32 protein-coding genes and 1 tRNA gene are annotated in these 44,945 nt (G+C 72.7%); 9 read left to right on the forward strand and 24 right to left on the reverse strand.

Going from position 1 to position 44,945, the window contains the following annotated elements:
• Positions 1-9: 9 nt before the first annotated feature.
• Together AB0917_RS15315 and AB0917_RS15320 are read right to left on the reverse strand one after the other, a co-directional pair.
• A tRNA-Met gene (locus AB0917_RS15315) sits at positions 10-83 on the reverse strand.
• 42 nt (positions 84-125) lie between these two features.
• Positions 126-3,098, reverse strand: coding sequence for a UPF0182 family protein (locus AB0917_RS15320; protein WP_366820032.1), 2,973 nt, complete (start codon positions 3,096-3,098; stop codon positions 126-128).
• Between the two features lie 136 nt (positions 3,099-3,234).
• Here AB0917_RS15320 and AB0917_RS15325 point away from each other — a divergent pair, with 136 nt between their 5' ends.
• Positions 3,235-3,795 (forward strand): PPA1309 family protein, encoded by a 561-nt coding sequence (locus AB0917_RS15325; protein WP_366820006.1) that lies wholly within the window; start codon positions 3,235-3,237, stop codon positions 3,793-3,795.
• A gap of 85 nt (positions 3,796-3,880) precedes the next feature.
• On the opposite strand, the gene AB0917_RS15330 is transcribed toward AB0917_RS15325, so the two are convergent.
• From AB0917_RS15330 to AB0917_RS15340, 3 genes are all read right to left on the reverse strand, one after another.
• Positions 3,881-4,984 (reverse strand): PDZ domain-containing protein, encoded by a 1,104-nt coding sequence (locus tag AB0917_RS15330; protein ID WP_366820007.1) that lies wholly within the window; start codon positions 4,982-4,984, stop codon positions 3,881-3,883.
• Positions 4,985-5,385: 401 nt separating this feature from the next.
• A complete protein-coding gene (locus AB0917_RS15335; protein ID WP_366820008.1) occupies positions 5,386-5,847 on the reverse strand; it encodes a molybdenum cofactor biosynthesis protein MoaE in 462 nt (153 codons plus the stop codon).
• A gap of 111 nt (positions 5,848-5,958) precedes the next feature.
• Entirely contained in the window at positions 5,959-7,116 is a 1,158-nt protein-coding gene (locus AB0917_RS15340; RefSeq protein ID WP_366820009.1) for an SDR family oxidoreductase, read from the reverse strand.
• Positions 7,117-7,306: 190 nt separating this feature from the next.
• Here AB0917_RS15340 and AB0917_RS15345 point away from each other — a divergent pair, with 190 nt between their 5' ends.
• Both AB0917_RS15345 and AB0917_RS15350 read left to right on the forward strand, forming a co-directional pair.
• Positions 7,307-8,776: a zinc-dependent metalloprotease gene (locus tag AB0917_RS15345; RefSeq protein ID WP_366820010.1), complete on the forward strand. Its 1,470-nt coding sequence runs from the start codon at positions 7,307-7,309 to the stop codon at positions 8,774-8,776.
• Positions 8,773-9,315 carry an NUDIX hydrolase gene (locus AB0917_RS15350; RefSeq protein WP_366820011.1) on the forward strand — a complete coding sequence of 181 codons (543 nt, stop codon included), beginning with the start codon at positions 8,773-8,775 and terminating at the stop codon, positions 9,313-9,315. The genes AB0917_RS15345 and AB0917_RS15350 overlap by 4 nt, the downstream gene beginning before the upstream one ends.
• 77 nt (positions 9,316-9,392) lie before the next feature.
• Here AB0917_RS15350 and AB0917_RS15355 read toward each other — a convergent pair whose 3' ends face one another.
• Genes AB0917_RS15355 through AB0917_RS15370 form a run of 4 tightly spaced genes read right to left on the reverse strand, consistent with a single transcriptional unit; the run spans position 9,393 to position 13,265 of the window.
• Positions 9,393-10,148 (reverse strand): AIM24 family protein, encoded by a 756-nt coding sequence (locus AB0917_RS15355; RefSeq protein ID WP_366820012.1) that lies wholly within the window; start codon positions 10,146-10,148, stop codon positions 9,393-9,395.
• 19 nt (positions 10,149-10,167) lie between these two features.
• Positions 10,168-10,848 carry an AIM24 family protein gene (locus AB0917_RS15360; RefSeq protein ID WP_366820013.1) on the reverse strand — a complete coding sequence of 227 codons (681 nt, stop codon included), beginning with the start codon at positions 10,846-10,848 and terminating at the stop codon, positions 10,168-10,170.
• 12 nt (positions 10,849-10,860) lie between these two features.
• Entirely contained in the window at positions 10,861-12,504 is a 1,644-nt protein-coding gene (locus tag AB0917_RS15365) for a TerD family protein (protein WP_366820014.1), read from the reverse strand.
• 41 nt (positions 12,505-12,545) lie between these two features.
• Positions 12,546-13,265: a M48 family metallopeptidase gene (locus tag AB0917_RS15370; RefSeq protein WP_366820015.1), complete on the reverse strand. Its 720-nt coding sequence runs from the start codon at positions 13,263-13,265 to the stop codon at positions 12,546-12,548.
• A gap of 294 nt (positions 13,266-13,559) precedes the next feature.
• Between AB0917_RS15370 and AB0917_RS15375 the strand changes: the two genes are divergently transcribed.
• Both AB0917_RS15375 and AB0917_RS15380 read left to right on the forward strand, forming a co-directional pair.
• Positions 13,560-14,705: a ThiF family adenylyltransferase gene (locus AB0917_RS15375; protein ID WP_366820033.1), complete on the forward strand. Its 1,146-nt coding sequence runs from the start codon at positions 13,560-13,562 to the stop codon at positions 14,703-14,705.
• A 64-nt stretch (positions 14,706-14,769) separates the two neighbouring features.
• The gene (locus AB0917_RS15380; RefSeq protein WP_366820016.1) at positions 14,770-16,413 is read left to right on the forward strand and encodes an AarF/UbiB family protein; all 1,644 of its coding nucleotides are present in this window, start codon (positions 14,770-14,772) and stop codon (positions 16,411-16,413) included.
• A 9-nt stretch (positions 16,414-16,422) separates the two neighbouring features.
• Here AB0917_RS15380 and AB0917_RS15385 read toward each other — a convergent pair whose 3' ends face one another.
• The 5 genes from AB0917_RS15385 to AB0917_RS15405 form a co-directional block, all read right to left on the reverse strand.
• Positions 16,423-16,626 (reverse strand): hypothetical protein, encoded by a 204-nt coding sequence (locus AB0917_RS15385; protein WP_366820017.1) that lies wholly within the window; start codon positions 16,624-16,626, stop codon positions 16,423-16,425.
• A 163-nt stretch (positions 16,627-16,789) separates the two neighbouring features.
• Positions 16,790-17,149, reverse strand: coding sequence for a hypothetical protein (locus AB0917_RS15390; RefSeq protein WP_366820018.1), 360 nt, complete (start codon positions 17,147-17,149; stop codon positions 16,790-16,792).
• Positions 17,146-17,514 (reverse strand): WhiB family transcriptional regulator, encoded by a 369-nt coding sequence (locus AB0917_RS15395; RefSeq protein WP_015611216.1) that lies wholly within the window; start codon positions 17,512-17,514, stop codon positions 17,146-17,148. The genes AB0917_RS15390 and AB0917_RS15395 overlap by 4 nt, the downstream gene beginning before the upstream one ends.
• 164 nt (positions 17,515-17,678) lie before the next feature.
• Complete coding sequence (locus AB0917_RS15400) at positions 17,679-18,011, reverse strand: hypothetical protein (RefSeq protein WP_366820019.1); 333 nt, start codon at positions 18,009-18,011, stop codon at positions 17,679-17,681.
• A 167-nt stretch (positions 18,012-18,178) separates the two neighbouring features.
• On the reverse strand, positions 18,179-20,404 hold the full coding sequence (locus AB0917_RS15405) for an ATP-dependent DNA helicase UvrD2 (protein WP_366820020.1): 2,226 nt from the start codon (positions 20,402-20,404) through the stop codon (positions 18,179-18,181).
• A gap of 228 nt (positions 20,405-20,632) precedes the next feature.
• On the opposite strand from AB0917_RS15405, the gene AB0917_RS15410 reads away from it, so the two are divergent.
• Positions 20,633-20,887 carry a glutaredoxin domain-containing protein gene (locus tag AB0917_RS15410; RefSeq protein ID WP_366820021.1) on the forward strand — a complete coding sequence of 85 codons (255 nt, stop codon included), beginning with the start codon at positions 20,633-20,635 and terminating at the stop codon, positions 20,885-20,887.
• Positions 20,888-20,967: 80 nt separating this feature from the next.
• Here the strand turns inward: AB0917_RS15410 and nudC are convergent, their stop codons facing one another.
• The 5 genes from nudC to AB0917_RS15435 form a co-directional block, all read right to left on the reverse strand.
• Positions 20,968-21,924 carry an NAD(+) diphosphatase gene (nudC, locus tag AB0917_RS15415; protein ID WP_366820022.1) on the reverse strand — a complete coding sequence of 319 codons (957 nt, stop codon included), beginning with the start codon at positions 21,922-21,924 and terminating at the stop codon, positions 20,968-20,970.
• A gap of 98 nt (positions 21,925-22,022) precedes the next feature.
• Entirely contained in the window at positions 22,023-23,432 is a 1,410-nt protein-coding gene (locus tag AB0917_RS15420; RefSeq protein WP_366820023.1) for a dipeptidase, read from the reverse strand.
• A gap of 10 nt (positions 23,433-23,442) precedes the next feature.
• Positions 23,443-26,931, reverse strand: coding sequence for a UvrD-helicase domain-containing protein (locus tag AB0917_RS15425; protein WP_366820024.1), 3,489 nt, complete (start codon positions 26,929-26,931; stop codon positions 23,443-23,445).
• 50 nt (positions 26,932-26,981) lie between these two features.
• Positions 26,982-30,617 (reverse strand): ATP-dependent DNA helicase, encoded by a 3,636-nt coding sequence (locus AB0917_RS15430; RefSeq protein WP_366820025.1) that lies wholly within the window; start codon positions 30,615-30,617, stop codon positions 26,982-26,984.
• Positions 30,618-30,841: 224 nt separating this feature from the next.
• The gene (locus AB0917_RS15435; protein WP_366820034.1) at positions 30,842-31,240 is read right to left on the reverse strand and encodes an MGMT family protein; all 399 of its coding nucleotides are present in this window, start codon (positions 31,238-31,240) and stop codon (positions 30,842-30,844) included.
• Between the two features lie 212 nt (positions 31,241-31,452).
• Here AB0917_RS15435 and AB0917_RS15440 point away from each other — a divergent pair, with 212 nt between their 5' ends.
• From AB0917_RS15440 to AB0917_RS15450, 3 genes are all read left to right on the forward strand, one after another.
• The gene (locus tag AB0917_RS15440; RefSeq protein ID WP_366820026.1) at positions 31,453-34,518 is read left to right on the forward strand and encodes a lysylphosphatidylglycerol synthase domain-containing protein; all 3,066 of its coding nucleotides are present in this window, start codon (positions 31,453-31,455) and stop codon (positions 34,516-34,518) included.
• A 283-nt stretch (positions 34,519-34,801) separates the two neighbouring features.
• Positions 34,802-36,403, forward strand: a complete 1,602-nt coding sequence (locus AB0917_RS15445; RefSeq protein ID WP_366820027.1) for an alpha/beta hydrolase — start codon at positions 34,802-34,804, stop codon at positions 36,401-36,403.
• 205 nt (positions 36,404-36,608) lie between these two features.
• On the forward strand, positions 36,609-38,189 hold the full coding sequence (locus tag AB0917_RS15450; protein ID WP_366820028.1) for an alpha/beta hydrolase: 1,581 nt from the start codon (positions 36,609-36,611) through the stop codon (positions 38,187-38,189).
• 75 nt (positions 38,190-38,264) lie between these two features.
• Here the strand turns inward: AB0917_RS15450 and moeZ are convergent, their stop codons facing one another.
• The 5 genes from moeZ to AB0917_RS15475 all read right to left on the reverse strand — a co-directional run bounded on the left by moeZ (position 38,265) and on the right by AB0917_RS15475 (position 44,846).
• The gene (moeZ, locus tag AB0917_RS15455; RefSeq protein ID WP_366820029.1) at positions 38,265-39,443 is read right to left on the reverse strand and encodes an adenylyltransferase/sulfurtransferase MoeZ; all 1,179 of its coding nucleotides are present in this window, start codon (positions 39,441-39,443) and stop codon (positions 38,265-38,267) included.
• An 85-nt stretch (positions 39,444-39,528) separates the two neighbouring features.
• Positions 39,529-40,353, reverse strand: coding sequence for a spherulation-specific family 4 protein (locus AB0917_RS15460; RefSeq protein WP_366820030.1), 825 nt, complete (start codon positions 40,351-40,353; stop codon positions 39,529-39,531).
• On the reverse strand, positions 40,341-41,306 hold the full coding sequence (locus tag AB0917_RS15465; RefSeq protein ID WP_366820031.1) for an NAD-dependent epimerase/dehydratase family protein: 966 nt from the start codon (positions 41,304-41,306) through the stop codon (positions 40,341-40,343). The genes AB0917_RS15460 and AB0917_RS15465 overlap by 13 nt, the downstream gene beginning before the upstream one ends.
• A 209-nt stretch (positions 41,307-41,515) precedes the next feature.
• Positions 41,516-42,658, reverse strand: a complete 1,143-nt coding sequence (locus tag AB0917_RS15470; protein ID WP_366820035.1) for a hypothetical protein — start codon at positions 42,656-42,658, stop codon at positions 41,516-41,518.
• Between the two features lie 382 nt (positions 42,659-43,040).
• Entirely contained in the window at positions 43,041-44,846 is a 1,806-nt protein-coding gene (locus AB0917_RS15475) for a DUF3492 domain-containing protein (RefSeq protein ID WP_366820036.1), read from the reverse strand.
• Positions 44,847-44,945 lie beyond the last annotated feature (99 nt).

Consider the following 44,945-nt stretch of genomic DNA (forward strand, 5'->3'; position numbering starts at 1 on the left):
GTTCTTCAGTAGCGGGGACAGGATTTGAACCTGCGACCTCTGGGTTATGAGCCCAGCGAGCTACCGAGCTGCTCCACCCCGCGTCGTTGTGTTCAAACCGTACCACGACGCGGGGTGGAGATTTCTCAGCTGCCCTGGTCGCCGCCCTGATCGGCCTCGTCGCCCTCATCGGGTTTCTTGGCCGGGTCGGCTTCGCCGTCCGCCTTCGGCGGGTCGGCCTTGTCGCCCTCGGCACCGGCCTTGGGCTGAGCGGCGGCCGCCCGCTCCAGAGCTTCCTGGAGCGCGTCCTGAGCCTTGCCGTAGGCGGGCCAGTCCTGCTCCTTCAGCGCCGCCTCACCGTCCTCGTACGCCTTCTGGGCGTCCGCGATGGCCTTCTTCAGCGCTTCGGTGCCGGTGGCCGGGGGCTTGGTGGTGTCACCCGGCGGCTCACTGGGATCGGGCGGTGTGGTGTCCGAGTCGCCGTCGACCCCGAAGACCGCGTTGAGCGCGTCTCCCAGGTTGTTCTCGAAGACGATCTTCGAACCGAACGAGGCGGCCACCTTGCGCAGCAGCGGGTAGTTCTGCGTGCCACCGCGCGTGTAGACGGGCTCGATGTAGAGGAATCCGCCTTCGAGCGGCACCGTCAGCAGGTTGCCGTAGTCGATGTCGGAGTCCGTGCCCTTGAGGTTCCTCACGAACTCGGCGACGTCGTCGTTACCGTTGAGCTCACTCTGTACCTGGCCTGGGCCCTTCACCGTGGAGGTGACCCGGAGCAGTCTCATCGTGCCGTAGTCCTTGCTGGCCGCGTCCGCGTTCACCGCCATGAAGGCTCCCAGGTTCGGGCGCCCCCTGGGGGTGAACGTGGTGGTCAGCGAGAACGCCTGCTCGTCCTGGCCCGGCATCTTCATGGACAGGTAGTACGGCGGGACGGCGCCCGGCTCCTTGGTGGTCGGGTCGTCCGGCACCTGCCACGCGTCGGAGCCGCTGTAGAACTGCGCGGGGTCCTCGACGTGGTAGCGGGTGAGCAGCTCGCGCTGGACCTTGAAGAGGTCCTGCGGGTACCGCAGGTGGTCCATGAGGGTCTGCGGGATCTCCGTACGGGCCTTCACGGTGCCCGGGAACGCCTTGCGCCAGGTCTTGAGGACCGGGTCCTTGGTGTCCCACTCGTAGAGCTTGACCTTGCCGTCGTACGCGTCGACGGTGGCCTTCACCGAGTTGCGGATGTAGTTGACCTGGTTCTGCTGGGCGACGACCGTGCGCTGGTTGGTGGTCAGCGAGTCGGCCGTGGTGTCGCCGAGCGTCGTCCGGGACGCGTACGGGTAGCCGTTCGTCGTGGTGTAGGCGTCGACGATCCACTGGATCCGGCCGTCCACGACCGCCGGGTAGGCGTCGCCGTCGATGGTCAGCCACGGGGCGACCGCCTCGACGCGCTCCTTGGGCGTGCGGTTGTACAGGATCCGCGAGCCCTCACCGATGGCTCCCGAGTACAGGATCTGCGGCTCGCTGAACGAGACCGCGTACGCGGCGCGGTTGAAGGTGTTGGAGAGGCTGACGCCGCTGTCACCCTGGTAGCTGGTGGTCTTCTCGCCGTCCTCCTCGTAGTCGAGCTCCTTCTGGGGCCCGCCGACGATGGAGTACTGCTCGGTCTTCTCGCCGTAGTAGATCCGCTGCTCGTACTTCCCGAACTCACCGGTGGAGGGCAGACCCGACTCGGTGAAGTCCGGGGACCCCGTCGGGTTGGTGCCGGTGGTGGTGCCGCGGGCCGCGATGGCGCCGTAGCCGTGGGTGTACGTGAAGTGGTCGTTGATCCAGTTCCGCTTGGGCAGGCCCTGGATGTTCAGCTCACGCAGACCGATGACCGTGTCCTGCTCCTTGCCGTCCGCGCCCTTGTAGCGGTCGACGTCCAGCGTCTTGGGGAACTGGTAGTAGTTCCTGCGCTGCTGGAGCTGCTGGAAGGCCGGGGAGACGACGTTGGGGTCCATCACGCGGTAGCTGGCGGCCGTGTTGGCGGCGGTCCGCAGCTTGGCATCGTCGCTCGTGGTGGCCTGGCCCGAGTAGTCCTCCATCACCGCGTCATCGATGTCGTACGCATCGCGTGTCGCGTCGATGTTCTTCTGGATGAACGGCGCTTCCTTGGCCTGCTCGTTCGGCTGGACCTGGAACTTCTGCACGATCGCCGGGTAGAGCCCACCGATCAGGATCGCCGAGAGCACCATCAGGCCGAAGCCGATGACCGGCAGCTGCCAGGTGCGGCGCCACAGCGTCGCGAAGAACAGCACGGCGCAGATCGCCGCGATGCAGAACAGGATGGTCTTCGCCGGGAGGTAGGCGTTCGCGTCGACGTACCGCAGGCCCGTCCAGTTGTCCGCGGCCTTGAAGTCGCTCGACTTCACCGCGAGACCGTACCGGTCGAGCCAGTACGCCACGGCCTTCAGGGAGACGAAGATGCCGAGCAGCACCGAGAGATGGCCGGTGGCCGCGCCGGTGGCACGGGCGCCGGGGCTGGTGATGCGCAGCCCGCCGTACAGGTAGTGGGTCAGGCCGGCCGCGATCAGCGAGAGCACGGTCGCCGCGAAGCCGAAGCCCAGCAGGAAGCGGTACCACGGCAGGTCGAAGGCGTAGAAGGCGACGTCCAGCTTGAACTGGGGGTCCTTCGTGCCGAACGGCACGCCGTTGACATACATCAGCCACGTGCGCCACTGGCCGGAGGCGGATGCTCCGGCGATCAGCCCGACGAGCGCGGTGGCGGCGAGCAGCACCCACTTCTTGAAGGGGGCGATGCTCATCCGGTAGCGGTCCAGGCTCTGCTGCTCCAGCGACATCGCGCTCAGCGGCGGCCGGAGCCGGTGCGCGAGCCAGATGTTCACGCCGATGGCCAGGGCCATCAGCAGTCCGAAGACGAGGAACAGTCCGATCTTGGTCCACAGGGTGGTGGTGAAGACGGAGGAATACGCGACCGACCGATACCAGAGCCAGTCCGTCCAGAACCCGGCGAACATGACGAAGACCATGGCGAGAACCGCCAGGACCCCCAAGGTCATGAGCAGGGTGCGGGCTCGCCGGGACGGGCGGCCGACACTGATCCGTGGCCCGGTGGGGCCTCCGCCGCGGTCCGGCATCTGGAAAGCCAACGTGCGCACCTCGAAGTTCGCGGTCGTGTGGAGGGGCCCCAGCGGTCGTAGAGCCCACCTATGCAACTTACTGAAGCTTTACCTAGTTCCCGATACCGGGGCCGAAGGAGGCAGGATATTGCCCATGCCCAACGTTTCCCCCGCAGGACCCCCGATGGCAGCGAGCCCGCTCACCGTCGCCGTCCTCGAAATCGACGCCTACGCCTCCACCCTCGGCTGGGACCAGCCCGCCCGGCTGTTCGCCCTGGTCGACACCGCCCGGCTGCGCGCCCAGGAGCCGGGTCTGGCCACTCAGCTGGGACTGGACGACGCCGCCTCCACGACCGCTTCCCTCACACCGATCGAGCAGGAGGAGCTGCCCGCCGGTACCGCCCTGGACGATTTCCTCGGCACCATCGCCTGGCCCGACGCCGTGGCCGGCTGCGCCATGACCGTGGAGCGGCTGATGCTGCCGCCGTCCGCCGAGGCCTCCGTACCGGAGGGACTCGGCGACGAGCAGCTCAGCCAGTGGGTCGCCAAGCACCCCGACCGGCAGGAGGTGCGCATGACGGTGGCCGTGCTGCGGGACGGTGCGCGCGAGTCCGCCGTACGGCTGCGCGAGAAGGACTCCCCCACGGAGGTGCTGACGGGCGCGGGTCTGGTCCCGGGGCTCGCCGAGGCCCTCGCGGCGACGTTCGAGTCCTGACCACCCGGTCGCCGGCCCCGGTCGTCGCCCGCCCCGGTCGTCGCCCGCCCCGGTCCGCCCCGTCGGGGCGGGCCCGGGTGGGCGGTCAGCCGGCCGAGCAGCTCGGCAGCGCGCCGGTCTCCCCGGCGCCGATCCGCTCCAGCGACTTCATGGCGTCGTCGAGGGTCTTGACCCGGACCAGGGTCAGCCCGCTCGGCGTGTCGGCCGCGGCAGCGGCGCAGTTGTCGTCGGGCGTGAGGAAGTAGCGGGCGCCCGCGTCACGGGCCCCGACGAGCTTCATGTTGATCCCGCCGATCGGGCCGACCTTGCCCGCGTCGTCGATGGTTCCGGTACCCGCGACGAACTTCCCGCCGGTCAGATCGCCCGGGGTGAGCTTGTCGATGATGCCCAGGGAGAACATCAGCCCGGCGCTGGGGCCGCCGACGTCCGCGAGCTTGATGTCGATGTCGAACGGGAACCTGTGGTCCGTCCCGGCCCTGATGCCGACGATCGCCCGCTCCTTGCCGCCCTCTTCGGCGGGGGGCGCCTTCTCCGTGGTGATGGTGATCTTCCGGTCTCCCTCGGGGGCCCGGCCGGCCTTCTCGGCGGCGGCCGCCTCCTTCGCCGGCACGATGGTGAAGGTGACGTCCTCGCCGGGCGTGTGCTCGGTGACGAGCTCGGCGACGTCGCCGGGCTCCTCGACCGCGGTCCCGTCCACCGCCTTGATCACGTCCCCCGCGTGCAGCTTGCCCTCGGAAGGGCTGCCCTTGACCACGCTGGAGACCACGACCTGGGTGGCGACCGGGATGTCCAGCTCTTTCAGGGCGGCGACCTTGGCGCTCTCCTGGGACTGGCTGAACTCCTCGGCGTTCTCCTGGGTGGACTGCTCCTCGGTCTTGCCGTCCGGGTAGAGCGTGTCGTGCGGTACGACGACGCTGTCGTGGGCCAGCCACCCCCACACGGCCTGGCCCAGGCTCATCCGGTAGTCCGCTCCGGTGACGCGGACCGTCGTCATGTTGAGGTGCCCGGATGTCGGGTACGTCTTACGACCGGTGATCCGCAGGACCGGCTCGCCACGCGCCTCGCCCAGAGTGTTCACCGTCGGTCCGGGGGACATCTCCGAATACGGCACTTTGATCAGCAGGCCTGCGCAGAGCAGCGCGATGAGGATGAGGGTGGAGGCGAGCAGCGTCGCGGTGCGGCGTGGCATGGAACGACAGTACGGGAAGGGCCTGTCCGTCCACCCCTGGGGCCGGTCCGTCCGGGAGTCGGCCGAAGCGCGGCGGAGAGAGCCTCACGCGGCGTTCGACGGCCTCAGAGAGCCTCGGAACCGGAGTGCGATTTCTCCATCGCGTCACGGAACCTGGCGTACCCGGCGAGTTCGGTGACATCGCCGGTCGTGCGATTGCGAGCAGCCCAACTCGCCCATATCGCACCGCCGACAGCAGCGAAAAGTGGAATCAACAGCCAAGCGAGTGCCGCCATCACGACCTCCCTTCCCCATGAGCGACCGAGTGACCGGTCTGCACATTAACGATCCGGAAGACCAACGCTCACGGCAGGGGTGCGGTTACGCAAATCGGGGCTGATGCGCACCGGTCCGGTTTGCGCTCAGCAGGCCCCGACCCACTCCTCCGTGCCGTCGGAGAAACGCTGGTGCTTCCAGATCGGAACCTCGTGCTTGAGGTCGTCGATGAGCTTGCGGCAGGCCGCGAAGGCCTCCGCGCGGTGCGGGCAGGCGACGGCGACGACCACCGCCAGATCGCCCACCGCCAGTTCACCCACCCGGTGGACGGCGGCGAGGCCGCGGACCGGGAAGTCGGCGACGACCTTCTCCGCCACTCGGCGCAGCTCGTCCTCGGCGGAGGGATGGCAGGAGTAGCCGAGCGCACCGACGTCCTGCCCGCCGTCGTGGTCGCGCACGGTGCCGACGAAGAGGGCGATGCCGCCCGCGGCGTCGTCCCCGACGGCACGGAAGACCTCGTCGACGGAGAGTTCGCTCTCCCGGATCGCCAGCAGCCGGATGGGGTCGGAAGCCGCCTGCTCGCCGGGGTGGTCCTGGGTGCGTGCCATGCCCCCATCGTGCCGTACGGCACCGACATCGTGGAATTGCCTGTTCGACCGGCGGACGCACGGCCGCGTTGGAGCCTCCTACAGACGGCTGCCGGGGCCCTGCGGGGGTGGTCAGATGCGGCGTCGCGCCTTGCGGGCCCGGCGGACGAGGGCGGCCGTACCGAGCAGGGCGACCGTGGCGCCGGCGGCGGTGGCCGTGGCGGCGGTGGCGTCCTTGCGGCCGAGGCGTCGTCCGGCGAGCGTGTGGCGTCCCTCGACCTCTTCGAGGAGCGCTCCGAGGACCTCCTCGTTGGTCCACCTGGGCCGCCATCCCACGTCGTGCAGCCGGCTCACACTGACCACCCAGGGGTGCATCGTGTACGCGAGGTCGCCGGCCGGGGACGGGGTGAGTCCGATGCGGTGCAGTCGGGCGGCCGCCCCCAGGGCGACGGCGGAGGGCAGCTCCATCCGGCGTACGCCGCTGAGCTCCTCGACCTCCTCCTGTTCGAGCCAGCCGTCGCAGCCGACCGCGAACTCCCCGTCGATCTTCTCCAGGGCGGCGTACTCCAGGGCGCTCACCAGGTCGTCGACGTGGCAGAACTGCCAGGTGGGGCGGGAACCGGCGACAACCAGGAGACGCGGTGACTCGAAGTAGCGGGTCAGCGCGGTGTCCGTGCCGCCGACCAGGACGGTGGGGCGCACGACGGTGACGTTGAGCCCGGGGTGGGCGCGGGGCGCGCGGCGGCCGAGCCGTTCGATCTCCAGGAGGTCGCCGACGCCGGTGGCCTCGGCGGTGGCCCGCAGCTCGGCGTCCTCGGAGAGCGGCACATCGTTGTCGGGCAGCGCGCCGTAGACCATCGCGGAGGTGCACAGCACGACCCGGTGGACCCCGGCGGCGGCCGCGGCGGTGAGCACGGTCTGGGTGCCCCGTACGTTGTACGCGGTGCGGGCGGCGGGGTCGGTCTCCAGGTCGAGATCGAGCGCCAGGTGCACGACGACGTCCGCGCCGCGCAGCTTCTCGGCGATGGCCGGATCGCGTACGTCCAGGAGGTGCCAGGTCGCCTCGGAGACCTCTCCTCGGCGTTCGTCGATCGCGATGACCTGCTTGACCTCGTCGGATGCGGCGAGGCGGGCGGTCAGCAGCTCGCCGATGCCGGTCGCGGCGCCGGTGACCGCGACGACGGGGCCCCGGTTTCTGGGGGCCCTGGGGCGTTTCTTCTCGGGTGTGCTCTCGGGCGAGGGGTCGGTCAGGTTTCGCGCTGCGCGAACCTGCGGATCTGGGGAACTCACCGGGCGTCTCCAGCGGTTGTCTTCAGTACGTACCCGAATGACGCGTACGTACCAGGTGGCGTCCATCCTGCCGCAGGCCGGAAGTCGGCGGAGCACTGAGGCCCGAAGCGGGCGTGGTGTCTACGCTGGATGGTGATGTCGGGCAGTCGCCGTCGGTTCGAGCCGGCGGCCCTACGAGCCGAGGAAACCCGTGAGTGACACCCCATTCGGATTCGGCCTTCCGCCGGAGGAGCCGGAGAACGGCGACGAGGGCAAGAAGAAGGACCCCACCGAGGGTGGGCAGAGCGCGGGCGGGCCGGGAAACCCGTTCGGTTTCGGGCCGGGGGCGGGCGGGGACAACCCGTTCGCCGCGATGTTCGGCTCGATGAATCCGAACGATCTCGGCGCGGCCTTCCAGCAGCTCGGGCAGATGCTGAGCTACGAGGGCGGTCCCGTGAACTGGGACATGGCCAAGCAGATCGCCCGCCAGACCGTCTCCCAGGGGACGGCCGACGGCACCAAGGACGCCAGCGTCGGCCCGTCCGAGCGGACGGCGGTCGACGAGGCGCTGCGGCTGGCCGACCTCTGGCTGGACGGTGTGACGTCGATGCCCTCCGGCTCGGTCTCCACCGTGGCCTGGAGCCGCGCGGAGTGGGTCGAGGCCTCGCTGCCGGCCTGGCAGCAGCTGGTCGACCCGGTGGCCGAGCGGGTGGGCCTGGCGATGGGCGACGTGCTGCCCGAGGAGATGCAGGCCATGGCGGGCCCGCTGATCGGCATGATGCGGTCGATGGGCGGCGCCATGTTCGGCCAGCAGATCGGGCAGGCCGTGGGCGTGCTGGCCGGTGAGGTGGTCGGTTCGACGGACATCGGGCTGCCGCTCGGCCCGGCGGGCAAGGCCGCGCTGCTCCCGCTGAACGTGGCGCAGTTCGGCAAGGACCTCAGCGTCCCGCAGGACGAGGTGCGGCTGTATCTGGCCCTGCGCGAGGCCGCCCACCAGCGGCTCTTCGCCCATGTGCCGTGGCTGCGCTCGCACCTGTTCGGGGCGGTCGAGTCGTACGCGCGGGGCATCAAGGTCGACACCAGCAAGCTGGAGGACGTCGTCGGCCAGTTCGACCCCTCGCAGCCCGAGCAGTTGCAGGACGCCCTTCAGCAGGGCATGTTCCAGCCCGAGGACACGCCCGAGCAGAAGGCCTCCCTGGCCCGTCTGGAGACGGCTCTGGCGCTCGTCGAGGGCTGGGTGGACGCGGTGGTCCACGAGGCCGCGAAGTCCCGGCTGACCTCGTCGGACGCCCTGCGCGAGACGATGCGCAGGCGCCGTGCCTCCGGTGGCCCGGCCGAGCAGACGTTCGCCACGCTCATCGGCCTCCAGCTGCGCCCGCGCCGGCTGCGGGACGCCTCGCGCCTGTGGGCCTCGCTCACCGACGCCCGGGGCCTGGAGGGCCGCGACGCGCTGTGGGCGCACCCGGACATGCTGCCGACCGCCCACGACCTGGACGACCCGGACGGCTTCGTCCACCACGAGCAGGCGGACTTCTCCGAGCTGGACAAGATGCTCGGCGAGGCCGCGAAGGGCCCGCGGAAGCCCGACGCCGAGAAGGACGGGCCGAAGCCGGCCGAGGAGCAGGGCAAGGAGAGCGACAAGGACACCGGCGAGGACGGCAAGGACGGCCGCGACCGGTGACCCTGTACGACGACGCCACCCTCGTACTGAAGGCTTACGCCCCCGGGCCAGGGGCCGACGAGGGCCAGGCGGAGCTGCGCCAGGCCTACCTGGACCACCTGGCGCTCCACGGCGACGGCATGTGGAAGGCCTGCGGGGCCGGGCACCTGACGGCCAGCGCCCTGGTGATCGACCCGGAGCGGGAGAAGGTGCTGCTCACCCTGCACCGCAAGCTCCGGATGTGGCTCCAGATGGGCGGCCACTGCGAGGAGCGGGACACCACGGTGGAGGCGGCCGCGCTCCGTGAGGCGACGGAGGAGTCCGGCATCACCGGGCTCACCCTGCTGCCCGGCGGGCCGGTCCGGCTGGACCGGCACCCCATTCCGTCCCCCTGCAACTGGCACCTCGATGTGCAGTACGCCGCCCTCGCCCCGGCCGGTGCGGCGGAGCGGATCAGCGAGGAGTCCCTGGAGCTGCGCTGGTTCGGCTACGAGGACGTGGCCGGGGTGGCCGACACCTCCGTCGTACGGCTGCTGGAGGCGACCCGCTCCCGGCTGTGACGGCAGGCTGAAGAGATGTGCGTAAGGGGCGGCCTCTATAAAGGCCGCCCCTTACCGTTGCGCTCGGTGGGCGCCGGTCAGTTCCAGGCGTTGTTCTGGTTCTGGCCGTGGGAACCCTGCTGGCCCATGCCGAACTGGGCGCGGGCGCCCTGGCCGATCTGGGCGTTCTGCGGGGGCATGACCTCGCTCGGCTGGACCAGGGCGAACCCCTGACCGAGGAAGCTGAGCTCCCAGCCCTCGCCGGTGTTGCCGCGGCGCCTGAAGACGCCGGTGGAGTGCGTCTGGGCCTGCATCTGCACCCGCAGGGCGCTGGACCAGGCCACGATGGCGTCGGCGTCCACGTTGACGTACTTGTCGGGCGTGACCTGCATCATCAGGGGCTGGCCGGAGGTCATGAGGGCGACCTTGCCGGTGCCGGTGATGTTGAGCTGGTACTTGCCGCTGCCGGAGATGCCGTACTGGCTGTCCACCGCGATGACCTCGGTGTGCAGCGAGGAGTCGAGGGCCAGGACGTAGGAACTGTCCACGGTCATCCCCTCGCGGTCGACGTCCACGACGTGGATGTACTGGGCGAGGTTGGCGAGGTAGACCGTGCCCTGGCCGGACACGCGCATCAGGTCGAGGCCCTCGCCGGTGTGCGCGCGGGCGCGGCGCCGGCCCTGCGACTGGTACTCACCGTCGAAGTCCATCAGTCCCTGGTAGGCGACCATGGCGCCCTTACGGGCGAGGATGTCGTCCTGCCCGGTCAGCGATACCCGCAGGAGCTGCGGGTTCTGGGTCGTGTACCGGTCCTGGGACTGCTGCTCGGTGTGGCTGAAAAGCGGACTCTGCATGGTGTGTGTTCCCCTCCTCTCAGTTCCGGATCCGCAGGCGGTCCGTACTGTCCTCGCTCGGCTGGACGACGACGATGCCCTCCCCGGAGAAGGCCATCTGGTACGCCTCCCCGCTGCCGCGGCCGATCAGCGCCCCGGCCTTGAAGCTGCGCTTGCCCTTCACCTTGAGGTTGGTGGACCAGGCGACCAGGGCGTCCGGGTCGACGTACGTCTCGTCGTCGCCGCGTCCGCAGTCGGCGACGATCGGGGTGCCCCGGGAGGTGATGGCGACCCATCCGGTGCCCTGGACGACGACGTTCCACAGCCCCTGTCCGGCGAACTTGGCCATCCCCTTGACCCTCTCCACGCCCCAGGTGAGGTGCGCGTCGAAGGCGAGGAGGTTGGTGCCGTTGACCGAGATGGACTCGTTGTTCAGGTTGATGACGACCACGTCGGCGCCGTAGTCGGCGAGGTAGAGCAGTCCGTCGCCGGAGCACTTCATGACGGGTGCGCCCTCGCCGGTGATCCACTGGGAGGCGACCTGGCGGGCGGCGGGCGGATTGGGCTCGTACTGGATGAATCCCTCGTACGCCACCATCGAGCCGGTGCGCGCGTAGAGGTCCTGTCCGGAGGCCATGGCGACCTTGAGCATGGCCGAGCCGTGGTTCTCCATACGGGCCGTGACGGGGGTCGGGGCGAAGCCCGCGAGTTGCTGGTTCATGACGGGCTCCCTCTAGACCTCGTAGGGCTGGACGACGATGAAGTTGCCGGGGGCTCCCCGGAACTGGAGGTTCACGGTCTCGCCGCTGTGTCCCGGGTAGGCGTTGCGGCGCAGCCGGACCTGGCTGGAGACGATCACCTGGGAGGCGGCCGACCAGGCCACCACCGCGTTGCAGTCGGCGAACGTGGTGGGGGTGACCGGCAGGACGACCGGGGTCCCGTGGGTCTTGATGATCAAGGTGCCGGTGCCCTGGAACTGCATGGTGAACAGGGCGCCGCCGGGGATGCCGTGCCCCTCGACCCGCCGGACCTCGTACTGGAGGGACTCGTCGAAGGCGAGGACGCTCTCGGCGGAGACGCAGATGGCGTCGCCCTGGAGCTCGATGGGGTGCAGGTACGACCCCTCCTCGGCGAGGAAGACCTGACCGCGGCCGGTGCAGCGCATCAGCTGCATCTCCTGGCCGGTGGCGTTGCCGACGACACGGCCGACGAAACCGGCGCCCTTGTAGCCGAAGTCGACCTTGCCCTGGTACATCACCATGCTGCCCTGCCGGGCCAGCACACCGGCGTCGCCGATGGTCAGGTCGACGCGCATGAGCTGCTGGTTCTGCGGGGTCCAGCGCTGCCCGGTGGGGGTCTCCTTGTACAGCTGGAGAGCCGCCTTGAGCCCGGCGCCGGCCGCCGGAACGCCCTGGGGCACGCCGGGCGGCTGCTGCCCGAAGGGGGCCGGGGCGGGCTGCCCGTACGGTGCCGGGGCCGGCTGGCCGTAGGGGGCGGGCACGGGCTGGCCGTAGGGGGCCGGGGCCGGCTGGCCGAAGGGGGGCGTGGGCGGGGCACCCTGGCCGGGGACCTGGCCGAACTGCGGGGGCGGGGGCGGCGGGGGCTGGTGACCGGGCTGGCCGTACGGTGCCGGGGCCGGGGGCGCCTGCGGGGTGAGCGGCGCCGCGATCGTGGGCGCGGCGTGCATCGGCTGCTGCGGTGCGGGGGCGGGCGCGGGCGGGGCGCCGAAGGACGGCGCGGGCTGCGGGGCCTGGGGGGCGGGCGGGGCCGCGAAGGCCGGGGGCGCGGTGGCCTGGGCCGGCGGGGCGAACCCCGGGGCCGCCTGCGGGGCGGCCGGCGCCCCCTCCTCTTCGGCGACCTCGCCGCCGAAGTTCTTCAGAAGCGCCTCGAGGCCACCGTCGAAGCCCTGGCCGACGGCGGCGAAGCGCCAGACGTCCTTCAGGTAGAAGTCACCGAGCATCACCGCGCGCTCGGTGGTGAACTCCGAACCGGTGAAGGCGTACCTGACCACTTCTTCGCCGCCCGCGACGATCCGGATGTACCCGGGGCCGATCTGCGACATCTGTCCGGCACCGTCGAGCGTCGCGGTGAAGGACAGCTTCTGAATGGTGGGCGGGATGCGGTCGAGCGTGACCCGGAAGGACTCGGTGTCGCCGGACTGCGCGCCGAGGAGCTGAATGGACTCCTCGGGCGATTTCGGCTGGTTGAAGAAGATGAAATACCGGTCGTCCGAGAGCTGTTCATCTCCATCGAGGCCGAAGCAGCTGATGTCGAAGGTCAGTCCAGGGGCGGCGATCTGCACACCTACGTACAGATCTGTCCCTGGTGTGAGATCACTGAGCTTGGCCTTGTGGCCTCGTTGGAATTCCCTGGCCATACGTAACGACCGTCCCCCATCCCGAAGGTGAATGCGTCGCGTCAGGCTAACCGCAAACCACGACATCCGGCCAAGCCGGTACACACCCGGTACAGAATCGCCGAACGCGGCTCGTCGGGAGCGCCGAACGCTCCGGGCTCACTCCTCGCGCGCTGCGGGCACATGGGCAGTTGACCGGCCGCCACCACTCCTTCGAGGTAGCCACGGGCCCGCTCGGTGCGCGGGTACGCCTCCAGCAGCCGCCAGAACCCCGGGCCGTGGCCGGGGACGAGCAGATGGGCCAGCTCATGGAGGAGTACGTAGTCGACGACGTACTCCGGCATGCCCTGGAGCCGGTGCGAGAGCCGGATGCTGCCCTCGGCGGGGGTACAAGAGCCCCAGCGGGTGTTCTGGTTGGTCACCCAGCGAACGGACGCGGGGCGGGCCCGGCCGTCGAAGAACTGGGCGGAGAGCCGCTCGGCCCGCTCCGTGAGCTCGGCGTCCCCGAGGACCCGCTTGCTCTCCTGCGCCGCGAGCTTGTCGAGCATCACGCCCACCCAGCGCCGCTCCTCCGCCTCCGACATCCGGGCGGGGATGAGCACGATCGTGCGGCCACCCTCCCGGTACGCGGAGACCGACTTCCTGCGCCGGGTACTCCTGCGGACCTCGACCGCGCTCGTCGCCGAAGCGCGGGGCGCGCGGGCGGCCGCGCCGGGCTGATGGCTCACGGCGCTGCGCGCGGGGATCTCCCCCGCGACGCCGGGTGACGGATCTGCGGGCACATCTCGACGTTACCCGCTGTCAGTGGGGGAAGTCCCGTCTCCGGATCCGTTCCTCACCGATCCCCTCCACTCCCCGCACGTCTGCCCGCACCTCGCCCCTGGCCTCTCTCCTCTGACTTCGATGAGCACCATGAGCCACACTATTGAATGACTAATCCCCCTACCTGTGGATAACTCCGAGCACACTTCGCCGCGGGCGCGCATTCTGGCAATGGCTCGACGCGGCCGGGAATCCTCCCGAGCACGCGGTCACGACACCGATCGGGGGAAGCCGTGCGTCTCGGGGGAGAAGTCCTGCATCCGATGTTGAAGCCCGCGCTGCGCCGGGCATGGCGCGGGCGGAACACCGTGCAGTTCGGGGTGACGCCCGCGCACGCCGTGACGCTGGGCCCGGTGGACATCGCGACGGGGAGCTTTCTGGAACTGCTCGACGGGACGCGCGGCCTGCCGCTGCTGCGCGAGGAGGCGCGGGCACTGGACCTGTCGGACCGTCATGTCGACACCCTGGTCCGGCGGCTGGCGCAGGCGGGCCTTCTCGACGACCCACGGGCCGCCGGCCCGCCGGCGGATCTCCTGCGCCGCCAGGTCGAGGTGATGGAGCGTCAACGCCCCGATGTGGCTTCGCTCTCCGTCGTCCACCCCGGTCCGGGCGAGGGGTTGCGCCGGATGGCGGCCCGGCGGGCGATGCGGGTCCAGGTGCGGGGCGCGGGGAGGGTCGGCGCGTCGATCGCCGCGGTGCTGTCCGGCTCCGGGGTGGGCCATGTGGAGGTGCTGGACGGGGGCCGGGCCGGGCCGGAGGACGTGGCGCCGGCCGGGGTGCCGCCCGAGGCTGTGGGGGAACGACGCGATACGGCGGCCCGGCGGGTCGTCCGCCGGGCCGCCGCCGGGCCCGCGCCCCGGTCGACGGGGACGGAGCGGGGCGCGAGCGGTGGGCAGCCCGTCCTGTCGCTGATCGTCGTCGCTCCCCGGGACGGCCTCTCGGTGTACGCGCCGGTCCCGGACACCGCGGCGCCCTGGATCGCCTCCGGGACCCCTCATCTCTATGCGGGCGTGATCGAGGCCACGGGGGTGGTCGGCCCGCTCGTGCTTCCGGGCGGCACCGGCTGCGCGGGGTGCCTGGAGCTGCACCGCGCGGACCGTGATTCGCAGTGGCCCCGGATGCTGGCGCAGTGGCGCTCGGGGCGGCGGGGAGCGGTGCCCGCCTGCGATCTGGCGCTGGCCACGACGGTCGCCGGTCTCGCCGCGGCCCATGCTCTGTCCTTCCTGGACGGTGAGCTGCCGGCCAGTACCGGAGCGCGCTGGGAGGCCGCGCTGCCCCTGCTGGACTGGCGCTGCGAGCGGATCGGCCCCCATGTGGACTGCTCCTGCAAGGCGGCTGAGCGCGGCGAGGGGGCGGGGGCCTCCGGCTCCGTTCCGGCGCACGACACAATGGCCGGGTGACCGCCGTCGACGGTGCGACACCGGAGGCTCAAGCGGCACGGCAGTCTGGGAACTGGAGGGGCACATGTCTGATCTTCCCCGGAAGGCGGTTACACGTACCGCCAAACTGGCCGCGCTCCCGCTGGGCTTCGCCGGCCGTGCCACATGGGGCCTGGGCAAACGGATCGGCGGCAGGTCGGCCGAGCTGGTCGCCCGGGAGGTGCAGCAGCGCACGGCGGACCAGTTGTTCAAGACCCTGGGCGAGCTGAAGGGCGGGGCCATGAAGCTGGGCCAGGCCCTCTCGGTCTTCGAGTCGGCGCTGCCCGAGGAGGTGGCGGGTCCCTACCGGGCGGCGCTGACCAAGTTGCAGGAGGCCGCGCCGCCCCTGCCCGCCGGCACGGTCCACGCGGTGCTGGCCGAACGGATCGGCGAGGACTGGCGGGAGTATTTCCTGGAGTTCGAGGACAAGCCGTCGGCCGCCGCCTCGATCGGGCAGGTGCACCGGGCGGTGTGGCACGACGGCCGTGAGGTCGCCGTGAAGGTGCAGTACCCCGGCGCGGGCGAGGCGCTGCTCTCGGATCTCTCCCAGCTCAGCCGCTTCGTCCGGCTGTTCGGCCCCCTGGTGCCCGGGATGGACATCAAGCCGCTCATCAAGGAGATGCGCGACCGGGTGGCCGAGGAGCTGGACTACGAGCTGGAGGCGCAGGCCCAGCGGGTCCACGCGGAGGAGTTCGCGGACGATCCCGATGTGGTGATCCCGGGGGTGGTGCACCAGTCCGACCAGGTGCTGGTGACGGAGTGGATGGAGGGGATACCTCTGGCCGACGTCATCGCGGACGGTACGGCGGAGCAGCGGGGCCGGGCCGGACAGCTGCTGGCGCGCTTCCTCTTCTCGGGCCCGGCACGCACCGGCCTCCTCCACGCCGACCCGCACCCGGGCAACTTCCGGCTGCTGCCCCCGGTGGGGGTCCCGGCGGAGGTCTCGGTGGAGGTCTCGGCGGAGGTCTCGGCGGAGGTCCCGGCGGAGGTCCCGGCTGACGCCCTGGATACTTCGGAGGCCTCGGAGGCCCTGGACGCGTCGGAGGCATCGGAGGTGTCGGAGGGCAGCTCGGGCGGGGCGTGGCGGCTGGGGGTGCTGGACTTCGGCACGGTCGACCGGCTTCCGGGCGGGCTGCCCGGGACCATCGGTGAATCCCTGCGGATGACGCTGGAGGGCGATGCCGCCGCGGTCTACGGGCTGCTCCGCGAAGAGGGGTTCGTGAAGGAGTCGATCGACCTGGAGCCGGACGAGGTGCTCGACTACCTGCTCCCGATCATCGAACCGGCGCAGGTGGAGGAGTTCACCTTCTCCCGGGGCTGGCTGCGGGACCAGGCGGCCCGGATAGCCGACCCTCGCTCCCCCGCCCACCAGCTCGGCAGGCAGCTGAACCTCCCGCCGTCGTACCTCCTGATACACCGGGTCACGCTGAGCACCATCGGGGTGCTGTGCCAGCTCGGTGCGGCGGTCCGGCTGCGGGACGAGCTCGAAGCGTGGCTGCCGGGGTTCGCCCCGGAGACCGAGGAGCCGGAGTTCGCCCGGGAGGGCGAGGAGGCGGAGTTCGCCCGGGTGAGTGAGGAGCCCGAGCGCGCCCGGGAGGGCGAGGAGGCGGGGCTCATCCGGGAGGGTGAGAAGCCCGGGTCCGCCCAAAAGGGTGAGGAGCCCGAGTGCGTCCCGGAGGGCGGCGCGTAGTCGGGGCGCTCACCACCAGGAGGAGTCGAGACGGCTCTCGATCGCTCTGATGTGGAGACGGGCGCAGGTCTCGCAGAAGTGGAGGCGGCGGCCGTCCTCCACGGAGGAGAGCCAGGTCACCGGGGCCGTCCCGCCCTCGGCGGTGGTGCCGCAGCGGGCGCAGACCACGGGTCCGTCGGCCGGTGGTTCGGGGGGATGCGTGTCCTCGTCCACCCGGTGACGATATCCCCGCCACCGTGGCCCGGCAGCACAACGCACTGCGGGGCCGTCCTCGTTCGGACGGCCCCGCGGTGGGGTGGTGGTTCCTCACCGGGCAGAGCGGTTGCCCGGTGAGGAGCCGTGGTGCTCCGGTCGCGGAGCGGAGAGGTGGGGCCTCTCAGTGCATGACGGCCATGGCCAGCGCCCGGCGGGCGCGCAGCGAGGCGCGCTCCGCTCGGCGCTGCATCCTGCGGGCGGCGACGACGCGCACCGCCTGGCGGTCCACCTCGGCCTCCCGCAGGCGGTCGTGCATATGCGCACGAGCCAGGGCTTCTGGGATGAGTTGCATCTCGCGGGTCCTGTTCTGACGCGAGTCGTTCGCGCCGATGATGGTGACGTCGGGGGTGGCGGAGCCGACGGGCTCCTTCGTGGGGGTGATCATTGGTGCCTGATTCCGGGGGTCATGGGTCTGGGGACGGTCGATGGTTCCGAGGCGCAGCCACCGCGTGGGGGCGGGGGCGCCGGAGTCGGCGGTCACGCTGCGACCGGGTTCTTGCGCGGGCGGCCACGCGGCCGCTTGCGGGCCACGACGACACCCTGGACGAAGAGCTCGCCGCCCCAGACGCCCCACGGCTCGCGCCGCTCCTTGGCGCCGGCGAGGCAGGCCTCGACGAGCGGGCAGGTCCGGCAGAGGGACTTGGCGTACTCGACATCGGCCGGGGACTCGGCGAAGAAGACCTCCGGGTCGTACGAACGGCAGGGGACGGGCACGCCGAGGTTCTCGATGGCGTCGTCGAGCGCGGTGAGCGCGGTGAGGGGGAGCAAGGTGGAGTCCTCCGTGGAACCGGGCGGGGAGATCGAGTCGGACTGCGGTACTGACGGGGCGTGCGCTTCGAGTTGCACGGTGGGTGGTGTCCTCGTCTGGTCGTGCCGGCCGGTTGGCCGGTTGGCGGCTGGTACTGCTGGCCCGAGGCGCCTTCGGTCCGTCTCGTCCGTTCGGACAAAACAAAAGGGCCGCGGATCCCGAGTGGGGTTCCGCGGCCCTGAGGCGCCGGCCTGATGCTGGATCAGGCTGGATCGCTCCAGGGTTCAGGCCCACGGAAGGCCCACATCGTGTGGTGGTGCTGCGTCGTCTGCTTCTCGGCTCCGGCACCGGCTGCCGCAAAGGCATAGGCCTGAGCCTGTGCGTCCTTCGCTACTGCTGCCGCCGGTGCCTCGATCGGTCGCTCATTGCGCTCCCGCATCACGGGGAGGCTCGCCAGGGACAGCGGGCTGACGGCAGAGATGCCGGACAGACCGGTGGCGCGGAGCGAAGCAGCCGAGGAGTGGGTGAGGCCGAGCGAGCAGGCGGAGGCGACCGAAAGACCGGTCATTTTCTGGGTTTCGATGATGCTGATCACTTCAATCGCCTCCTCTCGGCGTCTCAGGGGGACCGGCCGGAACCGGTCCTGCGTATTCGGATAAGTACAGCACGGGATCAGGGCTTCAGAGAAGTCGCTGTTCCCGTGGTTAAGAACCTATGGTGACGACTGGGGCGGGCGCAAACTATTTTCTGGACGATTTTTCCTCAACTCTCCCCGTCTCCCTCCTCGGTTCCCTCACCGACCGTCTCACCTGCGCAGATGGCGAGAACGTCGGCTCCGAAACGGGTCAGCTTCCGCTTCCCGACGCCGGCGATGACGACCAGCTCCCCCTCGGTGGAGGGCACCGCCTCGGCGATGGCCATGAGGGTCTTCTCGGTGAAGACGCAGTAGTCCGGCTGGCTCAGCCGGGCCGCCTGGCCGGCCCGCCAGTCGAGCAGTCGGCCGTACAGCGCCTCGTCCATGTCGGACGGGCACTCCTCGCACCGCATCAGCTTCATCTCGCCCGCGTCGGTGAGGGTCCGGCCGCAGACCCGGCACCGCGCCGTCTGCCGGGGCCTGCGCTCGACGGCCTCGGCCCGGCGCCCAGCCGGCTCCGCGGCCCGGCCGGAGCCCCGGTCGATCCCCCCGGCGCCGGTGGCCCCGCTCCGGGCGCCGAGCGCCGTGGAGCCCGGACGCAGCCCGTTCAGGAACCGGGTGGGCCTGCGGCTCGCCCGTCCGCCGGGAGAGCGCGCCAGGGACCAGGAGAGCGAGAGGTGGAGGCGGGCGCGGGTGACGCCGACGTACAGCAGGCGCCGCTCCTCCTCGACCTGCTCGTCGGTCTTGGCGTACGCGATCGGCATCATGCCCTCGGTCAGGCCGACCAGGAACACCGCGTCCCACTCCAGGCCCTTCGCCGAGTGCAGCGAGGCCAGCGTCACCCCCTGGACCGTGGGGGCGTGCTGGGCCGCCGCCCGCTCGTCCAGCTCCCGGACCAGGTCGCTGAGGGTCGCCCCCGGCCTGGCCGCCTCGAAGTCCTCCGCCAGCCGCACCAGGGCCGCCAGCGACTCCCAGCGGTCGCGCACCGCCCCGGACCCGGCGGGCGGGCGGGTGGTCCACCCCTTCGTGGAGAGCACCGCCCGCACCTGGGACGGCAGTCCCTCCGCCCCGTCGAGCAGGGAGTCGTTGCGCCCGGCGCGGGCCGCGCCGCGCAGGGCGGTGCCCGCCTCGCGGACCTCGGCCCGTTCGAAGAACCGCTCGGCGCCGCGCAGCTGGTAGGGCACGCCCGCGTCCGCGAGGGCCTGCTCGTAGACCTCGGACTGGGAGTTGACCCGGTAGAGCACGGCGATCTCCCCGGCCGGGACGCCCGCCGCGATCAGGTCGCGGATGCGCCGGGCGGTGGACTCGGCCTCATGGGGCTCGTCGGGATACTCCGTGCAGACCGGCTCGGGGCCCTTGTCGCGCTGGGAGACCAGCTCCAGCCGGTGGTCGGCGGCCTTGCCGCGGGCCTGGCTCAGCAGACCGTTGGCCAGGTGGACGACCTGGGGGGTGGAGCGGTAGTCCCGGACCAGCTTGACCACCGTCGCGCCGGGGTGGCGGGTGCGGAAGTTCAGCAGGTGGTCGGGGGTGGCCCCGGTGAAGGAGTAGATCGTCTGGCTGGCGTCGCCGACGACGCAGAGGTTGTCCCGGTCGCCGACCCACAGGTCGAGCAGCCGCTGCTGGAGCGGGCTCACGTCCTGGTACTCGTCGACGACGAAGTGCTGGTACTGGCCGCGCACGTGCTCCGCGATGTCCTGGCGGTCCTGGAGGATGCCGACGGTGAGCAGCAGCACGTCCTCGAAGTCGATCACCGAGCGGTCGCGCTTGAGCTGCTCGTACGTGGAGTAGATCTGGGAGAGGACCGCCGGATCGCGGGGGGCGTCCCGCTGGGTCTTGGCGACCGCGGCCGGATAGTCGGCGGGGACGGTCTGGGTGACCTTGGCCCACTCGATCTCGCTGGTGACGTCGCGCAGCTCGTTGCGGTCGAGCCGCAGCTCGCAGCGGGCGGCGGCCTCGGCGACCAGCTGCACCTTCCGCTCCAGCAGCCGGGGCAGCTCACCACCGACTGCTTTCGGCCAGAAATACTGGAGCTGGCGGAGCGCCGCGGAGTGGAAGGTCCGCGCCTGGACCCCGGTCGCGCCGAGCTGCCGGAGCCGTCCGCGCATCTCGCCCGCGGCCCTGTTGGTGAAGGTGACGGCGAGGACCGTGGCGGGCTGGAGGATGCCCGCCCGCACCCCGTACGCGATGCGGTGGGTGATCGCGCGGGTCTTGCCCGTACCCGCTCCGGCCAGCACGCATACCGGTCCGTGCAGGGCGAGGGCCACCTCGCGCTGCTCGGGGTCGAGCCCGTCGAGCACGGCGTCCGGGGTCTCGGGAACCTGTGGGAAGAGGGTGGAGTGCGTTGCTGCTGTCACCCCGCCATGCTGCCAGGTCGCGCGGGGCGGATGCGGCGGTTGTCCACAGGGGTGAGGTATTCGTCGTACCGGTGCGGGCCTCGTGGCCGAGCGGCCCCCGCGCCTGTGGGAATGGTGGCCGCGTCCCGTACGTTCCACTCGGTGCGGGAAGGCGGTCGACGCCGCCGGGCCGCATCGGACGCTGCCGGCCGCGCAGCGGGACGGACGAGACAAGGGAGCGCCAGCGACATGGCGGGCACTGTGACGATGTACAGCACCACCTGGTGCGGCTACTGCCGTCGGCTCAAGGGCCAGATGGACCGCGAGGGCATCGCGTACAACGAGGTCAACATCGAGCACGACCCGGACTCGGCGGCGTTCGTCGAGAAGGCGAATGGCGGAAATCAGACAGTCCCGACGCTTCTGATCGTCTCTCCCTCCGGCACCGAGTCGGTCATGACGAACCCCTCGCTCGCCCAGGTGAAGCAGGCGCTGGACGCCTGAGGCCCGCGCTCGACGCACCGAGCTTCCACGAATGCCCCCGGCGCGCGCCGGGGGCATTCGTGCGTCCGGAGCCGCCCCGTTCAGTTCGTGCGGTGCAGGCTGCCCGGCCTCGGCAGCGGCTTCCCGTACCAGAGCTCGATCAGCCGGGCGGCGATCGAGATGCCGAACGGGGGCATGACCTCGCCGGACTCGAAGGCGGCCGTGAGGTCCTCGCGGGAGAACCAGCGGGCCTCCTCGATCTCCTCGCCGTCCACGTTGATCTCCGAGGAGGTCGCCCGTGCCATGAAGCCCAGCATCAGGCTGGAGGGGAAGGGCCACGGCTGGCTGGCGACGTACTCGACCTCGCCGACGGTGATGCCCGCCTCCTCGTACACCTCGCGGATCACGGACTGTTCGATCGACTCCCCGGGCTCGACGAATCCGGCGAGCGTGGAGAAGCGCCCCTCGGGCCAGTGCACCTGGCGGCCCAGCAGCGCGCGGTCCTGGTCGTCGGTGACGAGCATGATGACCGCCGGGTCGGTGCGCGGGTAGTGCTCGGCGCCGCAGGCCTGGCAGCGGCGGATGTGCCCGGCCGCGGCGATGACGGTGCGCTCGCCGCAGCGGGAGCAGAAGCGGTGCAGGCGCTGCCAGTTCTCCAGGGCGACCGCGTGCACCATCAGGCCCGCGTCGCGCGGCCCGAGCAGCAGGCCCGCCTCGCGCAGTCCGGCCGGGCGGGCCGACTGGTCCATGCGGCCGGGCAGCGAGTCCTTCTGGAGCGCGAAGTAGCTGACGCCTTTCTCGTCGGTGCCGAGGAAGTACCGGTGGGTCTCGGTGACCGGGGCCTCGAAGGCCGGGGTCATGACGATCGAGGTGCCCCCCTCGGGGGTGTCGTCGATCAGCACCTGGCCGCCGGATACGACGAAGACGCGGGTCGTCGGATGGCTCCACGCCACGGCCAGCCACGCCTCGTCGAGGCGGTGGTGCGCCGCGCGGTCGATGCCGCTGGGCGCGGTTAGGCCGATCGGGCGGTCTGCGGTGGCGTTGTCGAAGGTGCTCACAGGTGCTTCCTACTCCCCCTGGGCGGAACGGGTGTACGGAGGTACGTGGAGGTGCGGCGAGTTCGGCGGGTGCGTCGGGTGCGGCGGCTTCATCGGATTCAGCCGCTTCGTCGGCGGCCGAGCGCCGTGGCCAGTTCGCCCCACAGGTACGCGGTCGTCTCCACGCCCTTCAGCAGCAGGTCGAGCTCGACCTTCTCGTTCGGCGCGTGCCAGCCGTCGGAGGGTACGGAGATGCCGAGGAAGAGGACGGGGGCGCCGAGGACGTCCCTGAGGTCGGCGGCCGGGCCCGAGCCTCCCTCGCGGGTGAAGAGGATCTTCTTGCCGAAGGCCCGGCCCATCGCGCGGGCCACCGCCTGGAGGGCGGGGTGGTCCAGCGGGGTCAGGCAGGGGCGGGTGGCGGGCTGGAACGCGATGCGGTGCCGGAGGCCCGCCGGGACGCGGGACTCGGTCCAGGCACGGACGGCCTCCTGTACGCGGGCGGGGTCCTGGTCGTCGACCAGCCGGAAGCTGATCTTCACCAGGGCGGAGGAGGGGATGATCGTCTTGCTGCCCGCGCCCTGGTAGCCGCCGCCGATGCCGTTGACCTCGGCGGTGGGGCGGGCCCAGACGCGCTCCAGCGTGGAGTACCCGGCCTCGCCGGAGGCCGCCCGCGACTTCGCCGTACGCAGCCAGGTGGCCTCGTCGAAGGGCAGCTCGGCGAAGAGGGCCCGCTCGGTGCCGGTGAGGTCGGTGACCCCGTCGTAGAAGCCGGGGATCGCGACGCGGCCGTTCTCGTCGTGGAGGGCGGCGACCAGGCGGGCGATCTCGGTGGCCGGGTTGGGGACGGCTCCCCCGAACGATCCGGAGTGGATGTCCTGGGCGGGGCCGTACAGCTCGATCTCGCACTCCGCGAGGCCGCGCATGCCGGTGCAGACGGTCGGGGTGTCCTCGTCCCACATGCCGGTGTCGGAGACGATCACGGCGTCGGCGGCGAGGCGGGCGGCGTACCGCTCGGTCAGGGCTCGGAAGTTCGGGGAGCCCGACTCCTCCTCGCCCTCGATCAGCAGCTTGAGGTGGACGGCGGGAGTGGTGCGGCCGGTGGCGGCGAGGTGGGCCCGGACGCCGAGGGTGTGGAAGAACACCTGGCCTTTGTCGTCGGCCGCGCCGCGCCCGTACATCCTGCCGTCGCGGATCACCGGCTCGAACGGGTCGGTGTCCCAGCCGTCCTCGCGGGCGGCGGGCTGCACGTCGTGGTGGCCGTAGACCAGGACCGTCGGGGCGCCGGGGTCCTCGCTGGGCCACTCGGCGAAGACCGCCGGGGCGCCGGGGGTCTCCCAGACCTCGGTGACCGGGAAGCCGGTCTCCTCGAGCTTGGTGCTCAGCCATTCGGCGCTGCGCCGTACGTCCCCCTCGTGCTCCGGCTGCGCGGATACGGACGGGATGCGCAGCCACTCGGCGAGGTCGTCGAGGAAGGCTGCGCGGTGCTGTTCGGTGTACGTACGGACGGCGCTGTCCGGGGTCTCGCTCATGCCGTTGAGCCTAACCGTCCCGCGGGGCGGGCTCGTCCAGCAGGATCCGCTCCAGCTCGGCCCGGCCCGGCAGTCCCCGCGGGTGGACGGTCTCCCCGGTGCGTACGTAGAGGAAGGTGGCGGTGACGTCGGTGAGCGGCAGATCGTGCAGCTCGGCCCAGGCCAGCCGGTAGACGGCGAGCTGGAGGGGGTCGGCCGTGCGGTGGCGGGTGGTCTTCCAGTCGACGATCTCGTAGGTGTCACCCGTGCGGTACACGGCGTCGATCCGGCCCCGGATCACCCGGCCGGCCAGGGTGATCTGGAACGGGGTCTCCACCCGGTACGGAGTGCGCCGGGCGTACGCCGTGCGCTCGAAGGCCTCCTTCAGCTCGGCGAGGTCGCGCTCGTCGGCGATCTCCGCGTCGCTCTCGTCGCCCCCGGGCAGCTCGTCGGGGCCGAGCATGGGCAGCGGCAGCTCCTCGTACCGGGACTCCACCCAGGCGTGGAACCGGGTGCCCCGACGGGCGGCGGGCTGCGGCGGCCGGGGCATGGGCCGGGCCAGCTCCTTGGCGAAGGCGTCGGGGTCCTCGGCCAGGCGCAGCAGCTGGGTGGCGGAGAGCGAGGCGGGGACCAGGACGTCGTGCACGGTGGCGCGGGCGCGGCGCAGCTCCCCGGCCAGGGCGTCGAGATCCCGGTCCCAGGAGGCGAGGGTGCGGGTCTCCTCGGGGGTGAGGCTCTGCGCAGGGCCGGTTTCCCGCGGGTGGCGGGCGGCGGGGATGTGCGGGGCGGTGTGCCGTACGGGCTCCGGTGCCGCGTCGGGGGCGGCCTGGGCGTGCGGGGGCGTGTCCGGGGCGCCCGGGGGGCGTTCGGCGGGGAGGTCGTCCCAGTCCCAGTCCTCGTCGATCGGGGGCTCGCCGGTCGGGGGCCCGTCGATCGGGGGCTCGTCCTCGTACGCCGGTACGGCATCGGGTTCGGGCCCGTACGCCGGTGGCTCCTCGGCCCCGTGGACGGCCAGGCTCTCCAGGTGGGCCAGCACCGTGTCCCGGGCCGCGCGGCGGCGGGCCAGAGCCGTGGCGTCGAGCGGGAGCGGCCAGGCCTGGTCGGTGCCGGGCGTCGCGAGGGCCGGGTTCTCCTCGTCCTCGGCGGGCTCGTCCGCCCAGGCCTCGATCTCGCCGTGGCCCGCCACGCAGTGCTCGTACAGCGCCTCCAGGAACGCCGACGGGCCGCGCGTCCGCTTCTGGGACGGGCCCCACCAGTGGCCGGAGCCGAGGAGGAGGGAGCGGGGGCGGGTGAAGGTGACGTACCCGAGGCGCAGCTCCTCCGTGTGCTGGTGCTCCTTCATCTCCTCCTTGAACGCCTTCATGCCCTTCGCGTCGAACGCGCCCAGCACGGGAAGGGTCGCCGCGTCGCCGCGCAGGGCGTGCGGGAGCACCTTGGCCTGGGCGGTCCAGGCGTCGCGGGACCGGTCGCTCGGGAACTGGCCGGTGACCAGGCCGGGCACGGCGACCACATCCCACTCCAGGCCCTTGGACTTGTGCGCGGTGAGGACCTTGACGGTGTTCTCGCCGCCGGGCAGCGCGTTGTCGAGGCCCTTCTCGTACTGCGCGGCCGTCCGCAGGAAGCCGAGGAAGGCGAGCAGCGACGCCTCGCCGTCCAGGGAGGCGAAGGAGGCGGCTACGTCCAGGAAGTTGGCCAGCGTCTCGCGGCGGCGGGCGGCCAGCGCCTGCGGGGAGGCGGACAGCTCGACCTCCAGACCGGTGGTGGCCAGGACCCGGTGCAGGACGTCCATCAGGGGGTCGGCGAGCGAGCGGCGCAGGTCGCGCAGCTCGCGGGCGAGCCGGGCGAAGCGCACGCGGGCCTCCGCCGAGAACGGCAGGGCGTCGTCCGCCGCGTCCCCCGCGATGAGGAAGGTGTCCAGGGCGTCGGCCAGCGATATCACCTCGGCCGGGTCCGTGCCCTCGACGGCCTCCGCGAGCCGCCGGTCCGGGTCGGCGTCCTCCCCGTGGGCGGCCCGGTGGACCAGGAGGCGGGCGCGGCGGCCCAGGAGCGCGAGGTCACGGGGGCCGATGCGCCAGCGCGGGCCGGTGAGGAGGCGGACCAGGGAGGCGTTGGCGCCCGGGTCCTGGAGGACCTCGCAGACGGCGACCAGGTCGGCCACCTCGGGCAGGTGCAGCAGCCCGGCCAGGCCGACCACCTCGACCGGGATGTCCCGGGCGACCAGGGCCGCCTGGATCTGCGGGAAGTCCCCGGCCGTGCGGCACAGGACGGCGATCTCGCCGGGTGGGGTGCCGGTGCGCACGAGGTGGGCGAGGGAGTCCGCGAGCCAGTCGATCTCCTCGGTGTGCGTGCTCAGCAGGGCGCACCGGACCATCCCGTCGCGCTCCGCCCCCGGCGCGGGGCGCAGCGCCTCGACGCCCTCGTGCATCGCGCGCAGCGGCTCGGCGAGGCCGTTGGCGAGGTGGAGGAGGCGGCCGCCGCTGCGGCGGTTCTCGCTGAGGCTGTAGCGGGTGGCGGGGGTGCCGTCGGCGTGCGGGAAGTGCTCGGGGAAGTCGTCCAGGTTGGCGACGGAGGCGCCGCGCCAGCCGTAGATCGCCTGGCAGGGGTCGCCGACGGCGGTCACCGCGTGGCCGGTGGCCGTGGCGGACGTACCGCTGCCGAACAGCGCCGAGAGCAGCAGTCGCTGGGCCACCGACGTGTCCTGGTACTCGTCCAGCAGCACGACCCGGAACTCCTCCCGCAGGATCGCCCCCACCTCGGGCCGGGTCAGGGCCAGCTCGGCGGAGAGGGCGATCTGGTCGCCGAAGTCCAGGAGGTCCCGGCTCCGCTTGGCGGTCCGGTAGCGCTCGGTGAGGCCGAGGAGGGAGCGGCGGGCCTCAGCGGTCTCGGGGATCTTGCGCAGGTCTGCGTTGCTGAGCCTGGCGGTGGCCAGCTCCCGCAGCAGCTCGGTGTCGTACGTGTCCAGCCGGCCGGGGCGTACGAGGTGTTCGGACAGCTCCCCGTCGAGCGCCAGGAGGTCGCTGACCAGGGTGGAGAAGGAGCGGGTGAGCGCCGGATACGGACCCGGGGCCTCGCGCAGAACCTTCGCCGCGAGCTGGTAGCGGGTGGCGTCGGCGAGGAGGCGGGTGGAGGGCTCCAGGCCGATGCGCAGGCCGTGCTCGGTGAGGAGGCGGCCGGCGAAGGCGTGGTACGTGGAGATGGTGGGCTCGCCCGGCGGGTTGTCCGGGTCGATGACCTCGGGGTCGGTGACCCCGGCGGCGATGAGCGCCTTGCGGACGCGCTCGGCCAGCTCGCCCGCCGCCTTGTTGGTGAAGGTGAGGCCGAGGACCTGCTCGGGTGCGACCTGGCCGGTGCCGACGAGCCAGACCACACGGGCCGCCATCACCGTGGTCTTCCCCGACCCGGCTCCGGCCACGATCACCTGCGGGGCGGGCGGCGCGGTGATGCAGGCCGTCTGCTCCGGGGTGAAGGGGATCCCCAGGAGCTCCTTGAGCTGCTCGGGATCGGTGATGCGCGAGGACACGTGGGAAACGGTAACCGGAGCCACTGACAACCCGGTACGAACCGGATCCCTCACTCCACCACCTGCCGCCCCTCCGGCTGCGCGCTGCACGAGGCGCGGAAGGTGCAGTGCGTGCAGTGCGTGCCGGTGGTGGGCGTGAACCGTTCGTCCAGGACCTTTCCGGCGGCCGTCGCGAGCAGGTCGGAGACCCACTCCCCGGCCAGCGGCTCCTGCGCCTGGACCTTGGGGAAGGCGTCGCCGCCCTCCTTCTTGGGGGCGGGCTGACGGAGCTGGACCAGTTCGGCGCCGCCGGGCTCGGGCCGCTTCCCGTCGAAGACCTCGTCGACCGCGCCCTCCCGGACGGCCAGCTGGTAGACGGCGAGCTGGGGGTGGGTGGCGACCTCGTCCTTGGTGGGCGCGCCCTTGCCGGTCTTGAAGTCGACGACGTACGCCCTTCCTTCGGCGTCCTGTTCCACCCGGTCCATGGAGCCCCGGATGCGGACGGCGTACGCGCCCGCCTCCAGGGTCACGTCGAAGTCGTGCTCGCTGGCGGTGGGCGTGCGGCCGCCCCGGTCCAGGACGTGCCAGTGCAGGAAGCGTTCCAGGGCGGCGCGGGCCTGGTCCTTCTCCTGCTCGGACTTCCAGGGGGCGTCGAAGGCGAGGCCGTTCCAGACGGAGTCCAGGCGCTCCATGAGGACGTCGAGATCGGCGGGCGTACGGCTGGAGGCGACCTCGTCGGCGAGTACGTGGACGACGTTGCCGAACCCCTGGGCGGCGGTGGCCGGGGCGTCGGCCTTCACCTCGCGGCCCAGGAACCACTGGAGGGCGCAGGTGTTGGCGAGCTGGTCGAGGGCGGAGCCGGAGAGGGTGACGGGCTGGTCGCGGTCGCGCAGGGGGACGGCGGAGCGGGTCGGTTCGTCCAGGCCCCACCAGCGGGACGGGTGGGCGGCGGGCACGAGCGCCTGGCCCTCGTCGTCGGTGAGCGCGGCGAGCCGGGCGAGGCGGTGGGCGGCGGCGTCCCGCAGGGCGTCGGAGGCGGCCGGGTCGACCGTGGTGGCGCGCAGCTCGGCGACGAGCGCGGCGACGGCGAGGGGGCGGCGCGGGCGGCCGGTGACGTCGCGGGGTTCGACGCCCAGCTCGGTGAGGAAGCGGGAGGGCTGATCGCCGTCGTCGGCGGGGGCCTTCACGGCGGTGACGACGAGGCGTTCGCGGGCGCGGGTGGCGGCGACGTAGAAGAGGCGGCGCTCCTCGGCGAGCAGGGCCCCGGGCGTGAGAGGTTCGGCGAGCCCGTCGCGGCCGATCCGGTCCGCCTCCAGGAGGGAGCCCCGGCGGCGCAGGTCGGGCCAGAGCCCCTCCTGGACCCCGGCCACGACGACGAGCCGCCACTCCAGGCCCTTGGAGCGGTGGGCGGTCATCAGGCGTACGGCGTCGGGGCGGGCGGTCCGCCGGGAGAGGGTGTCGGCGGCGATGTCCTGGGCGTCGACCTCCTCCAGGAAGTTGAGGGCCCCGCGCCCCCCGGTGCGCTCCTCGGCGCGCGCGGCGGTGTCGAACAGGGCGCACACCGCGTCGAGGTCCCGGTCGGCGTTGCGTCCGCCCGCCCCGCCGCGCAGTGCGGCCCGCTCCAGCCTGCCGGGCCAGGGGGTGCCGTTCCACAGGGTCCACAGGGCCTCCTCGGCGGTCCCGCCGCCTTCGAGGAGCTCGCGGGCCTTGCGCAGGAGCGCGCCGAGGCGCTGCGCGCCGTGGGCGTACGCCGGGTCGTGCGTGACCAGCCGCTCGGGCTCGGCCAGGGCGCGGGCCAGCAGCTCGTCGGAGGGGGCGGGGAGGCGGATCCCGGCGGCCCGCTCCTCGTCGCGCAGGGCCCGGCCGAGGCGGCGCAGATCGGCGGCGTCCATGGAGCCGAGGGGGGAGGCGAGGAGGGTGAGGGCGGTCTCGGTGTCGAGCCAGGGGGCGGTGACGGGGGCTTCCGCGCGGGGCTCGTCGCCGACGCGGGGCTCCTCGTCCGCGCGGGGCTCGTCCGCGCGGGGCTCGTCCGCGCGGGGCTCGCCGGCCTCGGCACGGTCCGGCTTCGCGGTCGCTGCCGGGGCCGGGGCCGGGGCCGGGGCCGGCGAGGGGTTCGTCTCCGACGCCGAGGCCTCCGCCGGATGCATCTCCTGGTCCGCTTCCCGGTCCGCCTCCGGGGCAGAGGCCGAGGTCTCCGCCGGTCCCGCCCCCCGGTCCGCCCCCGCCCCCGCCTCCGCCTCGTCGGACCGGCCGGTGTGCAGTGCCGCCGTGGCCACCGTGCGCAGAGCCGTCAGCAGCGGGGCGACGGCCGGTTCGTGGCGGAGCGGGAGGTCGTCGCCGTCGACCTCCAGGGGGACGCCGGCGGAGGTGAGGGCGCGGCGGACGGCGGGCAGCGAGCGGCCTCCGGCCCGTACCAGCACGGCCATCTCCCGCCACGGAACCCCGTCCTCCAGATGGGCGCGGCGCAGCAGGTCCGCGATGTTCTCCAGCTCCGTGGAGGCGGTCGGGTAGGTGTACGTCTCCACCCGGCCGCCCTCCCGGACGGCGTGCAGCTCGCGGTGGGCGCGGACGGTGTCGGCGGGCAGCCGGGTCAGCGGCATGCGGCGGGTGAGCAGCCGGGTCGCCGCGAGCAGCTCGGAGCCGGAGCGCCGCGAGGTGGTGAGCACGCCCACGGGGGCGGGAGTGCCGTCGGCCCTCCGGAACGTGTCGGGGAATTCGAGGATGCCGTTCACGTCGGCGCCCCGGAACGTGTAGATCGACTGGTCCGGGTCGCCGAAGGCCACCAGCGTCCGGCCGCCGCCCGCCCCGCGCCCCCCGCTCCCGCCCCCGGCGTGCGCCCCGCGCGCCCGGTTCCCCGCCAGTGCGTGCAGCAGGCGTACCTGCGCCGGGTCGGTGTCCTGGTACTCGTCGACGTACACGGCGTCGTACGCCCCGGCCAGTCGCGCGGAGACCTCGGGGCGCTCGGCGAGCAGGACCGCGCGGTGGACCAGCTCCGCGTAGTCCAGGACGCCCTGGGCGTCGAGGATGTCGAGGTACTCGGCGAGGAACTGGGCCGCCGCCGACCAGTCCGGGCGGCCCGTGCGGCGGGCGAAGGCGGCGAGCGCGTCCGGGCCGAGGCCCAGTTCGCGGCTGCGGGCGAGCACGGCGCGCACCTCGTCGGCGAAGCCGCGGGTGGTCAGGCAGGCGCGCAGCTCGTCGGGCCAGCGGACGTGCGCCAGGCCCTCCTTCTCCAGGTCGAGCTGGCCCGCGAGCAGGTCGCGGACGGTGACGTCCTGCTCGGGTCCGGAGAGCAGGCGCAGCGGGTCGGCGAAGAGATCGGCGTCCTGGTGGGCGCGGACCAGGGCGTAGCAGTACGCATGGAAGGTGGTGGCCTGCGGACCGCGGGCCGCGCCGAGCCGGGCCGCCATCCGGTCGCGCAGCTCGACGGCGGCCTTGCGGCTGAAGGTGAGGACGAGGATGCGGGCGGGGTCGGCGCCCCGGTTCACCCGGGCCGCCACGGACTCCACGAGCGTGGTGGTCTTTCCGGTGCCGGGACCCGCGAGGACGAGCAGCGGTCCTTCGGCGTGATCAACCACGGCACGCTGGCCTGCGTCCAGGAGAGGAGGCTCCACGGAACCCGGCGGAGTGCGCACCAGTCGGTACGCGCCCGTGGTCCGCGGCCGTGACTCACGGTGCGGACTGTGCCGGGTGGAAGAGGAGGAGCTCACGTGGATCGCCGGTCCTGGTGGGTTTACGGGGACGTACGGGTCCGGGTCGTACGGACCGGACAGGTCATGAGGGACGAGGGAAATCGTGCGGGACGAGGAGAGGGGCGCGCGTGGAGCGCGGTGACGACGCTACGCCAGCGGGGGCGCGGGAGGCGGCGGGTGCGCTGCGTCCCTCGTCACGTAGCGGGACGCGCCCTGCCGGACACGGGTGGCGGCGCGGGCCGTCAGATGTGAGTTTCCTCGCCCTGACCGCCTGCGGGGCCGCCGTCACCCGCCCCCTCGCCGTCCCAGCGCGCGCGTCGCATGTCGAGCCGGGGGAGGTGGCCGTCGGCATGGCGCGACGCCTCGCGCAGCGGGGTGCCCTCCGCTCGGTAGTGGTCCAGCGCCCGCAGCTCGTTGCCCGGGAGCAGCGCCCCGTCCGCCCGCACCACGCGCCACCAGGGCACGGCGGAGCCGTACAGCGCCATGACCCGGCCGACCTGCCGGGGGCCGCCGTCGCCCAGCCACTCCGCGACGTCGCCGTACGTCATGACCCGGCCCGGCGGGATCAGGTCGGCGACGTCGAGGACCCGCTCCGCGTACTCCGGCAGTTCACCCGTCTCGTCGTGGCTCATCCGCCCCATCCTGCCGTACGCCACCGACAGCGGGGCCGGATCCGTGCCGGTAGGGGCGCCGGGCATGCGCGCGGGTGCAAAGGGGCGTATGTTGCGCATCCCGCGCCTGGGCGACGCACCCTGATGCCCCCCTCCGTCTCCGGGCCGTGCCACCATCATCCGGGCGGTGACCGGTGATACGAGACCACGAAGACGAACCAGAGGCGACGAAGGAGCAGGGCGTGCAGCCACCGAAGGCGGCGGACGCCTCCGATGCCGGAGACCGCCCGTCGAACTCGCCGGAGCCCGCCGGGGAGCGCGCGGGGAGTGCGCCGGCCCCTTCGAACGCTCCCGAATCTTCGAACGCGCCGGAGCCCTCGGACGCCCCAGAACCTTCGAACGCTCCGGCGCCTTCGAACGCGCCGGAGCCCTCGAACGCGCCGACGCCCGCCGGGCAGCGCCTGGAGAAGGCCCCGGATCCCACCGCCGTACTCCGCGCCGACGGCCCCACCGCCTCCACCAGCGGCCACCTGACCGGCTCCACCCTGGCCTCCGCCGAGGCCGCCCTGACCGACCGGGTCTCCGGCGACGAACCGCTGCTCCCCGCCCGGGTGCACCGCCCGTCCGACCTGATGCGGCTGCTCATCGGCATCGCCGCCATCGCCCTGCTGTTCGCCGTCGCCGCCTTCGCCCAGGGCACCACCACCGGCCTCGAGGACGACATCTCCAAGGGCACCGAGCAGGCGCCCGATCTGCTGATCAAGATGGCCGGACTGGTCTCCAGCATCGCCGTGCTGCTCGTACCGGTCGCCTTCGCCATCGAGCGGCTGATCAAGCGGGACGGGCTGCGCATCGCCGACGGCGTACTGGCCGCCGTGCTCGCCCACGGGGTCACCCTCGCCACCGACCTCTGGGTCTCGCGGTCCGCGCCCGGCACCATCCAGGAGGCGCTGACGCAGCCGCAGCCGGGCGCCGGACTGACCGACCCGGTGCACGGCTACCTCGCCCCGGTGATCGCGTACATGACCGCGGTCGGGATGGCGAGACGGCCGCGCTGGCGGGTCGTGCTCTGGGCGGTCCTGCTGCTCGACGCGTTCGCGATGCTCGTCGGCGGCTACACCACCCCGTTCTCGATCATCCTGACGGTCCTGATCGGCTGGACCGTGGCGTACGGAACGCTGTACGCGGTCGGCTCCCCGAACGTCCGCCCCACCGGCCAGCACCTGATGGCGGGGTTGCGGCACGTCGGCTTCCGGCCGGTCGCCGCGATGCGCACCGAGGACGCCCCCGACAACGACAACACCGACCCGAACGACCGGGGACGGCGGTACCTGGTCACCCTGGAGGACGGGCCGCCGCTGGACGTGACGGTCGTCGACCGGGAGCAGCAGGCCCAGGGGTTCTTCTACCGGGCCTGGCGCCGGCTGACGCTGCGCGGGATCACCCAGCGCCGCTCGATCCAGTCGCTGCGGCAGGCGCTGGAGCAGGAGGCGCTGCTCGCGTACGCGGCCATCGCCGCCGGGGCCAACGCGCCCAAGCTGATCGCCACCTCCGAGCTGGGCCCGGACGCGGTGATGCTCGTCTACGAGCACATCGGCGGCCGGTCGCTGGACCAGATGGAGGACGAGGAGATCACCGACGACCTGATGCGCGGCGCCTGGCGTCAGGTGAAGGCCCTCCAGTCGCGCCGGATCGCGCACCGCAGGCTGACCGGTGACGCGTTGCTGGTGGATCGCTCCGGCAAGGCGTTCGTGACGGACCTGCGCGGCGGCGAGATCGCCGCCGGTGACCTGGTGCTGCGGATGGACGTGGCCCAGCTGCTGACCACGCTGGGGTTGCGGGTGGGGGCCGAGCGTTCGGTCTCCGGCGCCCTGGCCGTGCTCGGGCCGGACGCCGTCGCGGACTGTCTGCCGCTGCTCCAGCCGATCGCGCTGAGCCGCTCCACCCGGGCGACGCTGCGCCGGCTCGCGCGGGAGCGTTCGCAGCAGGAGCGCGAGGCGGTGCTGGAGGCCTCGCAGGCGGCCAAGGAGGCGCGGGCGCAGGACGCGGCGCACGATGCGACCCGGGCCGCCGACGAGGGCTCGGCGCGGGACGCCGGGGAGCGTACGCCGGAGCGCGAGGCCGGGCAGACAGCCGGACTGGCAGCCGGGCAGACGGCCGAGCGGGCAGCCGAGCGGCCGGCGGGGCGGAAGGCCGAGCCCAAGGCCGGTCACCGGGCCGAGCGCAAGTCGCTGCGGACCGAGAAGCAGGCCGAGAAGCGGGCCGTGGACGATGCGCTGGAGGAGGCCCGGGAGGGGGACCTGCTGGCCCAGATCCGCCGCCAGGTGCTGCTGATCCGGCCGCAGGCACCGGTCGAACCGGTCCGCCTGGAGCGGATCAAGCCCCGGACCCTCTTCAGCTTCATCGCCGGGGCCATCGCCGCGTACTTCCTGATCTCCCAGGTCACCCAGGCCGACTTCGGAGTGCTCGTGGAGCAGGCGGAGTGGGGCTGGGTGGCCGCCGCGCTCGGTTTCTCGGCGCTCAGCTACGTGGCGGCGGCGATGAGCCTGCTGGGGTTCGTGCCGGAGCGGGTGCCGTTCCGCAAGACCGTGCAGGCACAGGTGGCCGGTTCGTTCGTGAAGATCGTCGCCCCGGCCGCCGTCGGCGGGGTGGCGCTGAACACCCGCTTCCTCCAGCGCGCCGGAGTGCGCCCCGGTCTGGCCGTGGCGAGCGTCGGGGCCTCCCAGCTCTTCGGGCTCGGCTGCCACATCCTGCTGCTGGCCCTCTTCGGCTATCTCACCGGTACGGAGAAGACCCCGGACTCGCTCACCCCCTCCCGTACGGTGATCGCCGGTCTGCTGACGGTCGCGGTGCTGGTGCTGGTGGTGACGGCCATCCCGTTCCTGCGGAAGTTCGTGGTGACGCGGGTGCGCTCGCTCTTCGCCGGGGTCGTACCGCGCATGCTGGACGTGGTGCAGCGGCCGCAGAAGCTGGTCACCGGGATCGGCGGGATGCTGCTGCTGACGGGTCTGTTCGTGCTCTGTCTGGACGCGTCGATCCGGGCGTTCAGCGGCCCGGACGTGACCCAGCTGAGCTACGCGAGCATCGCCGTGGTCTTCCTCGCGGGCAACGCCCTCGGCTCCGCGGCGCCCACCCCGGGCGGGATGGGCGCGGTCGAGGGCGCCCTGACGCTGGGCCTGATCGCGGTCGGCCTGCCGATGGAGGTCGCGGCGCCGGCGGTGCTGCTGTACCGCGTGATGACGCTGTGGCTGCCGGTGCTGCCGGGGTGGATCTGCTTCAACCAGCTGACCCGGAAGGGCGAGCTGTAGGGCGCGGAGCCGGCCTGGCGGGGCGAGCTGCCGGGGCACAGCCGACCCGGAAGGGCGAACTGCGGGCGCCCAGCCGGCCCGAGAGGACGAGCTGCGGGCCTCCAGAGGCCTTCCGCACCGCCTCCAGGGGCCCTCCCCGCACCCGCCTCCCGGGGGGGGGCTTCCGTTCCGCCTCCAGGGGCCTTCCTCGCCGCCTCCGGGGGGCCTTCCGTACCGACGGGCGCACCACCCGCATGGACCGTGCCCCGCGCGCTCCCCGGCGCCCCGCCGCACGATGGAGCCCATGAGGACTTCCCCCGCCCTGCGTGCCGCCGCCCTCGCCGCCACCGCCACCGTGCTGCTGCCCCTGGCCGGCTGCTCGGACGGCGACGACGGAGGCGGGGAGGGCCGCTCGACGCCCTCCGGGGCCTCGACCGCCTCCCCCACCGCCACCTCGAAGGAGCTGGCGTCGCAGGAGCTGGACTGGTCGCCGTGCCCGGCGCCGAACGTGGCCCAGGGCGGTGGGGAGTCGCCCTCCCCGCTGCCCGGCGGCACGGTCTGGGAGTGCTCCTTCATGGACGTACCGCTGGATTACGGGGAGCCGGACGGCCGGACGATCGAGCTGGCGCTGATCCGGGGGAAGGCCAAGGACCAGAAGCGGCGGATCGGGTCGCTCCTGTTCAACTTCGGCGGGCCCGGCGCGTCCGGTGTCGCGACCCTGCCGGCCTTCGGCGCGGACTACGACAAGCTCCGCACCCGGTACGACCTGGTGAGCTTCGACCCGCGCGGGGTGGGGCGCAGCGAGGGCGTGGAGTGCGCGGACGACGCCCAGCTGGACGCCATGTACCAGGAGGACTCCACACCGGACGACGCGGCGGAGGAGAAGGAGTTCGTCCAGGGCCAGAAGGACTTCATCGCCACCTGCAAGAAGAACTCGGGCCCCGAACTCCCCTATGTGGGGACGACGAACGCCGCCCGCGACATGGATCTGATGCGCACGGTGCTCGGCGACGACAAGCTGCACTACTTCGGCATCTCCTACGGCACCGAACTCGGCGGCGTCTACGCCCACCTCTTCCCGGACAAGGTCGGCCGGGCGGTCTTCGACGCGGTGGTCGACCCCACCAAGGACGTCGAGCAGTCCTCCCTCGGCCAGGCCCAGGGGTTCCAGCTCGCCTTCGACAACTTCACCGAGGACTGCGCGGACCGCGGCGACAAGTGCGCCCTGCCCGGCTCCACCGGGGCGGAGGTCGAGAAGTGGATCGCCGACCTCCTGGTGAAGCTGGAGGAGAAGCCGATCGACGGGCTCGGCGACCGGCCGCTGACGCAGACCCTGGCCACCACCGGCATCGCCTCCGCGCTCTACTCCAAGGAGACCTGGCCGCTGCTGGAACAGGGCCTGGACGAGGCCGAGGGGGGCGCCGGCGCCCTCCTCCTCGCGCTGGCCGACTCGCTGAACGGCCGCTCCGAGGACGGGCGGTACGACAACTCCAACGCCGCCAACATCGCGATCAACTGCGCCGACAACAAGCAGCGCTTCACCCTGGAGCAGACGAAGGCGGCCCTGCCCGCCTTCCGCAAGGCGTCCCCGATGTTCGGGGAGTACCTGGGCTGGGGCCTGATGGGCTGCACCGGCTGGCCGGTGGCGGGCGCCTGGGAGACCCCGGACGTCAGCGCCCCCGGCTCGGCGCCGATCCTGGTCATCGGCAACACCGGTGACCCGGCGACCCCGTACGCGGGCGCGAAGGCGATGGTGGAGAAGCTCGGCGAGGGAGTGGGCGTCGAGCTGACGTACAAGGGAGAGGGCCACGGGGCGTACAACAGCAAGAACGCCTGCGTACAGGGGGCCGTCGACGGCTATCTCCTGAACGGGACGGTGCCGAAGTCGGGCACGGTCTGCGAATGATCCCTCTCTTGTGACACCTCGTGCGACACCCCTTGTGACGCCTCGTGTGACGCCTTGTACGGCGCCCCTGGTGACACCTCGTGCGACACCGTTCGCGGCACCGTTCCCGATGCCCTGTCAGAGGCGCCGATTAGCATGGCGGGACATCGCAATTGCCCGACGCGTCACCACCGGTTTCGGGCCACGGGGAGGGAAGAGCCGGATCATGCGTGCGTACCGACGGGCCGTACGAGCGGGGGCGGGTCTGCTGGCGGCGTCACTGCTGGCCGGCTGCGGTCTGCTGACCACGGAGGCCGAGGAGACCGAGCCGGCGGACGGCCGCCCCGGTGACGCTGCCGCCTCTCCGCCCCCGGTCCTGCGGGAGACGCCGAAGGCCTCGCCCCTGCCCGCCGCCCTCACCTCCCAGCGCCCCGACTGGCAGCGCTGCGAGGCCCCGCGCGGTGGCAGCGCGCCCGGTGCCGACTGGCGTTGTACGAGTGTCGAGGTGCCGCTGAACTACGCGAAGCCGTCCGGGGAGACGATCTCCATCGCGCTGATCCGCAAGCAGGCCCGCGACAAGGACCGCCGGATCGGCTCGCTGCTGTTCAACTTCGGCGGTCCCGGCGGTTCGGGCGTCGAGATACTGCCGCGCGCGGCTTCCTCGTACGGGAATCTCAACTCCCGCTACGACCTGGTGGGTTTCGATCCGCGCGGGGTCGCGGCCAGCTCCGGGGTGCGGTGCCGCACCGACGAGGAGCAGGAGCAGGCGTTCCGGAGCGTCGACCTGACCCCGGACACGGCGGCCGAGGAGGCGGCGTTCATCAAGGACGGCGCGGACTTCGGCGCGGGCTGCCTGCGCCGCTCGGGCAAGGTCCTCCCGCACGTGGGCACGTCCAACGCCGCCCGCGATCTGGACCTGATCCGCCACGTCCTCGGCGACGACAAGCTGTCGTATTTCGGCTTCTCGTACGGTACGGAGCTGGGCGGGACGTACGCGCACCTCTTCCCCCGCAACGTGGGGCGCACCGTGCTGGACGCGGTCGTCGACCCGACGGCCGACGGCATCGGCCACGCCCGCAACCAGACGACGGGCTTCCAGCGCGCCCTGGAGAACTACCTCAAGGACCGCGGCCAGGACCCGAAGGCGGGCTCGGAGCGCATCGCCCGGATGCTGGCCCAGATCGACGGGAAGCCGCTGCCGACCTCCTCCGGCCGCGAGCTGACGGAGTCCCTGGCCATCACCGGCATCGTCACCCCGCTCTACTCGCGGACCAACTGGCCCGCGCTGACGGCCGCTCTGGACGAGGCGGAGAACAAGGGCACGGGCGACGGCCTGCTCCACCTCGCCGACTCGTACAACGGCCGTGACGCCCAGGGGCGTTACGACACCCAGGCCCACTCCCAGCGGGCGATCTCCTGCGCCGACTCCAAGGCCCGCCCCACGGTGGACGAGGCCCGCGCGCTGCTGCCGGAGTTCCGCAGGCTCTCCCCGGTGTTCGGGCCGTTCCTGGCCTGGGACACGGCGGGCTGGTGCGCCCAGTGGCCGGTCGAGGGGGAGCACGAGACCCCGGAGACCAGCGCGCCGGGCGCGGGCCCGATCCTGGTCATCGGGACGACCGGCGACCCGGCCACCCCGTACGAGGGGGCGCAGCGGATGGCGGACGAGCTGGGCAAGGGCGTCGGCATCATGCTCACCAACAAGGGTGAGGGGCACGGGGCTTACGGCGAGGGCGACTGTGTGACCCGGGCGGTGGACAGCTACTTCCTGGACGGGAAGGTCCCCAAGGACGGCACGACCTGCGGGTGACGCGTACGGAGAAGGGGCCGGCCCACCTGGTGCGGTGGCCCGGCCCCTTCTCCGTACTGCAAGGTTCTGCGCGTTCTAGTAGACCGGCTTCTCGGGCTCGATCTGGTTGACCCAGCCGATCACGCCGCCGCCGACGTGCACCGAGTCGGCGAAGCCCGCCGACTTGAGGACCGCGAGGACCTCGGCGCTGCGGACACCCGTCTTGCAGTGCAGGACGATACGGCGGTCCTGCGGGAGGTCCTGGAGGGCGCTGCCCATGAGGAACTCGTTCTTCGGGATCAGCTTCGCACCGGGGATCGAGACGATCTCGTACTCGTTCGGCTCGCGGACGTCGATGATCTCGATCTTCTCGTCCCCGTCGATCCACTCCTTGAGCTGCTTGGGAGTGATCGTGGAGCCGGCCGCCGCCTCCTGGGCCTCCTCGGACACGACGCCGCAGAAGGCCTCGTAGTCGATGAGCTCGGTGACGGTCGGGTTCTCGCCGCAGACCGCGCAGTCGGGGTCCTTGCGGACCTTGACCTGGCGGTACTGCATCTCCAGGGCGTCGTAGATCATCAGACGGCCCACCAGCGGGTCACCGATGCCGGCGAGCAGCTTGATCGCCTCGGTCACCTGGATCGAGCCGACCGACGCGCACAGGACGCCCAGCACGCCGCCCTCGGCGCAGGAGGGGACCATGCCCGGCGGCGGGGGCTCCGGGTAGAGGCAGCGGTAGCAGGGGCCGTGCTCGGACCAGAACACGGAGGCCTGGCCGTCGAATCGGTAGATCGAGCCCCACACGTACGGCTTGTTCAGCAGCACCGCCGCGTCGTTGACCAGATAGCGGGTGGCGAAGTTGTCCGTGCCGTCCACGATCAGGTCGTACTGCGCGAAGATCTCCTTCACGTTGTCGGCTTCGAGCCGCTCCTGGTGAAGGACCACGTTGACGTACGGGTTGATGCCCAGCACGGAGTCCTTGGCGGACTCCGCCTTGGACCGGCCGATGTCGGCCTGGCTGTGGATGATCTGGCGCTGCAGGTTCGACTCGTCGACCTCGTCGAACTCCACGATGCCCAGCGTGCCGACACCGGCCGCGGCCATGTACATCAGGGCCGGCGAGCCGAGTCCGCCGGCGCCCACACAGAGCACCTTGGCGTTCTTCAGGCGCTTCTGCCCGTCCATCCCGACATCCGGGATGATCAGGTGGCGGGAGTACCTGCGGACCTCGTCGACGGTGAGCTCAGCGGCTGGCTCGACCAGGGGTGGCAGCGACACAGGAACCTCAACAATGCAGGTGGTCGGATTTTACGTACTTCGACTACGTACGGTTGTTCTTCCGGTAACACTGCCACGCCCCCTCTCATTCCGAGATACCGGGTCCGATCCGCGAGACAATTTCGTCCCAGTACCTGGGCAGCGTCGCGAATGGATCGGTTTGTCCACTCCGTCCGTCCCGGTCCGTGAAGAAGATCGTCCCGGCGCCCTGCCAGCGGGCGATGCGCATCGCCTCGTCGAGATGGGTGCGCGGCACCCCGTGGACGAAGTGCGCGAACCGCTCCGGCGGGTAGTCCGCCGTCCACTCGGCCACCTGGGACCAGCGGTAGTCGGTCCACGGGCCCTGGAAGGTGACCAGTTGGTCGGCCGCCTCCGCGTAACCGGGGTGCGGGTGGGTGCCGTGGCCCAGGACCAGGCGTCCGCCGTCGTCCGCGCTGTCGCTCTCCGCCAGCAGGGCGTGGAGGGTGCCGGTGAGACGGCGGACGTCGGGCAGTGGGGCCCGCTCGGCGGGGCAGCGGGCCAGGTAGAAGCCGCCGACCCGGTACCAGTCGATGAAGGACCGGGCGTCGGCGATCAGTTCGTCGAAGGGCCGGTTGCCGTGGGCCAGGTCGAGGTGGCCGAGGAGCCGGCCGCCGCAGGCGCGTACGGAGTCGTCCGGGGCCTCGCCGTGCAGGGCGCGTTCCCGGGCGTTGCGGAGTTTCCCGGCCACTTCCAGGCAGTGCGGGTCGGGCCGGGTGCCGGGGCCTTCGGCGATGTTGAGGACGGCCCAGTGCAGCGGGGTGCCGGGCCGGGTCAGCTCGGCCCACTCGGCGGGGGCGAGCAGGGGGTGGGCGTAGCCGGGGACGCCGAAGCCGAGCGGTTCGCCGCCCGCGGTCCTGCGGGCGTCGGTGGGAGCGGTCAGATACGGCACGCCGCCTCCATCCAGATGTCCGCGAGGGACTCCTCCAGATTGATCCGGGGGCGCCAGCCGAGCCGGTCGCGCGCGGTGCGGACGTCGGCCTGCTGCCAGGCCCCGCAGCCGTCCGGGTACGGGGACGGGGTCGCCGAGAGGTGCTCCATGACCGACTCGGCGGAGGTGCGCGGGGCCCCGATGGGCAGGCGCGGGGGCGGGGAGTCCAGCTCGTGGAGCGCGCCCGCGTACCCGGCGACCCGCGCGAGTACGGCGGCGGCGTCGCGGAGGCGGACGGCCCGCCCGGTGCCGATGTTGACGACGCCCTGGGCGGCGGAGAGCGAGGCGGCGTGGACGGCCCGCGCCACGTCCCGTACGTCGACGAAGTCCCGCTGCACCCCGAGGCCGCTGAGCTTCAGCTCGCCGTCGCCGGACTGCATGGCCCGGCGCATCGCCTCGGCGAGCCGGCCGAGCGGGGAGCCGGCCGGGGTGCCGGGGCCCACGGGCGAGAAGACCCGGAGCACGACGGCGTCGAGGCCCGAGCCGAGGACCAGCTCGGTGGCGGCGAGCTTGCTGACGCCGTACGGGCCGCCGGGGCGCGGGATGGCGTCCTCGGCGGTGGAGGAGCCGGGCTGCGAGGGGCCGTACTCGGAGGCGCAGCCGACCTGGACGAGCCGGGCGCCGCAGCGGCTGCGGCGCAGGGCCTCGCAGACGGTGGCGACGGCGACGGTGTTGTGGCGGGTGAGGTCGCGGGCGCCGCCGCGGGTGGCTCCGGCGCAGTTGACGACGACTCCGGGGTGGACGGCGTCCAGGAAGCGGGTGAGCGCTCCCGGGCTGCCGCCGGCGAGGTCGAAGCGGACGTCGGCGTCGTCGCCGCGGCCGAGGGCCGTGAGGTGGACAGCGGGGTCGGCGAGCAGACGGTCGGCGACGAAGCGGCCGAGGAATCCGTTGGCTCCGAGCAGCAGCACCCTCATCGCGCACCGCCTCGGTGCCGACGGCGGGCTGCCGGTGCGGGGGATTGGGGGGTCATGGCGGGTTACTCCTCGGTCGGTTCATACGGTGTCGGACAGGGCCCACGGCGTCGGCTCCGTGGGGGTGGGGCTGGGTGGTGCGGTTCGTGGGGTGGTGCGGTGGGCTGTGCGGTGGGGCGGTTCATCCGGGGGTGGTACGTCGGCGGGTCGGCTCAGGGCCGGGTATGGGTGTGGGCGGAGGCGCGGGAGAGGGCGGCACAGGCGTGGACCAGCAGTCCGAGCGCCGCCGCGCCGCAGGCGAGGGCGGGCACCGCTCCGGGGCCGCCCGCCGTGACGAGCGCGTGCACGGGCCGGGCCAGGGGTTCGAGGCCGGGCAGGCGTCCGGCGAGGACGAGGGCCGGGGCGGCGGCCTCCACGGCACAGGCGGCGGCGAGTGCGACGGTGCCCGGCTCGGGCAGTCCGTGCGCGGCGAGCAGCCGGGCCAGGAAGAACAGCACCCCGAGGGCGGCCGCCGCGACCGGCGTCCCGTTGCCGCCGAGGCCCAGGTCGGCCAGGAACAGCAGGGGGAGCAGGGCGCAGAGGAAGAGGGCGACGGCCGCCAGGAGCAGGGGGCGCACCCCCGCGCCGAACTCCTTCAGTGCGCGGCTCGCGGTGAGTTCGCGGTGGGCCCGCACGGTGAAGAGGTGCGCGCACCAGGCTGCCGGGGCGAGCGCAGCGGCGAGCCCGAGCAGCGGGGCGGGGCTCGCCTCCCACGGGCCGTCCGGGCCACCGCTGACGACCTGGGCGATCAGCTCCTCCCCGTACACCGCGAAGCTCAGGAGCCAGCAGGCGTACGTCCCGGCGCGGCCCGCCCCTTCGGGGGCTCGCAGGGGGCCCCGGCCCAGGCACAGCCGGAGCGCCAGGCAGGCCAGGAGTGCGCCGGTGACGGTCACGGCGGCCCGCGCTCCCCCGCCGAGGACCCCTTCGGTGGCCCGGAGCAGCCCGGCGGTGGCGAGGCAGGCGGCGCCGGGGAGCAGCGCGAGCAGCGTCCACCCGGCGCGGGCCCCGGTGTCGGGGCCGGCAGGGGGCGGCGGGGGCTCGGCCGTGGCGGACTCGGCGGGGCCGACCGGGGTACGGGCGTACAGCTCTTCGGCGAGCGCGAACACGTCCCGGTGGCGGTAGCGGGCGGCGGTGCGGTCGGTGAGGCCGTGGGCTTCCAGACCGGCGGCGATCTCCAGCGGGCTCACGGCCCGTTCGCACAGAGCGCGGTGGTCGCGCATCAGGGCCTTCACGGGGTCGGCCGGGCCCTGGCGCGCAGGGACGGCGGGCTTACGCGGCACGCCTCCCGGCGGGATCTCGGCGGGGCGGTCCCCTATGGCGGTGACGGTGGCGGCTGCGGGCGCGGCGGTGGCGGCTGCGGGCGCGGAGACGGAGGCGGAGGCGGGGACGGAGGCGGAGGCGGGGATGGAGGCGGCGACAAGCTCGGCGCGAGGGGCGTCGGCGGGTTCAACAGCTTCCGGAGCCTCCGGGCGAACGGCAGCCGGTTCGGCGGCACCAGCAGCCCCGACCGTATCGACACCGACACCGACACCGACACCGACACCGGCACCCGCACCGGCACCCGCACCGACGCCGACAGGCACACCGGCATCAAAGTCAGCACCAGCACCAGCACCAGCAGCGGCATCCACAGGCACAACGGCCTCTTCCGGGCAAGGCATCGAGGGAGCTTCTCCGTGGTCGGGCCGGATCAGGTGGTCACGCATCGCCGCCCCCCGCTCCGCCGGTGGCCGCACAGACGCGCACAGGCACGCGCACGGGCACGCGCACAGGCACGGGGGCCGGCTCCGGCTCCGCCCCGGCGGCCCAGCTCGGCACCCGGGGTCCCGTGGCCGGAGGCTGCGGATGGGTCCAGTGGCCGAGCAGCCGGGCCTCCGCCGGGGTGGCGAAGAGCAGGGGCTCGCCGTGGGCGTCCACCGCGTCGGCCTCCCGGCGCACCGGGGCGTGCGAGATGAGCTCCAGGTAGATGCCGCGAAACGCCGCGAGGTTCTGTTCGACGGTGAAGAGTTCGAGTGCGCGGGCCCGCGCCGCCGCTCCCAGGCGCGCCCGGCGCTCGGGGTCGCGCAGCAGGGCGATGCAGGCCTCCGCGAGCGCCCGGGGGTTGCGCGGGGGCACCACCAGGCCGGTCCCGCCGATGACTTCGACGACCGCTCCCACATCCGTGGAGACGGTGGCCCGCCCGCAGAACATCGACTCGACGAGGCCGACCGGGAAGCCCTCGACCACGCTGGAGAGCACGCTCACGCCGCCGGTCGCGTACGCCTCGGCGAGATCGGGGACCTCAGGGACGCCGATCTCCTCGAAGGTGACCGGGCCGACGCCCTCGGCGTGGGCGCCGGCGGCCTCGTCGGGGAAGAGCCGGGCGGCCAGCGCCCGGCAGTGCGCGAGGTACGCGGCGCCCTCCTCGCCCTCGGCCGGGACGCCGAAGATCCGCAGCCGGGCGTCCGGTTCGGCGCGGCGGACCTCGGCGAAGGCGTGGAGCAGGGCGATCAGGTCCTTGGCGGGCTCGATGCGGCCGGCCCAGACCAGGGTGTCCGGGCCGCCCGCGTCGTCGCGCTCGCCGACGGAGGCGAAGCGTTCGGCGGCCATGCCCGGGTGGACCGTGCGCTGCCTGGCGGGGTCGGCGCCGCACCGCTGCTGCCAGCGGCGGACATGGGTGCTGCCGGGGGTGACGAGGGCGGCCTGCCGGTAGACCTCGGCGGCGAGTTGTGCGTGGAAGCGGGCGAGGAGGGCGCGTACGGGAGCGCCGAAGGGTGCGTCGGGCGCGGAGAGGTGGTGCGCGCGGAGCTGTACGTCGTGCTCGGTGACCAGCAGCGGCACCCCGAAGAAGCGTTTGGCCAGCAGCCCCGGGATGGCGGCCGCCCCGCCGGACACCGCGTGGCAGAGGTCGACCGCGCCGAGACTTTCGGGGGCGTACCAGTCGAGCGAGAGCGGGCGCAGGACGCGCTCCAGCTCGGCGGCGGTGGCGAGGTGGTCCACGACGGTGGCGCCCTGCGCGGTCCGCCCGGCGCCCGGGGCGCGGGAGGCGGCCTCCAGGATCCGTACGGTGGTCTCGGAGCGCAGGGCGAGGTGGAGTCCGCCGCGCTCCCGGGCCAGCTCGGCCAGGCCGTAGAACCCCTCGGTGAAGAGCCCCCCGTCCGTGGCCGGGTCCGTGCGGGGGTCCTCGGCGGCGCAGAGCGCGGTCGCGAGGGCGGTGAGGTGGGCGGCGAAGCGCTTGCGGTCGCGCCGTCCGTAGGACACGCCCCCGCCGGTCACCAGCCGGGCGAGCAGGCCGCGTTCACCGCTGCCGCGCAGGGTGCCGTCCTCGGGTGTCCAGAGCGGCGCGGTGCGCACCCGGCCGACGTGGTGCGGCAGTTCGACCCAGCCCTGGTCCTCCTGGTAGGCGGAGCGGCTCAGCGCGAAGAGGTCGAACGCGTGCTGCGGCAGCCCGCGCACCAGTCGGTCGCACCAGAGTCCGGACTCACCGGTCGCATACGGGTAGCCACCTTCGGTGAGCAGTCCGATCCACTTCGATGAGCTGCGCGACGAGGCACGCCTGTTGCCCAGCGAGCTGGAGACAGCCCTGCAGGAACTGGTGGCGGCCGGGCAGATCAGTGCCGACAG

It is taken from the genome of Streptomyces sp. NPDC007346, from assembly GCF_040703535.1.
In the GTDB taxonomy this organism is placed as follows: Bacteria; Actinomycetota; Actinomycetes; order Streptomycetales; family Streptomycetaceae; genus Streptomyces.

Coding starts and splice junctions, on each gene's coding strand:
- AB0917_RS15355 (WP_366820012.1), bottom strand. CDS start 10,148: ATGCAGAGTCCGCTTTTCAGCCACACCGAGCAGCAGTCCCAGGACCGG.
- AB0917_RS15410 (WP_366820021.1), top strand. CDS start 20,633: ATGGCGGGCACTGTGACGATGTACAGCACCACCTGGTGCGGCTACTGC.
- AB0917_RS15325 (WP_366820006.1), top strand. CDS start 3,235: ATGCCCAACGTTTCCCCCGCAGGACCCCCGATGGCAGCGAGCCCGCTC.
- AB0917_RS15435 (WP_366820034.1), bottom strand. CDS start 31,240: ATGGGGCGGATGAGCCACGACGAGACGGGTGAACTGCCGGAGTACGCG.
- AB0917_RS15465 (WP_366820031.1), bottom strand. CDS start 41,306: ATGAGGGTGCTGCTGCTCGGAGCCAACGGATTCCTCGGCCGCTTCGTC.
- AB0917_RS15420 (WP_366820023.1), bottom strand. CDS start 23,432: ATGAGCGAGACCCCGGACAGCGCCGTCCGTACGTACACCGAACAGCAC.
- AB0917_RS15365 (WP_366820014.1), bottom strand. CDS start 12,504: ATGGCCAGGGAATTCCAACGAGGCCACAAGGCCAAGCTCAGTGATCTC.
- AB0917_RS15445 (WP_366820027.1), top strand. CDS start 34,802: ATGAGGACTTCCCCCGCCCTGCGTGCCGCCGCCCTCGCCGCCACCGCC.
- AB0917_RS15360 (WP_366820013.1), bottom strand. CDS start 10,848: ATGAACCAGCAACTCGCGGGCTTCGCCCCGACCCCCGTCACGGCCCGT.
- AB0917_RS15320 (WP_366820032.1), bottom strand. CDS start 3,098: ATGCCGGACCGCGGCGGAGGCCCCACCGGGCCACGGATCAGTGTCGGC.
- AB0917_RS15330 (WP_366820007.1), bottom strand. CDS start 4,984: ATGCCACGCCGCACCGCGACGCTGCTCGCCTCCACCCTCATCCTCATC.
- AB0917_RS15380 (WP_366820016.1), top strand. CDS start 14,770: ATGTCTGATCTTCCCCGGAAGGCGGTTACACGTACCGCCAAACTGGCC.
- AB0917_RS15335 (WP_366820008.1), bottom strand. CDS start 5,847: ATGGCACGCACCCAGGACCACCCCGGCGAGCAGGCGGCTTCCGACCCC.
- AB0917_RS15450 (WP_366820028.1), top strand. CDS start 36,609: ATGCGTGCGTACCGACGGGCCGTACGAGCGGGGGCGGGTCTGCTGGCG.